The following is a 57671-nucleotide window of genomic DNA, read 5'->3' as shown; positions in this document are numbered from 1 at the left end:
GGGTGCCGCCCGCGGACACCCTGTTCCTGTCCGACCGGGCGAGCGAACTGGACGCGGCGCGGGACGCGGGGTGGCTGACCGGCGCCCTGGTCCGGCCGGAGGAGCCGCACCAGCCGGCGGGCCGTACGGAGCACCCCGCGGCCCGCTCGTTCACCGAGATCGACCTCGTCCTCGCGGAGGGAACGTCATGACGGGAGCCATGGTCACCGGTGCGCCGGAGACGACGGGTTACGGCGGCACGCTGGCCGCGGAGGCGGCGCGGTTCGCCGCCCTCGGGTGGATGCGGGGGACCTCGGGAAACCTGTCCGTGGTCACCGGCCGGGACCCGGTGCGCCTGCTGGTCACGGCGAGCGGCCTGGACAAGGGGGAGCTGCGTCCGGGGGACATGGTCCTGGTGGACGAGGAGGGCACGGCCGTGCCGGGCGCGACCGCCGCCGGGAAGCCGTCCGCGGAGGCCGCTCTGCACGCACGGGTGGTGAGGCTGACCGGTGCCGGCGCCGTCGTCCATGTGCACACCGTCGCCTCGGTGGCGATGGGCCGCCGGCGTCCCGGAGGCATCGCGTTCCGCGATCTGGAGATGCTCAAGGGCCTCGGGCGCTCCGCCCATGACGAAGAGGTCGTCCTGCCGGTGATCCGCAACTCCCAGGACATGAGCGTCCTCGGCGACCGCCTGGAGGCCGCCCTGGACCCCGGGGTGCCGGCGGTCGTGGTGGCGGGCCACGGCCTGTACGCCTGGGGCGCGGACCTCCGGGAGGCCCGCCGCCACACGGAGGTCGTGGAGTGGCTGCTCGAACTGCAACTCGCGGAGGAGCGGGGGCGGTAGGCGAGCGCTCCTGCGGAGGCCGGCGGGCTCTCCGTCCGGCTCTGCGTCCGGCTCTCCGGGGCGAGCCGGACGCAGAGCCCGGTGTCAGCTCCAGTGGTCCCCGGGCAGTTGACCCGACGAGACCTCGAGGACCCCTCGTTCCGACACCAGTGCGGTGATCAGGGTGCCGGGGGTGACGTCGAACGCCGGGTTGTGAGCGCGGGTCCGGGTGCCGTCCGGGGCCGTGATGCCGCCGCCTATGAGGTTCAGCACCTCCTCCTCCCCGCGTTGCTCGATGGGGATCGAGGCGCCCGTGGCGGTGGTGAGGTCCACCGTGCTGACGGGCGCGGCCACCATGAAGGGAACTCCCGCGTGGGCACAGGCGAGGGCTATGCCCAGGGTGCCCGTCTTGTTGGCGGTGTCGCCGTTGCGGGTGATCCGGTCGGCGCCGACGATCGCGGCGTCGACCAGCCCGCCGACCACGGTGGCCGCGGCCGCCGCGTCCGCCTGGACCTTGTGCGCGATGCCCTCCTGCGCCAGCTCCCACGCCGTGAGCCGCGCCCCCTGCAGCAGGGGGCGTGTCTCGTCGACGTACACGGTCTCGATCAGCCCCCGCCCGTGCAGCTCGCGGATGACGCCGAGCGCGGTGCCGATGCCCGCGGTGGCGAGCGCACCGGTGTTGCAGTGGGTGAGGACGCGCAGCGGCCGGTCGGCGGCCACCCGCTTGAGCAGCCAGTCGGCGCCGGCCTCGGCCATGGCCCGGTTGGCCGCCAGGTCCTGGCGCGTGATCGCGTCGGCCTCGGCGAGTACGGCGTCCAGCCCCTCCGGGATCCGCCCGGCGGCCCGGTCCACGCAGACGGCGAGGTTCACCGCGGTGGGGCGGGCGGCGCGCAGGCGGGCGACGGCGTCGGCCAGCCGGCCGTCGGTCCAGTTCTCCCGGCGGGCCTGCGCCACGGCCAGGGCGACACCGTAGGCACCGGCCGCCCCGATGGCGGGAGCCCCGCGCACGGCGAGCCGGACGATCGCGTCGATCAGTGCGTCGACGTCACGGATGTCCAGGCGCCGGAGGGTTTGCGGCAGGGCCGTCTGGTCGATGAGGGACAGGGCGGTACCGGTCCAGCTGACGGCGCGTGGTTCGTGGCTCACGGGGTTCTCTCCGGGGAGGGGTCGGGGTGGACGGGCTCCGCCGCGTCGCGGCGGTCGCCGGTACGGCCGTCCGCCGCGGTGGGGCGCCCGCGGCGGACCGCCGCGAGTCCGGCCGCGACGCTGACGGCCGACAGCGCGGTGAAGAAGACCCAGATGGCGCGGTCCCCGAGGGCCTCCTCCAGGCGCAGCCCGGTGAGCGGCGCGATCATCCAGGCCAGCAGCTGGCTGCTGGTGTAGCCGCCGAGGTAGGCCCCGTGCATGTGGGGCGGCGCCAGGCGGGCGACGGTGGCCTGCATGGTGGGCACCCAGAGCATCTCGCCGAAAGCGAAGACGAGTACCACCAGCACCACGGCCGCGATGTGATGGGAGATCAGGAAGAGCAGGAACGGCGGCCCCATCAGCAGCACGCCGACGCTCAGCGTGACCGAGGCCGGCCAGTTCCGGGTCCAGCGGGTCAGGCGCATCTGGAAGAGCAGCACCACCACGGGATTCATGGCGTACAGCAGGCCCCAGGTCTCGGGCGCGAACCCGAACGACGTGACGGCGATGACCGGCAGCACCGTCTCGAAGGACATGTAGACCATGAATCCGAGGAGTGTCGCCGACAGCAGCAGCAGGAGGGGCCCGTCCGTCAGCACCACGCGCACGGTCTGCGCGGCGGTGCCGCCGCGGTGGGCGCGGGCCCGGTCACGCGGCAGCAGCCGGACGGCGAGCCCGCAGGTGAGGCCGCCGAGCAGGGTGATACCGAGCAGGAACGCGGTCCAGTCACCCAGGAACAGCAACAGCGCGGCCAGCGGGGGGCCGACGACGACACCGAGGTTGTTGGCGGTGCGCAGGCCGGCGTACGCCTGGTCCCGGCGTTCCGGAGGGATCACGTCCGCGACGATGGCGTTGACGGCGGAGCGTCCTGGTGCCCACACCACCCCGGCCAGGACGACCAGGGCGATGCCCCAGGCCGCGCTGTGTCCGATGAAGCACAGGCAGAGGATCAGCAGGGACTGGACGCCGGTGCTCGCCACCAGCACACTGCGGCGGCCCACCGCGTCGGACACGAAGCCGCCCAGCCAGGCCGCGGGCGGGCTGAGGACGGCGCTGAGGAGAAACATGACGCCCACCTGGCCGGTGGTGGCACCCAATGCCTCGATGGCCCAGACACCGGCGTAACTCCAGAAAGTGGAGAAAGAGGCGCCGCTGATCAGGTGCACTACGGCCGCACGCCCCAGCACGGGGTCCCACTCCATGCCGAGGAGCAGTTTCCCGCAGCCTCGAAGGAGGGCGGCAGGCCTTTTCGTCATGTGTACGACTCCCATGGGTCGGGGTGATTCTCGCTCTCCTTGCCGGAATATCCTCCGGCCCCCCGACCCGAAAACTCGGTCCGAGCAGCGTAGCAATACCTTCTGAGGGCCCGTCAATCCGCCCTCAGCTCAGTTTCTTCCGCCCTTTCTCACAGGGTGAGAAATCCGCTCCGGCTTTCTCACCCGCCGAGAAATGCCGCGGTGACGGTCGCGGAATCGCGGCGACGGTGGTGGATTGCGCGGTGTCCAGGCCGACGAAGCGTTCCACCGACAGCGCCAGCGAGGCGCGCAGCCGGCGCAGCGCGGTGTCGGAGACCTGGAAGGCCGCGCCGCCGTCTCCGGCGCGTGTCCCGGGGCGCGGCTCACGGCGGACCTCGCCGCGGGGCTCGCGGTGCTGGACGGGCCGGGCTCCGGGCGCCCGGTCCGTCCAGGACCGCAGGATGGTCACCAGCCCTCCGCCGGGGCGTTCACAGAGGAGTTTCTCGGCACTCCCGCCGCGCACCGCGCGCACCAGCAGCCGCCGGCCCACGAGCGGGTGCGGCCGGTGGGTCACCGTGACGAGGTCACCCGGCCCGACCGCCCCGGGCACGGTCATTCCACCGGGGCGAGCAGGGTGCCGGAGCCGGCCTCCCGGACCGTGATGGCCTCCATGGGGCAGGTCTCGGCGGCGTCCAGCACCGCGTCGTCGGGTTCGGTGACGGGCCGGACCGCCCGCGACCGGCGGTCGCGCACCGCGAAGTGCTCGGCCGCCACGGCCACGCACACACCGGAGCCGACGCACCGTGCAGGATCGACGGTCACCTCCCATTGCCGCTCAGCCATGTCCGACCTCGCTCTCACCGGCGGTACCGGCGGCGGGCAGCGTGTCCAGCCGGATGTCCTGGAAGGTGATCCGCAGACGGTCGGGGCCCCGTACGGACACGTGCGGCCGGTAGTGCAGCGACGCCTCGTCCAGCCGCGGCTCGACGAACGCCTGGGCGAAGGCGTCGAGAGCGACGGCGCCCTCCATGCGGGCCAGCACCGAGCCGAGGCAGAAGTGCGGTCCGGCGGCGAAGCCCAGGTGTCCCGGATCGCCCCGGGTGATGTCGAAGCTGTCCGCCTCGTGGTGCTGCCGGGGGTCCCGGTTCGCGGCGGCCAGCAGCAACAGCAGCGGCTGTCCGGCGGCCACCTCGTGGTCGCCCAGGGTGAACGGCTCCCGTGCGATCCGGGTGACCATCTGGGTCGGGGCGTCGTAGCGCAGGACCTCCTCCACGGCGGCCTCGGCCAGTTCGGGCCGCTCGCGCAGCAGCCGCAGCTGGTCGGGCCGGCGCAGCAGCGCGAGGAGGCCGTTGAGGATCAGGTTGGCGGTGGTCTCGTGGCCGGCGACCAGCAGCAGGACGCAGGTGAGGATCAGGTCCCGTTCGCCGAGATGGTCGCCCTCCTCCTCGGCGGCGATCAGCTCGGACAGGATGTCGGCGCGGGGCTCCCGCTTGCGCTCCTCGATCAGCCGGGAGAAGTAGCCGACGAAGCCGGCACGGGCCTCGTCGACGTTCCGTTCGACCTCGGTGGTCAACTCGCCGGGGACCAGCTGCGGGTCGATCGTGAAGGCGATGGAGTGCGCCCACTTCTCGAACACCGGGTGGTCCTCCCGGGGCACGCCGAGCATCTCGCAGATCACCCGGACGGGCAGCGGGTAGGCGAAGTCGGAGACCATGTCCACGCTGTCGGCGCCGCTCGCGGCGATGTCCGCGAGCAGTTCGCGCACGATGGCCTGGACGCGGGGCCGCCAGCGTTCGATGACCCGCGGCTTGAACGCCTTTCCGGCGAGCCGGCGCAGCCGGGTGTGGTCCGGCGCGTCCAGGTTCATCAGGTTGGGCTGCTGGGGCACCTTGGTGATCCCGGCGCCCAGCCGGTTGCTGCTGACCCGGGGGCTGCGCAGCACGGTCTCGCAGTCCGCGCGCCGGCCCACGACGACGATGCCACTGGCGGGGTCGGTGAAGGGGGACGCCTCCCGCAACTCCTCCAGGAGGGGGTAGGGGTGGGCCCGGGATGCCTGGTCGGCGAGCCGGGCCAGCCCGGTGGTCAGGGTGGTGGTCATGTTCTGCGTGCTCCTTTGGGGGCGGGTACGCGGGGGCCGCCGGCGCGGGTGGCCGGGAGCGGCGTCACCGGCCGTAGAGGGTGCGCACCATGCGCACCAGGGCCGGCATCGTCCCCGGGCGTCGGCGGAAGGAGGTGGGTTGCATCAGCGGCCGGAACCGCTGGCTGGTGACGGCCTGGGTACGGGTGAACTCGCGCAGCCCGTCCGGGCCGTGGACCCGGCCGAAACCGGACTCGCCGACCCCGCCGAAGGGGACGGCGGGCATTCCGGCGAAGGCGATCACGGCGTTGACGGACACCATGCCGGCCCGCAGCCGGGCGGCGACGCTGCGGCCTCGGCTCCGGTCGCGGGTGAAGACGGAGGCGCCCAGTCCGTAGCCACTGGCGTTGGCGCGCTCCACGGCGTCCTCCACGGAGGCCACCCGGTTCACCACGAGCACCGGTCCGAAGGTCTCGTCGGTGACGGCCGCCGAGTCCTCCGGTACGTCGGCGAGGACGATCGGGGCGACGTACGGCGGGGTGATGGACTGGGGGCCGCCGAGAACCGCGCGGGCGCCGCGGGCCAGCGCGTCGCCGACATGGGCGGCGATGACGTCGAGTTGCCGGGGCAGCACGATCCGGCCGAGGTCGGCCTCGGGGCCGTCGCCGGTGCGCAGGGCCGCCGCACGCTCGGTGACCAGGCCCAGGAAGCGGTCGGCGACGGCATCGACGACGTAGACGCGTTCCAGGCCGACACAGGTCTGCCCGGCGTTGGTCATCGCCGCCCAGACCGCGGCGTCGGCGGCGGCGTCGAGGTCGGCGTCGGCGGCGACGACCATGGCGTCCTTGCCGCCGCCCTCGATCACCACCGGTGTCAGGTTGTCGGCGCAGGCCGCCATGACACGGCGTCCGGTGGCGCTGGAGCCGGTGAAGGAGATCTTGTCGACGGCGGCCCGGCACAGCGCCTCGCCGGTCGTCCCGTCGCCCGTGACGACGTGCAGCACCCGGGTCCCGCCGGTGACCTCGGCCAGGGTGGCCATGAGCCACTCGCCGGTCCTCGGGGTCAGCTCGCTGGGCTTCAGCACGACGGTGTTGCCGCCGGCGAGGGCGGCCGAGACGGGGCCGATGGGGATGAACGCCGGGTAGTTCCAGGGGCCGATGACGCCGACGACGCCGAGCGGCCGGTGGGTCACCTCGACCGCGTGGTTGAACATCAGCAGGCCGGGCGAGACCCCGCGGCGGCCGAGGACCCGGGCGGCGTGGGCGGCGGTCCAGCGCAGGTGGTGGGCGACGAGGACCACTTCGAGACGGGCGTCGTCCGCCGTCTTGCCGGTCTCGGCGCGGATGAGGTCGACGAGCTCGTCCGAGCGGCGCAGGATCAGCGCGCACCAGGCGTTGAGGGCCTTGCGCCGCCCGGCGAAGCCGAGCGCGTCCCAGCCGGGCTGGGCGCGGCGGGCGGCCTCCACCGCGGCGGTGACGTCGCCCGTCCGGGAGGTGGTCGCACGTGCGGCGGGCGGCGGGTCGGTGGCCGTGGTCATGCCCGGGCTCCCGCCTCGCGCGGTTCGGGAAGGGCGAGCACCTTGGTCATCGGGCGCAGGGAGATGGAGGTGTCGCCGTAGCGCAGGAAGTCGCCGGGCACCAGCTGCAGCCGGAACCGCTGGTGGATCATCGCAGTGATCATCCGCAGTTCCAGCAGGGCCATGAAGTTGCCGATGCACATGCGCGCGCCCGCGCCGAACGGGAAGTAGGTCATCCGGGGCCGCTCCTTGACCCGGTCCGGGTCGAAGCGGTGCGGGTCGAAGGCCTCGGGGTTGTCCCAGTAGCGGGGGTTGCGGTGGGAGACCAGGGGCGAGAGCAGCACGGAGGAGCCGCCGGGGATGTGGAAGCCGCCCAGCTCGTCGTCGGCCACGGCGTCCCGGGGGTAGATCCAGATCGGCGGGTACATCCGCAGGCTCTCGTCGACGACCTGGCCGGTGTACGGCAGCCGCTCCACGTCCTCGGGGGTGGGCTCGGCGCCGCCCAGCACGCGGCTGAGCTCGTCGTCGAGTTCCTCGGCGACGGACGGGTGGTTGGCGATGGAGACCAGCGTCCACAGCAGGGCGACGGCGGTGGTCTCGTGACCGGCGAGGTAGATGGTGAGCATCTCGTCGCGGATCTCGTCGTCGGTCCAGCGGGCGCCGGTGACCGGGTCGGTGGCGGCCTCGATGAGTTCCATCAGCGGCCCCTCCCCGGTGGCCGCGTGGTTGTCGCGGATCTCGGTGACGAGCCGGGTGAAGATCCGCCGGTCGCGGGCGATGAGCCGGTTGCGCTTGGTCGGCAGCCAGGAGGGCAGCATCTCGCCGGCCGAGCCGTGCTTGAACATCACCTCGATCACGTTGTCGACGATGTCCTTCAGGACCGGAGCGGCGGGCCGGATGTCGTAGCCGAACAGCGAGCGGCTGAGCGTGACGAGGGTCAGGCGCAGGGTCTCGGTGACCAGGTCGACGGGCTCGCCCCGACGGGCGCGCAGCTCCCAGTCGTCGAGCATCTCCTGGGTGGCGCGCACCACGTTGGGGCCGATGGCGGTGACCGCCTTGCGCAGGAACACCGGCTGGACCGCGCGCCGGTGCGCCTTCCAGTAGTCGCCGTCGGTGGTGAGCAGCCCGTCGCCCATGACGAGCCGGAACTGCTCGTAGAGGACGCCGCGCGTGTAGTTGCCGCTGTTCTCCTTCAGGACCCGTCCCACGGCGTCGGGATCCGTCACCAGGTGCACGGTGTACGGGCCGAGGCGCATGCGGGCGACCTCTCCGTGGTCGCGCTGGGTGCGCAGCAGGAACTGGGCGGTGTCCGACTTCCACTGGGGCAGGTTGCCCAGCAGGGGTACGCCCCGCGGACCGGGGGCGACCGTGCCGCGCGGGACGGTCGCAGGGGTCGGTGCCAGGGTGGTCATGTCTCTCGTCACCTCGTTGGTTCGCCGGGGAAGCTGTCGGGCCTGCCGCTCACGGGACCGGGAACTGGCGCCGTATGAACGCGTTGTCGAAGATCCGGTCCGGGGTCAGCCGGCGCAGCGCGATGGTGCTGGCGGCGAGGAAGCCGACCGGATAGCGCGAGCGCGGCGAGCGGGACCGGACGGCCCGGACGATGGTGTCGGCCACCTGCTCGGCCTCGATGGCGAACGTGCCGGCGAGCGTTCGGCGGGTGCCGTTGTAGATGGCGTCGTAGTAGGCCGCGGTCCGTTCGTGGAAGCGGCGGTAGGGGGAGTCGGCGCGGGCCCGTCCGTCCGGGATGTGGTCCATGAACCGCTGGCCCCAGGGGGTGCGCACGGGTCCGGGTTCGACGAGGACGACCCGGATGCCGAAGCCCGCCACCTCCAGCCGGAGTGCGTCGCTGAGGGCTTCGACGGCGTGCTTGCTCGCGTGGTAGTAGCCACCGCCCGGGGCCGCGTACCGCCCGAAGATGGAGGACACGTTGACGACGGTGCCGGTCCCGCGGGCGCGCATGCCGGGCAGCACCAGCTGGGTGAGCCGGACCAGGCCGAAGACGTTGGTCTCGAACTGGTCGCGCACCTGCTCCAGCGGGGTCTCCTCGAAGGTGCCGGACAGTCCGTATCCGGCGTTGTTGACGAGGACGTCCACCGCGCCGTGCTCGGCCTCGACGGTCTCGACCGCGGCCTTGGCGGACTCGGGGTCGGTGACGTCGAGGGCCAGGGTGTGCAGGCCGCGCGCGGCGAGGCCGTCGAGCGTCTCCGGCTTCCTGGCGGTGGCGTAGACGCGGTGGCCGGCGGCGTGCAGGCGCAGGGCGGTGGCCCGTCCGATCCCCGACGAGCACCCGGTGACGAGGGCGGTCGAGCGCTGTGCCATGGTGCCTTCCCCTTCCTGGGGGCTTGATGGGTACGGATGGGTGTGCTGGTGTGCCGGGTGTGCTGGTGTGCTGGATGTGCCGGTGCGCTGGATGTGCCGGTGTGCGCACGAGGTGGTACCGGACGGCCGGGGGCGGGCATCGACGGGAACGCCCCCGGCCGTCCGGGCCGGTGGGCGGAGCCGTGGGCCGGCTCCGCACGGGTCAGCCCAGCGCGCCGAGCTGCTGGGCGAGGTCCATGCCGTCCATCGAGAACCAGCTCTCGACGATCTTGCCGTCGACGAAGTGGTCGATGACGATCCCGGGGACCTCGAACTTCCGCCCGCTGGCCGGGATGCCGTAGTAGTCCTCGCCGGAGTGGGTGCCGCGGGCGGTGAACCGCTGCACGACCTTGTCGCCCTCCTCGATCCACTCGTCGACGACGACGTGCAGGTCGGGGAAGGAGGCGCGCTGGATGCGGACCCACTCCCTGAGGTGCTCCACGCCCTCGAAGCCGTCGGCGCGGGTGCCGTGGCTGATGTGGTCGGGGATGGCCTTGTCGTAGACGGCGTCGAGGTTGCCCTTGTTCAGGCACTCCTCGTAGTAGTGCTCAAGCAGCTTGCGGTTGGCGCTGACGGGCGCGGTGTCGCTCATGTCGTGAACTCCTCGGTGCGTTCGGTTCGGTCGGCCGCGTCGCAGTCGCGGTCGGCTGCGGCTGCGGCTGCGGCTGCGGCTGCGGTTGCGGTTGCGGTCAGATGCGGTTGGCCGCGAGCCCGCGGATGCGGACCACGGTCTGGCCGGTGTCCGCGTGCCGGGCACGCCAGACACCGAGTGCCGGGTCTCCTTCGAGCCGGACGCGTCCGCCGGCGGTCGCGTCGACCGCCGGAAAGGAGAGGTGACGGATCGTCAGTGGCTCGTGGGTGACGGACAGTCCGGGGGCGCGCTCGGTGACCGCGCGGACGATGTTCTCGAGCGCGGCGACCGGCACCAGGCACGCGGGCGGCTGCGGCACCACCCAGAGGTCGGGTGCCGTGCAGCGGCCCGCCTCGGCGACGATCCGGTGCGGTCCTTCCGGTCGCCAGCGCACCACCGGCACCACCACCCCGTGCCAGCGGAGCACGGGCGCGGCGGTGAGCAGGGTGGTGCCGACGGCGTCGGCGCCCCGCCCGGCCGGCGGGCGTCGCGGCGGGGTCGCGGTGTCCTGTGCGGCGGCTGCCGCGCCGGGTGCGCCGAAGACCAGCCGCAGGCGCGCGCCGGCCGCGTCGTCGGCGCCCGCCGCCGTCGTGCCGCCAGGCCCCGTGCCGTGGAAGGTGACATCCACCCGCCAGCGGCCGTCCGTGCTCTGCCGCGCCCGGATGTCCCGGCGCAACCGGAGCGGCCCGCCGTCCGCACAGCGCAGCAGGCTCCACGGGACGCGCAGGTCCTCCACGGCGTGCAGGGCGTGGTCGGGCAGTTCCGCGGGGGTCACCCACTCCGCACCGCGCACGGCGCTCTCCAGCAGCATGCCGAGCGGCACGGCGGGCGAGCCGTGCACGGTGAAGTCGCCGATCGCCGGGCTCGTCGCGGGATCGAACGTGACGACGCCGCAGAGGCGTTCGTGCGGCTGGAACACCTCCGGTTCGCCCAGGTGGAAGACCTTGGGGTAGGTCTCGGCGTAACCGGGCAGGGAGGGTGGCACCGGGTAGCCGACGGCCTGCACCGGGTCCAGCGCACGGCCCAGCGGACCGACGAAGGTGATCTCGCCGCGGCTGCCGGCGAGCAGCTCCGCCTGCCAGTGGTCCAGGCCCTCGGACAGGTCGAGGGCCGCCATGTAGCGCAGGCTCGCCTCGAAGTTGGAGATCAGCCCCACCCGGGCCCAGGTCGGCCAGGCCAGCGTCATCACCGGGTACGACAGCCGCCGTTGGGCCCACAGGCCCAGCCGGGCCAGGCACTCGTTGGCGGCCGCGTAGTCGAACTGGCCGACCATGCCGCCGAGCCGCCCGGTGAGCGAGCCCACCGTGCACAGCAGCTTCAGCGGCCGGTCGTCCAGGGCCCGCACCAGGTGGACGAAGGAGTCGACCTTGGTCGCGACCACGGCGGCCACGTCGTCGTCGGACTTGTTGGGCAGCCGGGTCGGCCGGTCCACGCCCGCGTTGTGCACCACGACGGTCAGGCCGGGCACCCCGGCGACGAGCGCCTGCACCTGGCCGGGATCGGTGAAGTCGCACTGCCGGTAGTCCAGGCGCAGGCCCTCGGCGCGGGCGGAGCGCAGATGACCGACGAGTTCCCAGGTGCTCTCGGCGTGCCCGATGTCGCGGCGGATGTCGGCCACGCCGCGCCCCTGCCGGTGCCCGTCCCACAGCTCGGCCCGGCGCTCGGTGAGCCGCTCAGGGGTGTGGTCGTCCCAGGTGTCCTCGTCGGGCAGCCGCCCGCGTCCGGTCACCACCACCCGCAGCCCGAACTCGGCGCACAGCCGCCGGGCCAGCGCCATGCCGATGCCGCGGCCTCCGCCACTGATCAGCACGGTGTCGTCCGGACCGAGGCGCAGGGCCGGCGGGCCGGCCCGTACGGCGTCCGGGGTCAGGGTCCAGCGCCGTCCGTCCCGGATCCCGATCTCGCTCAGGCCCGGGCGGCCCAGCTCGTCGCCCACCAGCCCGGGCAGACCCCCGCGTTCGTCGAGGGCGATGTCGAGGACCCGTACCCGGCAGTTGGGCAGCTCCCGGTGCAGCGTCTTGGCCAGGCCCGCCCACAGCCCGCCGAGCGGCTGGGCGAGGTCGTCGTCGGGGTGGTATCCCATGCCGCCGCCGTGATAGGTGACGGCGAGGTAGGTGAGCCGCTGCGCCGAGGTCTCCCGGCTCCACTGCGCGTAGCAGTGCCGCAACGCGTCGAAGGTGCGCAGCAGTGCCGTACGCCACCGGCCGGCTCCGGCGTCGGCCGAGAACCGCTCGGCGAGCGTCAGGTCGACCAGGGTGTCGGGCACCGGGCCGGCGTCGGCCGAGGGGCCGGGCAGCACGGTCGCGCCCCGGGCGCGCAGTTCGCCACGCACCCGCTCCGCGTCGTCCGGGGTGCCGCCCAGGACGAGCACCCGTCGGCCGGCGAGGCCACCGGGGCTGTCGGGGGCCGGGGCGGGCGTCAGCCGCCACAGCATGCGACGCACCGGACGCGTCGTGGTGTCGGCTCCGCCGGCGCCGTCGGCGGCGGCGGCGGACGCCGACGCCGACGCCGACCGGCCTCCGGCGTGGCCGTCGAGGAGCGGGAGGTCCGTGAGCGTGGTCATGCGGTACGCCCTCCCGCCCCGGCCGGGCCCTGCGCGGGCGGACGCACCTCGCCGGTCTCCGGGTCGAGGTACCCGATCACCGTGGCGTCCAGGTCCTTCATCTGGGCCACGACGTGACCGCCGGGGGCGACGGCGACGAACCGGTTGCCGGACCGCGGCGCGGCCGAGAACCCGGGCTGCGTGACGTAGAGGTCCAGCGCTCCGTGGGTCTGCGCCAGTTCCAGGTCGTTGGCGCTCTGGTAGAGGTCGATGCGCCGGACGGACAGCGGGGCGGCGACCGGGACGAGCCCGTCCACCGGGTCCAGCACCCCGGTCCGCGCCAGGGCGTCCAGCAGCACGGTCGGCATCAGGAACTGCCGCCAGGGGCCGGTGACGGGGTCCAGCTCCGGCCGGAACACGGAGCGGGCGCCCAGCCGGTGGCGCCGGGTGTCGGTGGTGGCCCGGAACGGTCCGCTCAGCAGGACGGGGGCCGACGGCACGTGGTACGGGTCCACGACGGGCTGCTCCCCCTCGCCGTCCCACCGCTGCCACTTGGGCGCCGTGGGGAAGGCGCCGGCGACCAGCACCCGCACGGTGAAGTGCGGTTTGCCGGACACCAGCAGCACTCCGGACGGGGCGATCACGTCGTGGGTGACGGAGACCTCCACGGTGGTCAGGTCGCCGACCCGCTCGGTGATCCGGGCCGTGATCCGCTTGGGCGCCTGGGAGACGCCCTCGCGGACCTGGAGGAAGTGCAGGAAGCGCAGGTCCTCGAAGGCGACCACGCAGCCGTCCGGTACGAGGGCCAGGGCTGCCTCGGCGGCGATCTCCGTGACGAAGGTGCCGGGCAGCGTCGGCACTCCGCGCACCAGGTGCCCGGTGAGATAGCCGTCGCTGTCCAGGTCGAAGGGGCACTCGAAGCGCACGGTGCCCGTGCCGTCGCCGGTGTCCGCCGGGACCGTACGGCGCAGATAGAACCGGCCACGGGCGGGGCCGCCCGGCTCCTTGGCCGAGGTCCGGGGGACGGTCGTCGAGTCCCCGCCGGCCGGGGCCTGCGGTGCGGCGGCGACTGCCGGCCGCCCGGCGAGGTAGCCGGGGTAGAACGACTCCACCGTGGCCCGTTCCGCCGCCCCCATGTGCACGAGCGAGGCGGTGCGGTCGGCGGTGCCGAGTTCGGCCAGGAAGTGCCGGATGCCTTCGGCGACCGGCATGTGGCTGTAGGAGCCCGCACGCTTGAAGTACTCGCGGGTCAGCTCGTTGGCGCCCATCCCGACCTCGTCCCAGAGGGTCCAGCCGATGACGAACTCCGCGACTCCGGTCGCCCTCGCGGCGTAGGCGGCGGCCGTGGCCAGGTAGTCGTTGCCGGACGCGTAGTCCGGCTCGCCGCGCTGCCCGAAGTGGCCGAGCAGCGACCCGAAGTCGCACCACAGGCGCGGCGGACGGCCGGCGAGCGCGCGGTGCAGGTTGCGGTGCGCGGCCAGCTTGAGGTCGCGGATGCGCCGGAACTCGCCGAAGTCCTTGTCCTGGATGAGCGCGGAGCGGTTCAGGCCGGGTGCGTTGACCAGCAGGTCGATCCGGCCGTGCGCGGCATGGACGGTGTCGAGGGCGCGGCGCACCGACTCCTCGTCCCGTGCGTCGCAGTGCAGGTAGGTCACCCGCCCCGCCCCGCTGTGCCGGGCCATCCGGTCCAGGTTCCGCCGGGCGGCACGCGCGTCGGCCATGCGGTCGAAGTTCCTGTTGATCTCGGCGACGGTGCGGCCGCCCGCGGTGAGCTGCTCGCGGATGTACCGGGCCCGGGTGGCCGCGAACTCCTCGTCCGTGCCCTCGAAGGTCGCGGCCGGATAGCTGTCGACCGGATTGCTGCCCAGCGCGTAGATGCGGCTGCCGTACCGCTCGGCGACCGCCGTGAGCAGCTCGGCGGTGATGCCGCGGGCCCCGCCCAGGGCGACCACCACGGAGTCCCCGTCCAGCGGGGCGGAGCCGTCCGTGGCGGCGGTGGCCGGCCGTGCGGTCAGGGTGGGCAGCCGGCGCCGGTCGCCGTCGCGGTGGACGACCGGGAACGGCCGCTCGCAGGCACGCTCGGCCGCGATCAGTTCCGCCGCGGCCCGCACGTCGCCGGTGGCGGTCAGCAGGGCGAAGCAGTCCGCGTCCGGGCGTTCCAGGCGCACGCACTTCAGCAGACCGGTGAAGAGCCCGGCCAGCGGGTGGGCGGTGCCCTGCGGCTCGGCGCCGAGCAGGGCGAACACCACGGAGGCGGGCGCCTCACCGAGGTCGGCGTAGCGCTGCTGTACGACGAGGAAGGCCAGGTCGTGCAGGGCGGTCAGGCCGGGGTGGTCCGCGGTGAGCGCGGTGCGCGGCGGCGCGGACTCGGTCAGGTCCGTGACCAGGACGACATGGCGCACCGGCCGGCCCAGCGCCTCCAGGGCCGAGCGCACGTCCTCGGGAGTGCTGGTCACCTGCCGGACCGCGGGTCGCTCGCCCGTGACGGGGGTGGTGCTGAACACGGTGCAGCCCGTGGCATGCCGGGCGAGGCGCTCGGCGAGACCGGGCCGGTCGGTGAGGATCAGTGCGCCGTCGGGCACCGCGGCGGGCACCGGGTGGCGGGGTGCGGCGGGTGCCGGGGTGAGCGTGACGGCGTACCGCTCGACCAGGTCGGCGACGGCCCCGGTCACGGCGGCCTCGGTCCGTCCGGGGCCGGAGCCCCGCGGGTCCTGTGCCGCGTCTCCGGCGGAGACGACGAGCTGGGTGGCCCGGTCGTGGCCGTTCTCCCGGCAGTGGATGCGGGTGGTGCCGGTCCGCTGCAGGGCGCGCAGGATCTGCGCTCCGCCGGCGGCGCCCAGGTAGTGGCCGTAGCCGCCGCGCGAGCCGCAGTCGAGGATGTCCGGTGCCGCCTCGCCGGTGCCCGCGTCGCGGACCTCGGCCTCGTCGACGATGCCGAGGACGCGCAGGCCGGCCTCCCGGGCGGCGCGCTCGGTGGTCAGCCCGAACAGGAAGGCTCCCTCGGCCGGTCGCACCGGCTCCTCGAAGACATCGCTGAGCAGGCCCCCGAGTTCGGGCAGGCTGTTGCCGTTGATGCCGCCCGCGAGCACGAAGTCCAGCTCGCCGCTGCGCAGATAGCGGACGGCCGTCGCGAACGCCGCCACGGTCGAGGCGAGTCCCGCGTCCACCGTGATGTTCGGGCCCTTGAGGTCGAAGTAGTTCGCCACGCGGGCCGAGATGATGTTGGGCATCATCCCCGGGAAGCTGTCCTCGTTCGACGGCGGAACCAGTGAGCGGACGCGTTCGCGCATCCGCTCCAGCAGCGGTGAGAGCTGCGCGGTGCCGGCGAGTTCGGGGTCCTGGCGCAGGGCGTGCTCGATGTCGTCGAGGTAGCAGCGGTTGGCGTAGAGCATCGCGGCCCGGGTGGGTCCCATGTGGCCGACCACGACGCCGGTGCGCTCGGTGTGCCGCTGCCAGAAGTCGCCCAGCTGGTCACGTAGGTCGTGGGCGCAGGCCAGGATCATCAACTGGCAGCGGTCGATGGTCCGTACCGTGGCCGGAGGCATCCGTACCTGCTGGAACGGCGGCGCCGGGTACTGCTCCCCGAAGCTCCGCTCGATGTCCCGGGCACCGGAGAGCCACTGCAGGACCTGGTCACGGTCCTCGACTCCCGGCAGCTTGACCGACCATCCCACCACCGCGATGCGGTCGGAGTCGGGCCGGGCCACGGCCGCCGTACGGTGCTCCGCCCTCCCGGCGGCACGGCCGTCGGTCTGCTCGGCCGCCGTCTGCTCGGCCGCCGTCTCCTCGGTGACGATCAGGTGCGCGTTGGTGCCGCCGAACCCGAAGCCGGAGATCGCCGCCGTGCGCGCCCGGCCGGGGACGGCCGGCCACGGCCGCGGGCTGGAGGAGATCTCCAGCCGCGTGCGGTCCAGTTCGAAGACCCCTGGGGCGGTGGAGAAGCGGTACTGGCCGGGAATCGTCTCCCCTTCCAGCGCGAGCACCGACTCGATGAGCGAGACCACGCCCGCGGCCCAACCGGTGTGTCCGATCAGCGACTTGTTGGAGGTCACAGCGGTGGACCGGGTGTTGCCGTAGTGCTCCCGGAGCGTGGTGAACTCCGCGAGGTCGCCGGCCGGGGTACCGGTGGCGTGGGCGTTGATCCAGTCCACCTCGGCCCCGTCGATGCCGCCGGCCTCCAGGGCCCGTTCCACCGCCAGGTTCTGCCCGGTGGAGCTGGGCGCGTAGATCGCCTTGCCCTTGCCGTCCGAGGAGGACCCGAACGCCTTGAGCACGCCCAGGACGCGGTCCCCGTCGGCCCTGGCCCGGCCGAGCCGCTTCAGTACGACGACTCCGGCGCCGTCGGCGAAGATCACGCCGTCCGCCTCGGCGTCCAGCGCGTGCACCGCACCGCGCTGGGACAGGCCCTTGAGCTTGGAGAACAGCACGGTCCCGCGCGGGGCCAGCGCGAAGGCGCCGCCGCACACCGCGATGTCCTGCTTGCCCATCAGCAGGCCCTTGATGCCGATGTCGATGGCGTACAGCGAGGAGGAGCAGGCCGTGTCGACCATCTGGAGCTGGGTGCCGTCCGGCAGGATGCCCGCCATCGCGGTGTGGCCCACCTGGTGCGGCAGGAACCGCGGTGCGTCGGTGGCGCCCCGGTGGTAGCGGCCGGACAGGACCTTGTCGACGCGGCCCACGAGGCGGGTGCGTGCCTCCTCCGTGAGGTCCAGGTCGGCGGCGATGTCCGCGGTGAGGTGCCGGGCGGCGTGCAGGACGCCCGCCTCCTCCAGGTGCTGGCTGCCGTCGGCGGTGTAACCCACGTGGAAGGAGAAGCGGTCGTCGTCGCCGACGTGTACCCCGTCCAGGGCCTGGACCAGCGAGTGGCGCAGCCACAGCGTGGTCAGCTCGGTCTCGTCCGGGGACTGCGACAGGCCGTCGAGGACGGCGTGGCCCGGCTCGAAGTCCGTGATGAACACGCAGGTGTCCTGGTAGGACTTGTCCTCGGCCGACCGGTCGGGCGAGGAGAACCGGCTCCGGTCCCAGCGGTCCTCGGGCACCTCGATGAACAGCTCACGGCCGGTGGTGCGCAGCTGCCAGAACGCCTCGGGGCTGTCGGCACCGCTGACCACGAGCCCCATGCCGACGACGGCTATCTCGTCGTCCTCGGCGATGTCCGCGTCCGCCTCCGGCGGGGCGAGGGCGGCGGACAGGGGCGCGACGGGTGCCGGCCCGGCAGGCACGGTCGGGGCGGGTGCCGTCGGGACGGGCACGGTCGGGGCGGGTGCCGTCGGGGCAGGCACGGTCGGGGCGGGTGCCGTCGGGGCAGGCACGGTCGGGGCGGGTGCGGTCACGGACGGCACGCCCTCCGCGACCGCCTCCGCCTCCGCCTCGGCCTGCACGGCCGAGGCTGCCGCCGCCTCCGCGGTCGACGCCACCGCGGCCGTGACCGCCGTCCCCGTGCCGGTGGTGCCGGCGGTGCCGGCGGTGCCGGCGGTGGCTGCCCCGGGTGCCGCGAGTGCGGCCGGCGTGGTCGCGAGCGGCGAGAGCAGCGGTGCGCCCAGGGACAGTCCCCCGTCGGCCAGCACGACCTGGCCGGTGATCCAGCCGGCCCGGTCGGAGGCGAGGAAGGCGACGATCTCGGCGAACTCCTCGGGCGTGCCCAGGCGTCCGAGCGGCGTGCTCGCCGCGATGGCGGCCTGCATCGCCCCGGCGTCGGGGAAGGCGTCGGCGACCTCGCTGACGAGCATCGCCGCCGAGGCGGTGTTCACCCGGATGTTGAAGGGCGCGAACTCCACCGCCAGGTAGCGTGCGGCGGCCTCGACCGCAGCCTTCGCGGGTGCGCAGGCCAGGTAGTTCGCCATGACGAGCTGGGAGCCGCCCAGGGCGGAGATGTTCACGATGGAACCGCCGCCGGCCCGCCGCATCAGCGGGACGGCCGCCCGGGCGCAGCGCAGACCGCCCTTGAGATTGGTGTCGAGGGCCTTGTCGAGATGGGCGTCGGTGACCTCGGAGCCGGGGACGAGCGCCCCGTCGGCCGCGTTGTTGACAAGGATGTCGAGCCGGCCGAACCGCTCCTCGATCTCGGCGAACATCCGGTCGACCTGCTCGGGGCGGGCCACGGAGGCGCGGAGCAGGTCCACCCGGGCGCCCCGCGCCCGCAGTTCGCGCTGCGTCTGCTTGGCCTGCTCGTGCGAGTGGAAGTAGTTGACGAGGACGTGGGCGCCGTGGTCGGCGAGGGTGGCCGCGATGGCCCTGCCCACGTTGCGCGCGCCGCCCGTGACGAGTGCGATCTTGCCGGTCAGGTCCTGCATGGACGTGGTCCCCCCGGTCCGCCCGCTCACGCCGCAGCGCCCTGGAGCCGGTGACCGCTCAGTTCGCGGTGGATGAGGTCGGCGATCTTGTCGAGCGTCTCGTAGTCCGCCAGCCGGAAGTCCGCGCCCCGCGGCGGGAGCCCGAAGTGCTCCGACGCCCGCGACAGCAGCTCCACCTGCTTCACCGAGTCCACTCCCAGCTCCGCCTCCAGCAGCACACCCGGCGTGAACACCTCCTCGGGGTACTCCAGGGCCTGCGCGTACAGCCCCCGCACCGTCGCGAACACCTCGTCCCGACCCGGCAGACCGGCCGCACCGGCCACACCGGCGGCAGGCTGGGCGCCCGCCTCCGCCGTACCGGCCCGCACGGCACCGCTCACGGTGCCGAGTTCGCCGTGGACGAGATCGGCGATCTTGTCGAGCGTCTCGTAGTCCGCCAGCCGGAAGTCCGCGCCCCGCGGCGGGAGCCCGAAGTGCTCCGACGCCCGCGACAGCAGCTCCACCTGCTTCACCGAGTCCACTCCCAGCTCCGCCTCCAGCAGCACACCCGGCGTGAACACCTCCTCGGGGTACTCCAGGGCCTGCGCGTACAGCCCCCGCACCGTCGCGAACACCTCGTCCCGGCCCGGCAGACCGGCCGCACCGGCCGCACCGGCCACGGCGGCCACACCGGCGGCCGGCTGGGCGCCGGTCTCCGCCGTGCCGGCCGCGTCCTCGCGCGAGGCGGTACGGAAGTCCGACAGCCGCTGGTTCACCAGCGCGGTGATCTCGTGGCCGGTCGTGGTCCAGAAGGTGGAGAACTCGGCGGCGGTCAGCTCGGGGGCCAGGTACTGGCGCAGGGACTCCAGTTCCTCACCGGCCGCCAGACCCGCCCGCCGGAGCTCGGCCAGGGTGTCGGGCAGCCGCAGAGTGTTGGCGCGGCCCACGGACAGCGTGGACAGTGCGGTGAGGTCGTCAAGGCTGCCCAGGACCTTGGGCACCAGCGACGTGAGGGTGGCACGTCCGCCGGCCTCCACGAAGGTGCTCGCACCGCGCTCGTGGAGGAGGGCGATGGCCGAGGAGAACCGCACCGGCAGCGTGAAGTGGTCGGCGAGCCGGTCGGCGAGGCTCTCGTCCTGGTCGTAGAAGCGCTGCAGGATCGGCGAGTACACGGGCACGCTCAGCGGGCCGCGCGGCAGGTCCCGTACGGCGGCCGCGAAGTCGGGGGCCGCCGAGGCGAGCATGGGGTTGTGGAACGCGAACGCGGCGTCCAGTTCGGCGCAGCCGATCCTGAGCTGCTCGGCGATGGCCTTGACCTGGTCGATGGCCTCGCGGGGACCGCTCAGCACGGTCTGGGCGGCGTGGTTCTCGGTGGCGACGGCGAGACGGTCGTCCTCGACGAGTGCGATGAGGTGCCGGGCGCGGGCGGGCGAGGCGGTGAGCGCGACCATCACTCCGGTGCCCGCGTCCCCTCCGGCGATGGCGGCGGTGCGGCGCAGTACGATCCGGGCGCCGTCCTCGACGGAGTAGCCGCCCGCGGCCACCAGTGCCGTGATCTCGCCGAGGCTGTGGCCGACCAGGGCGGACGGCTGTACGCCGTGCTCGGTCAGTACGCGGTGGGCCGCCAGGCCCGCCCCGTAGATGGCGAGCTGGGACAGCCAGGGCTCGTCCTTGAGCAATTCGGTCAGTTCCACCGGTGTGTCGCGGAACAGGGCCGTGGACAGGTCCCGTCCGTGGATCTGACGGGTGACGGAGTCTATTTGTGCGAAGACGGCCCGCACCTGCGGGTAGCCGTGGGCCGCGCGGCTGAGCGCGACGCCGTCGAAGCCGCCTTGGCCGGGGAAGAGAAGAACAGGGCCGGCATACTGCTGCGTACCGGTCATGGTGGGATTCCTCCAGAACGAGGTGTCGCGGGGCTGCGCCCCGAGCGCCGCACTACGGCATGGACGCGCGTGCGTGTCGTCGGGGGCGGGAAGGGCCGGGTCGTACCGGGGTGCGGCTCAGGCGGCCGTGCTGCGCAGGAGCAGCTCGCCCATCAGGCCGAGCCGGGCCGCAAGCAGTCGGTCGGCGAGCCGGGCCGTGGCCTCCGGCCGGCCGGGAACGGCGTGGAGCAGCCAGCGCAACATGCGGATGTTCCGCGGCAGTCCGCCCTCTTCGTCGAGGAAGTCGAACAGCTCGCGGAAGGTACGACGGGAGTAGAACTCGGTCGGTGGGACGACCGTGGCGAACAGGCCGATCATGCCGCGCGCGTGCCAGGGGCTGCGGCTCATCGCCTCGATGAGCGCCCGCTCCTCCAGCGAGTGGTCGAGTATGCGCGCGTAGTCCCGGGTGTAGTCGTAGTGGTCCCGGACGAGCGCGTCCCGGGCGCGGGCGTACGCCGCCAGCTCCAGGTGCATGGCACGGCCGCCGGACAGACTCCGGTGCACGGCCTCGGCGAGGAGTTCGGCACCGAGTACGGCGTGGGTGATACCGGACGCGGTGATGGGGTCCCGGGTGGCGGAGGCGTCGCCGACGAGGGCCCAGCCCGGACCGTGCGGCCTGCGCAGGAAGTTGGGGACGGAACCGGTGAGCCAGCGACCGGCCCGCCGGCCCGCCCGGACCTCTTCGGCGAACTCCGGGTCGACGTCGGCCAGGGCGGCGATGACCGACCGGTCGGTCGCCTCGTCGCTGCCCGGCGAGGGGAAGTCGGCCGTGGGCCAGGCCACTCCGACGATGGACAGCCCGTCGTGGGTGGGCCAGGTGAAGGGATGGCGGCGGTTCTTGCGGTAGGTGCGGACGAGCGGGGGCTGGGGCAGCCCCTCCCAGTACGTCCACAGACTCTTGCTCAGCACCGGTTCGGACCGGTACTGCTCGGCGCCGGCCAGCCGGGCCACCTTGGAGTTCTTGCCGTCGGCGCCGATGACGACGGTTGCCTTCTCCTGGAAGCGGCCCGAGCCCTTGACCGTGCCCGCGACACCGACGACGGTGCCGTCGGCGTCGCGCAGCAGTTCCTGGACGGAGGTCTCCTCGCGCACTTCGGCACCGGCGTCAGCCGCGCAGCGCACCAGGGCCTCGTCCAGCTTCACGCGTGGCGGCGACAGCGCGTAGTCCACGCCCTCGACGGCGGGCAGCCCGGCCTCGAGCCGGACGGGGCCGCTTTCCAGGCGGTAGCGGCCGATCCGCGGGATCGTGGGGTCGCCCAGCCGGTCCAGAACCCCCCACTGCGTGAGCCGCTGGACGCCCGGGGGGTGGATGAGGTTCGTGGACGACGACGTCGGGCTGGGAAAACGCGCCCGGTCGACCAGCAGCACCCGGTGGCCGAGCCGCGCGAGCAGCAGAGCCGTGGATGCGCCGGATATTCGCGCGCCTACAACAATGGCGTCGTACACGAAAAGCCCCCCGTCAACCAACAACGATCCGGATGAAAATCCGGCTCGAGTAGCGTAACAAGACGCCCCGACCTTCCGTCAATCATTTATTTCCACGACCGCCACCTGCGCATTCTCGGTCGGTGAGAAATCCGGTCCGCTTTCTCGGCGGCCGAGAAATAACGACGATCACCGGCAAGCCCCTGGTTTCTCATGTGCCGAGAAAGGAGCGACTTCCGCAGAAAATCGGCTCGCATTCCGCTACACTGCCCCGGGCACTATTGATTACGGGCACATCTGATTTCCGGTACTACCGGTACGGGCCGACCCAGCGGAGTGAGCAGAGTTGGACAGCGCGCAGACCCCTTTCCCGGACAGCCAGGTCGCGGGCGTGGGCCCGGAACCGCATCCGTGGATCACGCCCGCCCTCGCCCTGCTCGGCAGTTGGCGCGGGTCCGGCAGCGGTGGATACGGCACCCTGGCCGACGGTTTCTCCTATGCGCAGGAGATCAACTTCAGCCATGACGGCCGGCCCTTCCTGCGGTACGAGGCGCGCGCCTGGCTCACCGACGCCGGGGGCCGGCCGGTGCGGCCGTCGGGGCGCGAGTCGGGCTGGTGGCGGGTCGGTGCCGACGGTTACCTCGAGGCGGTGGTCGCCCACCCCCTCGGGATCGTGACCACGTACGTCGGCCGGATCTCGGGGAACGAGATCGAGATGGCGTCGCGGGACATGGCCGTCACCCCGCGCGCGAAGGAGGTCACCGCCTCCCGGCGCCGCCTCACGCTCCACGAGGACGAACTGACCGTCGTCCAGGAGGTGGAGGCGGTCGGGCAGCCGCTCCAGCAGCACCTGTCGGCCCGACTGCGGCGCCTGCCCGTCTGACCGGGGCCGGGCAGGTGGAACTGTGGTGGTGGCAGCACGGCACGCCGGTGCCCGAGGGCTTCGCCGAGTTGCTGGACGCGTCGGAGCACGCGCGGGCCGCGGCCTTCCGCTTCCCGGCACACAGCACCCGGTTCGTCTGGGCGCGGGCCCTGGCCAAGCGGATCGTGGGCGCTGCCGCCGGGGTGCCCGCCCGGGCCGTACGGCTGACCCGGGAACCCTGCCCCGGCTGCGGTGACACCGGTCACGGCCCGCCGGTGGCAGAGCTCCCGTGCGGCACGGTGCACCTCAGCCTCTCGCACAGCGAGGGCTACTCGGCCCTGCTGCTGTCCCCGCGGCATCCGGTGGGCCTCGACATCGAGCGAGTGCGGCCGATGCCCGTGGACGTCCTCGCACCGGCGACCCTGGGCGGGGACGAACGCGCCTATGTGTTCGGCGAGCCCCCGGGCCCCCGCCGCTCGCTCGCCTACCTGCGCTGCTGGACGCGGAAGGAAGCCGTTCTGAAGGCGGTGGGCACCGGGGTCGTGGGCGACCTGGCCGCACTGGGCGTCCGGCCGTGGGAACCGGCGGCGCGCGTAGCGCACGGCACGGGCCGGCGTGCGGGCGACTGGCGGGTGAGCGACCTCAGGCCGGCCCCGGATCTGCTGGCAGCGGTGGCACGGCCGGCCACCGGCGCGGACGAGCCCCTCATGCCGCACCGGGCCGACGCGGACGAGCCCTTCGCACCGCACCGGGCCGACCCGGAGTCGGCCGATCCGCCCTGCTCAGTGGCCTGATCTCGCCCCCTCTTCGCACCGGTCGGAGCCTTTCGTTCCGCCCCCCGCTTCCCACGACCGGTCAACCCCCACACGGGTGGAGTACCGGCACGGCAAATTCCAGCCGAATCCGTTAGGGAGTGATACGAGTCACACCCACCCCCGTCGGACCTCTGTATCGTCCAACGAAACGGACCTGACTCACCCGTGGCAGGGCGGGGGACCACCACCCGTCGGCGCGGCAAGCAGGTACATGAAGAACAAAACGGGGGCTGTGACATGCATTTCGCGCCATTGGCAATTCACCTGACGGCACTACGACCAGGCACATGTCGCACATTCGGCGTCTAACGCCAAGACACACGCGCATCCGTCACTGACATCACTCAGTGACCCTGACGCCCGCCGGCTGCATGCCGCCATTTTCTGTGTCGAGAGGTCATATCGTGCGCCCTGGTGCCGTCCATCAGTCCGGAGTCACCCGGAGTCATTTCGCCGCGTCGCGGCAGAACAAGCACAACAACCCACCCGCCAACACATCGCACACCGCCGGGACGAGTCACGCCGAGCGCGTGTTCCGCGTGCAGCACGCCTTCACCCAGCTGGGCGGCGAGGTGCACGGGCTCGCGGAACTGGCCCGAGCCTCCTCGCTGGACGACTCCACCGTGTACCGGATCCTTCGTTCCGGTATCCAGCAGGGCGCGTTCGTCCAGGTCTCCCGGGGCCGCTACCGGCTCGGCCCCGCCGCCGCGCGGCTGGGCACCCAGGCACTGACGCCCCGGCTGGACCATGACGCGCTGAGCGACTGCCTGGAACAACTGCGCCTGACCGCCGAGGGCGGGATGGTGTTCCTGTACGGCCTGACCAACCTGGGCCACCCGCAGCGGCACTGCATCGACATGGCGGTGGGCCCACACGACCTGACCGAACTGGGCATGTCGCCCCGGGAGATCATGCGGGTCAACCGCTCGCTGCGGATCGGCGCCTCGGGCCGGTCGATCCTCGCCCACCTCTCCGACACCCTGCAGCACCGGGTGCTCGCCGAGCCGTTGCCCCCGGCCGTCGGTCCGGGGGTGTACCGGGACCGGAACCAACTGCTCGCCTCCCTGGCGGAGATCCGGGTCAAGGGGTACGCGATCGGCTTGCAGGAGTGCGCACGCGGCTGGGACTCCTTCGCCGCGCCCGTACTGTGGGACGGCACCGTGCTGGGCTCGCTCGTCCTGCTGAAGCCGGTCCACCTTCCGGCGGCCTCCCGTGACCGCTGCGTACTGGCCGTCAAGTCCGCCACGGCCGAGGTGAGCCGGCTGATGGGAGTGCTGGAACCGCAGCCGCGCGGCCGGATCGCCTGACCTTCCGCCCTCCGGCTCCCCGCAGGGGCCTCGCACGGTACCGCTGTCCGGTGCCTGCGAAGCCCCTGCGCGTTCACGCGGTCAGCGTGCCGTGACGGGCCGGCCCTCGGCCGGGGCGTCACCGCTGTCCGCCTGCGCCTGTCGCAGCCCCCGCCTGATCAGCAGGTAACCCGTCTCACCGATCAGCAGGCCCGCGACGACGATCGCGGCGGACGGCATGCCCAGGTACCGCATGTCCACGTCGTGGGCTAGGAAGAAGCGGCCGATCACCGGGGCGAGGGAGACACCGATGTAGTTCGCCGAGGAGCTCAGGGAGATGGACATCTGCGCGACCGCGGGGTTCACCCCGGCGAGCCGGTGCTGGATCGGGACGAGCATCGCCCACCCGCAGGCGCCCCACAGCATCACGGCGACGAAGGCGGTCACCAGGTGCCGGCTGGTCCACGGGGTGGTGGCGAACACGACGACCGCGATGACGCCGGCCGTGTTGATCACGACGCGGTTGCCCAGCTTGTCGGTCAGGCGCCCCGAGGTCATGTTGCCCACGACGGCCGCGATGCCCCAGGCGAACAGCAGCCAGGCCAGGGTCCGGCCGCTGCCGTCCGTGGCCGGGGCGAAGATCTGGCTGACGTACGTGTACAGGATGAACAGGCCGCTGTAGCCGACCAGGACCAGCAGCAGCGTCAGGGCGATCCGCGGATCGGTGACGGGCGACAGACGCTGCTTCAGCGTCACCGCCGGCGGGCTGGGCACGGAGGGCAGGGCCACGGAGATGGCGATCGCGGCCAGGAGACCGACCGCGGCGACGAACATCATGGTGCCGCGCCAGTCGGTGAATCCGCTGATCGCGGTGCCGATGGGGGAACCGAGTGCGGTGGCCGCGCTCAGTCCGCCGAACAGGATGGACAGGGCGGTACCCCGCCGCTCCGGCCCGGCGAGCGCGACGACGACCCCGGCGGCGGTCGGCGTGAACATGGCGCCGCCGAGCGCGGCCATCACCCGGAAGCCCATCGCCGCCTCGAACCCGGGGGCGAGCCCGGTGCCGATGTTGCCCGCGATGAACACCAGCAGGCCGCTGATCAGCAGCGCCCTGCGGGGCACGCGGGCGGCCACCGCCGCCACGACGGGCGAGAGGATGGCGTAGGACAGGGCATAGGCCGTGATGAGTTCCGCGCTGGTGGGCACGGTGACGTCGAGGTCCTTCGCCACGCTCGGCAGGATGCCGGCGACCACGAAGCTGTCCGTGCCGATGGCGAACATGCCGATGGCCAGCGTGACGAACCGCAAAGTGAGGCCTTTGTCTGTCTTTTCCATAGAGATCCCCATCGTTGACACCGGAAGCCGGGGGCGGCCGTCCTAACGGAAAATCTTCGCAACTACCGTTAGTTATCGCTGACCTTATCTCAGCCTCACGGAAACTCTCAAGTGCTAGCGTTAGGACATGGACACTGCCGAATCCTCCACCGCGACGCCCCTGCTGCAGGCTCCCGGCGAGGACCGCCACGGCGCCCTGGCACTGGTCAACACCGAGTTCCGCCGACCCAGCGGCCCGTACGACGGACTGGGCGACGCCGAGAGTGCGACCGCCTGGCTGAACGACCGGGGGCTGGTCCCGCCCGGGGTCCCTCTCGACGCCCGGCAGCTGGACCGGCTGCTCGCACTGCGGCGTTCCCTCAGGGAGTTGCTCGACGCACATCTCGACGGGGCCTCCCCCGTCCCGGCTGCTCTGTCCACGCTCAACGGCGCGCTCGCGGCGGCCCCCGCCGTCCATGAGATCCGCTGGGAGGACTCCGGCCCGGTGGCGGCGGTGTGCCGCCCGGCCGGAGATCCCGTCGGCGCGGCCCTCACCGCGCTGGCCGAGGACGGCGTGGAGCTGCTGACCGGCGCGCCGAGCGGGCGTCTGTCCACGTGCGGAGCGCCCGGCTGCACCCGTCTCTTCATCCGCAACCACGGTGCCCGCCGCTGGTGCTCGGACCGCTGCGGCAACCGCGTCCGCGCCGCGCGCCACTACGGCGACCACCGTTCAGCACGGGACCGATCGGCGTGAGGAGGGCTTCCGCGCCCGTTACCGCGCCGATTTCCGCGCTGTTCCGGTCACCCCGGTGACGGGCCCCAGCCCCGCCGGTACGGACCGGCCGCCTCCCGCCCGGCAGGCAGGGCCGGCGCTCGGCGGTTCGTCACGCGCGCACAGCCCAGTGGGCGCGGTCCGGCCTGAGGGGTGACGGACGCGCCCCGCACCCCCGCGAGGCGGAGCGACGCGGCACAGCGCGCCCGGCGCACGGCCGTCACCCGGCCGGGTCCGGGCCCGGGCCCGGACCCCGGTCGATGCCGAGGGCGGGTCAGGAGCCGGTGGCCGGGCGCGCCAGCGGGTTCGGCAGGGGCAGGTAGCGGGCGTCGGCGCCGTCCGCCCCCGTCCAGCGCAGCAGCAGGTTGGTCTTGCCGGGCAGGGTCGGCGCGGTGAGCAGGGCGGGGATCTCGGGCAGGCGGTGCCGGGCGAGTTCGAGGCGGACGGCGGGCCACGGGTCGAATCCGGGCCGGTGCTCGGCGAGGGCGCCGGCGATCTCGCTCAGGTGGTTGACGACCAGGCAGTACACCAGCCGCTCCCACCCGGCGGCCCGCGTGACGTCCGGCAGCAGTTTGGCGCCCTCGGCGTCCCGGAACAGGGCCTGCACGGGTGTGCCGGCCGCGTCCACCGCGACGAGGGTGTTCTGCAGATGGGCCTCCAGGACCACCCCGTGGTCGTGGAACGCGGTCAGCGCGGGCGGTACGACCTGCCGCAGATAGGCCTCCCACCAGCCGGCCGGGTCGACGGCGGCGGCCAGCGGGCTGTCCTCGAAGCCCTCCGCGAGACCCGCCGCGAGCAGCGGGGTGGCGCCCGGCAGCAGATGGCCGCGCAGCCCGTCCCTGACCAGGACGGCCAGCTCCTCGAAGGCGAAGGCGGCGGTGCGGTAGCCGCGGTCGCTCAGCCAGGCCGCGGGCGGCCCCAGCGCCGCGAACGCGCGCCCGGCGGCGTCGTCGGTACGGCGCAGTCTTTGCAGGTCGTGCCGCCACAGCCGGCGCACGTCGTTGGTGATGCGGACGTCCAGGCTGAACTTCAGGAACAGATCGCGGCGGGGCTCGTACACGGTGCGGACGGCGGCCGTGGGCCAGGTGTCGAAGGCCGTGGTGCCGAGCCGCAGCAGCCGGCCGTCGGCGAACGCGGGGGCGAGGTCGCGGGCGATCAGGTCGAGCTGCCAGGGGTGGGCGGGCAGCAGCCGGTAGCCGGGCGGGGCCGCGCCGAGGGCGTCCAGGGCGCCGGTGTCCCCCTCCTCGGCCACCTGGTCCTCGCGGACGCCGAGCAAGGTCAGCGGGAAGCGGGCGTGGGCCTCGGGCGCGTACGGCAGCCAGGACGCGACCGGTCCGCCGCCGCGCGCCTTGGGGGCCGGGTGGTACGGATGGCCGATGAGCAGGGACTGCTCGGAGCGCAGGTAGAGGTCCTCGGGAGGGGTGGCCCGTGTCCGGGCGGTGAGCAGGGCGGCGACCGCGTCGCGGCTGTCGATCATCTCCGCGGGCAGGTCGCCGCCGGGCAGCCCGGTGTGCCGGCGCAGTTCCTCGGCGACCAGCTTGACCAGCTCCGGATGGCCGATCCGGCGCCAGGCCCCGGCCGTGTACAGCTCGGGGTCCGCGGGGCGCCGCCCGGCGCGCACCCGCAGCAGCCGTCCGTCCGGCAGCCGGTGGACGCGGCGGTCCGCGCAGGCGTCCGGGAGCGGCTCGGCCACCTCCCGGAGCAGGCAGTTGAGCAGGGGCGCTGCCGCGTACGCGTCGGCGCGGCGGCCGGCCTCGCCGGTGGGGGGTGTGAGGTCCACGCGTTCCATTCGTCCCTCGTCCAGGGCCCGCGGTCATCCCCGCGCACAATGGGTGCGCCTCCGGGGCCGGTGATGATCAGTATGGCTGTCGTCCCCGGCAGTCCCCGACCATGGTGCCGTGCCCGCGTACCCGAGGAGCCCTGCCGTGTACCGTCCCCCCACCGCCGAGGCCGAGATCGCCGAGGAGCTGGCCGCCGTCCGGCCCGGCCTGCTGCCCCGGTACGCGGCAGAGCTGCCGGGCGCCCGCGCCGCCGTGCTGACCCGGCTGTGGCGGGCACTGGCCCATGAGCCGCTGCCGTGGCTGACCGGCCGGGTGCCGGGGCCGGACGGGCTCTCCCTGCGCCTGGCCGACGGCCGGACCCTGCACGGCCCGCACGCGGACCCGTACGCCACGAGCGCGTACGTCACCGCCGTGCGGCTGGACCGGGAGCGGTACGACGATCCGGCACGCCTGATGACCGCGCTCGGGGTGCCGCACGCGTCCGGCTTCGCGGCGGAACTGGCCGGCAGCGCGGCCTCGCTGGCGCTGTCCCGGGCGGGCGCGGACCACCCGAAGGAGTGGCCGGCCGAAGGCCGGGGGGAGGACTGGGAGTGGGAGCAGCGGGTGGTCGACGGGCACCCGTACCACCCGAACTGCCGCTTCCGGCCCGGTTTCTCGGCGGCGGACCAGCTGGCCTACGGCCCGGAGCACGGGCCCGTGGTCGGCCTGGGCACGGTGGCGGTACCGGCGGCCGACTGCCTGCTGTCCGGCGACTGGCCGGCCGAGCTGCGCTCGGGCGAGCGGCTGCTGGTCCCGGTGCACCCCTGGCAGGCCGGTCATGTGCTGGGGCGGCCGTACGACGCCTGGCGCCCGGCCCGGCCGCTGATGTCCCTGCGCACCCTGGCACTGCCCGGCGGCCCGCATGTGAAGACCGCGCTCAGCGCCCGGCTGACCTCGTCGGTGCGGGACATCTCCGTCTCCTCGGTGCAGGCCGCGGCGCCGCTGTCCGCCTTCGCCGAGGAGCTGGCGGCGCGGACCGACGGACTGCTGCACGTCACCCGCACGCTGGGGGCGGTCACGGCCCACTCCCCCGACCTCGCCGCGGTGCTGCGGGAGTCGCCGCAGGTGTACGCCGCTCCGGGGGAACGCGTTCTCCCGGTGGCCGCCCTCGCCACCACGCCCCTGCCCGACTCCCCGTCCTGGCTGGCCGCGTTGGCCCGGCTGACGCTCACCGTGGGCCTGCGCCTGCTGGAGCTGGGGGTGGCCCTGGAGGCACACGGCCAGAACCTCCTGGTGATCCTGTCGGCCGACGGCACCCCGGTGCGCCTGGTCTACCGCGATCTCGCCGACATCCGGGTCAGCCCCGCCCGCCTGGCCCGCCACGGTCTCACCCCGCCCGCCCTCGCGGACCGCCTGGTCACGGACGATCCGACCGCCCTGCGCCGCAAGCTGTTCGGCTCCCTGGTGGCGGGCGCGCTGGCCGGTACGGCGGGCTCCGGCCCGGCGCTGGCCGCCGCCCTGGAGGCCGTCCTGCCCGGCCTGCCGCCCACCCCCGATCTGGCGGCCCTGTGCGAAGGCCCGCTGCCGGCGAAGGCGTTGACCCTGATGCGGCTCTCGCCCGGCCGCGGCGGGGACGTCTGGACGACGCTGCCCCGTCCCTGTGCGGCGCGGTTCCCGGTGACCGGCTGAATCCGGGTCAGGTCCCGGGCCGGGCGGGGCCGGTGCCGCGCCGGAGGACCGGACGTCGGTGTGGCCGGGCCGGGGGCTGGATGGTCACCCTGCGTTTTGGAGTCCGACGTATCTGATCAATAGGATCCGGCGATGATCAGAAGACAACGGCTGGCGGCGGGCGTCTGCGCTCTGCTCGCCGCCCTGACGGCCGGGATCGCCTTCCCCGCCGGAGCGGTCGCCGACGAGACGGAACAGGCCGCTCCGAAGGTCGAACTGGTGCTGGACGTCAGCGGTTCCATGCGCACCCGTGACATCGACGGCGGCACCCGGATGGCCGCGGCGAAGCAGGCGTTCAACGAGGTGCTGGACGCGACCCCGGAGGAGGTCCGGCTCGGCATCCGCACGCTCGGCGCCAACTACCACGGCAACGACCGCAAGGAGGGCTGCAAGGACACCGCGCAGCTCTACCCGGTCGGCCCGCTGGACCGGACCGACGCGAAGACGGCCGTGGCCACCCTGGCGCCGACCGGCTGGACGCCGATCGGCCCCGCCCTGCTGAAGGCGGCGGACGACCTGAACGGCGGCTCCGGCACCCGTCGCATCGTCCTGATCAGTGACGGTGAGGACACCTGCCAGCCGCTCGACCCGTGCGAGGTGGCCCGGGAGATAGCGGCCAAGGGCATCGGGCTGACCATCGACACCCTCGGCCTGGTGCCGGACGCCAAGACCCGCGCTCAGCTCAGCTGCATCGCGGACGCGACCGGCGGCACCTACACCGACGTCCGGCACAAGGAGGAACTGTCGGACCGGGTGGGCCAGTTGGTCGACCGGGCGGCCGATCCGGTGGTGACACCGGTGGCCACCGAGGGCGCGGACCGGTGCGAGAGCGCGCCGACGCTCAAGTCCGGGCTCTACACCGACCGCGAGGAGTTCGGCCGGCAGCGCTGGTACAAGGTGGACGTCGAGCCCGGCCGGGAGCTGCGCGCCTCGGTGAGTGTCGCCGACGACCGGGCCGTCGACCCGGACTACGGGGTGCTGCTGCGGGCGGTGACCCTGCACGGACGGGAGATCGTGCGCGGTGAGGCCGCGGGCACCGGCCGCACCGACGTCATCTCCACCGGTCTGCGCTATCCGAAGGCCGCGAGCGACGACGACACCGCGACCGCGGAGACCGTGTGTCTCCAGGTCACCCAGTCGTTCTCGGCGGCCTCGGGGGTCAAGACCACCCCGGGTCTGCCGCTGGAGCTGACCGTCGACGTGGTCGACGGGCCGTCGGGGCACCACGACGTGGCCTCCTTCGGTCTCGGCCGTGGCTGGTGGCTGCTCGGCGCACTGGTGCTGATCGGCTTCCTGGCGGGTCTGCTGTGGGGCTGGCTGTCGCGCTGGCGGGTCGCGGTCTGGAGGACCAACTGATGCGGATCACACGAGTACTGGGCACCGCACTGCTGGCGCTGGGGCTGGCCGCCGGGCCGGCCGCCGCCGGCTCCTCGCCCTCCCCGAGCGCCTCCTCGGACGACGCGGCGTCCACCCGGGCGGGCACCTCGTTCCGTACGGCGACGGAGATCGAGCAGGGACAGCGGGCCACCGCCTCCGGTTCCACCGGCGACTACCTGTACTGGTCCTTCCCCGCGGACACCGGTCAGCGCCCCACCGTCGAGGCGACGGTGAAGCTTCCGGTGACGCACGGCTCGCAGACCTGGCAGCTCGACGTGTACGACGGGCTGCGGCGCCGCCAGTCCTGCCAGTACGGCGCCGCGACCCGGACCGCCGCGCAGGGCGCCGCCTCGGTGCAGCTGGCCTGCGTGCTGCGCACGGTGCGCGGCTGGTCGGAGCCGTGGGCCGACGACCCGCTGCCGGGCACGTACTACGTCCGGCTCACGGTGGTGGACCTCGGCGCCTCCGACCTCGGCCAGCCGGTCGGCGCGGAGGTGCGCGTCAGCTCCAAGGACATCGGCGGCGCGGCGGCGGTGGACGGCTCGCTGGGCAAGCCGCTGGTGCCCGGGATCGCCGTCAAGTCCGGACAGGACAAGGACGGTTCGAAGGCGGCGGTACTGTCCAGCTTCGGGTCGGACGGCGGCTGGTCCTCCGGCTGGTGGTCCGACCGCTGGGTGTGGACCGCGATCGGCGGTGTGCTGGCCGCACTCGCCGGCATCGGCGGCTATGTGCTGACCCGAGGGTCGGGACGGCCGTCCCGGGTGCCGCCGGGCACGTGAGCCGTACCGCACGCGTCCTCGGGTGATCCCCGCGTGAAGGCCCGCCGCCCCGGCGGGCCTTCACCTTTCTCACTCCTCGCGCAGGGCCTTGGCGAGCGCGCCGTCCCCGGTCACCGTCACCCGCCCGGCCCGTACCGCGTCCGGCAGGCCCAGCTCGCCCCGGGCGAGGGCCTCGCAGGTCTGCGCGTCCATCACCAGCCGCGCGTCCGGCACGCCGGGCGCGGGCCCGTCGCCGTACACCGGCCCGTCCTCCGCGCCGACGTGCAGGTGGAAGTCGCCTTCCCGCAGCGCTACTTCGACGACGCCCACGCCGTCCAGGGCGCGCAGCAGCGGCAGGGCGAACCAGTGTGCGCGCACGGCGTCGGTGGGTCCGCGCTCGCCCAGCTCCTCCTCACCCCAGCGGCCCAACGCCTGGAGGACGGGCAGCAACCGCCGCCCCCGCGCGGTGAGTTCGTACACGTACGCGGCGCCCGGCGGGGGCAGCCGCCGCCTGGCCGTGAGGCCGTCCCGTTCCATGTCCTTCAGCCGTGAGGCGAGTACGTCCGTGCTCACCCCGGGCAGGTCCGCGTGCAGGTCCGTGTAGCGGCGGGGGCCGGCGAGCAGCTCCCGGACGATCAGCAGGGTCCAGCGGTCGCCGACGAGGTCGAGCGCGCGGGCCGCGGAGCAGTACTGGTCGTAGCTTCGGCGAGGTGACATGCGACGCAGTCTAGACACGTTGTTGGACTTTCCAAGCTCTCACTTGGTAAAACCAAGTAACACGAGTTCCCGGAGGGGCGCATGGAGTTCCGGCAGTCCAACAAGCTCAGCGCGGTGTGCTACGAGATCCGCGGCCCGGTGATCGAACACGCCAACGCGCTGGAGGAGGCGGGGCACAGCGTGCTGCGCCTGAACACCGGCAATCCCGCGGCCTTCGGCTTCGAGGCGCCGGAGGAGATCCTCCAGGACATGATCCGGATGCTGCCGCAGGCGCACGGCTACACGGACTCCCGTGGCGTCCTCTCCGCCCGCCGCGCGGTCGCCCAGCGGTACCAGAACCTGGGCCTCGAAGTCGACGTGAACGACGTCTACCTGGGCAACGGCGTCTCGGAGCTGGTCTCCATGGCCGTCCAGGCCCTGATCGAGGACGGCGACGAGATCCTCATCCCCGCCCCCGACTTCCCGCTCTGGACGGCCGTGACGACCCTGGCCGGCGGCAAGGCCGTCCACTATCTGTGCGACGAACAGGCCGACTGGAACCCGGACCTGGCCGACATGGCGTCGAAGATCACGGACCGCACCAAGGCCCTGGTCATCATCAACCCCAACAACCCGACGGGCGCGGTCTACCCGAAGGAGGTCGTCGAGGGCATCCTCGACCTGGCCCGCCGGCACGGTCTGATGGTGCTCGCCGACGAGATCTACGACCAGATCCTGTACGACGACGCGGTCCACCACTCGGCCGCCGCCCTCGCCCCCGACCTGGTCGTCCTCACCTTCTGCGGTCTGTCCAAGACCTACCGGGTGGCGGGCTTCCGCTCGGGCTGGCTGGTGGTCACCGGCCCGAAGCAGCACGCCAGGGACTACCTGGAGGGCCTGACCATGCTGGCCTCCATGCGGCTGTGCGCCAACGCGCCCGCCCAGTACGCCATCCAGGCCGCGCTCGGCGGACGCCAGTCCATCAGCGACCTCACCCGGCCGGGCGGCCGGCTGCACGAACAGCGGACCGTGGCCTGGGAGAAGCTCAACGAGATCCCCGGTGTGTCCTGCGTCAAGCCCAAGGGCGCGCTGTACGCGTTCCCGCGCATCGACCCCAAGGTGCACAGGATCCACGACGACGAGAGGTTCGTCCTGGACCTCCTGCTGCGCGAGAAGATCCAGGTGGTCCAGGGCACCGGCTTCAACTGGCCCTCCCCCGACCACTTCCGCATCCTCACCCTGCCGCACGCGGACGACCTGGAGGCGGCGATCGGCCGGATCGGCAGGTTCCTCGGCGGGTACCGGCAGTAACGCCATTCGGCCAAGTGGCCCCGCTTCGCTCATCCGTGCGAAGATCACCCGGCAACGACCGGGGCTCCGCACGAGGCGGGGCGGGCGCACCAGCCGTCGGTGCGCCTCCGACCAGCGCCGCAGCACCGCCCCGGTCCGGTTCCAGCCGATGACCAGGGGGAGCATCAGTGTTCTCGTACGGACGACTGTTCTCGTACGGACGACAGCGTGTCGCGCACGGAAGCGGGTGGCGCCGGACGGGCGTCGCCGTGCTGTGCGCAGCGCTGACCGCACTCGCGGTGCCGGCAGCGCAGGCCGATCCCGCGCCGCCCGCGCCCACCGCCGGTCAGGAGGCCCGGCAGGCCGCCCGGTTCTGGACGGCGCAGCGCATGGCCGGGGCCCGCCCGCTGGACGAGGTCCGGCACACACCCTCGCCGCCGGGGGCGTCGGCCGCGGCGGCGGCCCGGCCGAAGGGCACCCTGTTCAAGGGGACCCGGCTGGTCGGGACGTTCTTCGGCTCCGACGGGCCGAGCGGCACCACCTGGCACTGCACGGGCAGCGTGATCGACACCCCGGCCCGGAACATCGTGCTCACCGCCGCCCACTGCGCGCTGAACATGAAGGGCGACTACATCTTCGTCCCGAAGTTCGTCAAGGGCGCCGGCCCCGACCAGCAGCCGTACGGCATCTTCCCGATCCAGCGCGTCTTCATCGACCCCCGGTACGTGCCCGACCAGGGCTCGACGACCACCAAGAAGGCGGCCTCCGACCTGGACACCGCGTTCACCCGGGTCTCGGCCAACCAGCAGGGCAAGTCCCTCCAGGACGCGGTGGGCGGCGGCCTGACCTTCACCCGGCCCTCCGGCTACAGCCACCGCGTCACCGTCGTCGGCTACCCCTCCTACCGGAACAACAGCGCGGGGCGCGCGGTCAAGTGCACGGTCCCGACGAAACAGCTGCCCGGCTACCGGCAGTTGTCGATGACCTGCGGCGGCTACTACGGCGGGGTCTCCGGCAGCCCGTGGATCACCGACTACCAGGACGACGCCGGCACCGGGCACGTCATCGGCAACCTCGGCGGCTACAACGGCGGCGGCAACGACGCGAACGTCGACTACATCAGCTACGCCACCGCGTTCGGCGCGGACGCCGCGAACCTCCTCGCCGACGCCGTCGCCGACCAGGCCCCGCCCGCCGACCTGCCCTCGTACCGGGGTGTGCAGGGCGCGCTCGCGGGCGGCGCGGGACGCTGGCGCAACGCGGCGCTCATGGCCTCCGGCGACTACACCGGCGACCGGCACGGCGATCTGCTCGTGGTCTGGTCCGACGGCGCGGTCACCCTGCACCCCGGCGACGGCAGGGGCGGGTTCGGTGCCGAGAAGCGGCTGATGAAGGCCAACTCCACCTGGACGCACGCGCGGACCCTCACCGGCGGCGCCTTCGCCGGCGGCGACCGGTCGAGCCTGCTGGTGCGCTGGTCCGACGGCGAGGCCACCCTCTACCCGCAGCCCGGCACCTCCGGCCTCGGCCGGGAGATCCGGATGGCGGCACCCGGCTCCCTGTGGAAGAACGCCGCCCAGTTCGCCTCCGGACCGTTCGGCGCCGACCAGGGCCCCGGCCTGCTGGTCCGCTGGGCCGACGGCGCGCTCACCCTCTACACCGGGGTCACGACCGGCGGCTTCGGCACCGGCACCCGGCTCGTCGAGGCCAACGGCACCTGGACCAGGGCCGGCCTGCTCACCGGCGGCGACTTCGGCGGCACGGCCGGCGGGGACCTGCTGGTGCGCTGGACCGACGGCGCGCTCGACACGTACACCGACACCTCCACCGCGGGCCCCGGCACCAAGTCCCGGGTACTCGGCCCGAACAGCCTCTGGAAGCACGCCCAGGTCCTGACGGCCGGCGACTTCCGCCACGGCCGCTCCGGCGACGACCTGATCGTGCGCTGGTCCGACGGGGAGACCACGCTGTACGCCGACACCGGCACCAAGACCCTCGGCACCGAGCACACACTGGTCCACCCCGGCACCTGAGCGCACCGTACGCGGCACGAAGGGCGCGGACACCCGGTGCGTACGGCGGAGCGAGGCCGTCTTCCGGGCACCGCACGACAGCCGCCCCGCGGTCCTGTCCGTCACGGACGCGCACGGGAAGGCCGCCACGCCGGACGCCTGCGGGACACCCTCGCCATGACGTCCCCCGGCCGTCTGGCGCAGTCCGCCCTGCGGACGGAGGCGACCCTGTGACACCGTGCCGTCATGGGTGACCTCTTTCTGGTCCGGCACGGGGAGACCGAGTGGTCGCGGTCCGGGCGGCACACCGGCTGGACCGACGTACCTCTCACCGAGCACGGGCGGGCGGAGGCGCGGCGGCTGGTACCGCTGATCCGCTCGAAGCGGATCGGGGCCGCCTTCGTCAGCCCCCTGCGGCGGGCCCGCGAGACCGCCCGGCTCATCGGCCTCCCGGACGCCCGCGTCGACGCCGACCTGCGGGAGTGGGACTACGGCGGGTACGAGGGCGTGACCACACCGGAGATCCAGCGGACCCGGCCCGGCTGGTTCCTCTTCACGGACGGCGTCGCGCCGGGCCCGCCGGACCACCCGGGCGAGACCCCGGAGCAGGTCGGGGAACGCGCCGACCGGATGCTGGCCAAGGCCGACGCCGCCCTCGCCGACACCGACGGGGCGGTCGTGCTGATCGCCCACGGTCACTTCCTGCGGGTCCTCACCGCCCGACGGCTGGGCCTCGGACCCCGGCACGGCGCCCTCTTCCAGTTGTCGACGGGGACGCTGTGCCGCCTCGGCACCGAGCACGGGCGACCGGTGATCGCGGGGTGGAACATCCGGCCCGGGGAGTAGGAACGCGTTGTCGGACCCGGGCCGTACGCTGCGAACGGACCGCCCGCCCGGTGGTCCGGCACAGCGACGGCGCGGAGAGGAGCATCCCGTGACGCGACCGCCGACCGCCGCGCAGCGGCGGGTGATCGAGGCCGCCGATCCGGTCACCGGCCGGATGCGCGGGACGGCGAACCAGCTCGCGGCGCTGGTGTCGCGGGGGCTCGCCTTCCGCCATCCCCGGCCGCCGCACGACCACTTCCTCACCCCCGCGGGCCACCGGATGCGGGAGGCGGTACCCGAGGCACCGGCACCGGCCGGGCCCGCGCCGGACACCGGGGTGTTCGCGGCCCGCGTCGGCGGCGAGGAGGAGCCGCCACCCGGCCCGGCCCGGCGGCGCGAGGTGCACAGTGCCTGGCAGGGGCTGCTGGAGCTGCGCCGGATGACGAATCCCGACGGCGCCGTGGACCGGCCGTGCGGATGGGAACGGACCAACCTGGTCCGGGCCGCGGCGCTCGCGCTGGAGGCGGCCGGGCGGCGTCCGGCGAGCGGGGACGCGGACGGCTACCGGGTCCGGGCGACCCCGCAGCCGGAGGCGGTCGCGGTGCACGCAGCGGACCCGCGGACGCTGGCCGCCTGCGCGGACACGCTGGAGCGGGCCGGCTGGCAGACCGGCGAGTACACCGAGCCACGGACGAGAGCGCGCTACCTGCTGGCCTCGCCGCGCCGGGTGTGACAAGCATGCCAGGATCGGTCGAACGCCAGAATCGAACGCGAGAAGGGCGAGCAGTGACCGAACCGTTTTCCGTCCGTATGACCGTCCGCGGGTACGAGACCGACACCCAGGGACACCTCAACCAGTCGGTGTACCTCAACTAGGTGGGTTGTGCACTTGCATAGGCTGCGTCTGACCTGCGAATACGAAAAAGCCCCGCTCACTGGCGACGGGGGCGTCTGTGAGCGGGGCTCTGCCGTCCCTACCCGCGAGGAAGCGGATAGGGATGGATCCTCATCCCGGACCAAGGGGGTTGGAGACAGGACGAGGGGCTTTCAGGGCCCCCGCCTCCCGGGCTTGTGATGAGCAGCAGGAGACGGGGGCTTCGGACGCTGGCGGGGGTCAGGCTCGGCAGGACCTCACCCTCTGACCTAACCCCCGCCGCGCCCTCCGCGGGCCAGACGCACGGGCGTCCAGCACGCGCGTCTAGGGGGTGTGTGCCGGCGCGCTGCGCCAGTAGTGGGGCACTGCCGTACCGTCCCGCAGGATCCTGCCGGCGTGGTCAACGCCGTCGCTGTGGCCTTCCAGGACGCACGTAACGACTTCGCCCTCCGCTACGTCCTTTGCGCCGCATTTGGGGCCGAGGAACGGCTCCGGGAGAGGCCGCGCAAGGTCGCGCGGCAGACTGAATCGCTGCGACGTGACGATCCGGAACCGGTTAGTTCCCGCCCGCTCCGTCAGCGCCCGCGCCACCTCGACGGGGTCGTCATCGTCCTCTAGCGGCACCTGCAAGCCTCGTCCCGCGATTTCGAGGTACCGCAGCTTGGGAAGGTCGAACAACTCGTCCGCGGATGCAATCTCCGGATACGGTCGGCGCTCCATCACTCCCCCGCCCCCTGCCCGTCGTGGTGCCGGCGCATTCGCACCCGGAGGTCCGACGCCTTCGACGGGTCGTAGTCGGGGCTGTTCGGACGCTCGACGCGGTTGATCTGCCGGGTGATGGCGACACACTCGGCACATCCTTGCTTCGGTTCCGCAGCCGGGTAGTCCCACGGATACGGCAGCGTGATCGGAACATCACTCAGAACCGTTTCTAATGCCATCCCTCGTCACCTCCGTGCGTCGTCTCACGGACGACACCAGGTCGGTATGAGAGGGGAATTCCACGAAGTTCTATGAGGTTCTATGACCGTTCAGTCGAGCGAGTCAATCGCCGTCGAGATGAGGCTCCGGGCGTCGGCACCGAAGACTGCCAGCGCCGACATTTCCTCGAAGGCGCGGGCGTACATACTGATCTCACCGGGCGCCGTAACCGTCACGGCTGCCGTCAGTAGCTCGACTGATACTCGACTCTCGTCGAACATCGTGAACGCCTCCAGCGTCCACATGGACCGCTCGCGCCCTGCGGGGATGATGCCGACGGAGACAGCCGGCAGCGCCATCACAGACAGCAGGTGACCGAGTTGCCCGGCCATCACGGCAGCGTCACCAACGACGTGACGAAGGACAGACTCCTCCAGCAGGAATGCGAACCGGTGTCCGCCTCCCCGGATGATGTGTGACCGCTCCACTCGTGCTGTTGCTGCGTCCTCGACGTCGTCCGGTGTGCCGTGAACGCGAGCGATGTCGGTCAGCAGCGCTGCGGCGTACTCGTAGGTCTGAGCGAATCCTGGGATCACAGTGGAGCTGTAGACGCGGAACGTCCGCGTGCGTTCGTAGAGCGGGACGCGCGACTCTTGCAACCTCCGGAGTCCGGAACGTTGCACGCGGCGCCATTCCAAGTACATAGAATCCGCGGTGCGGTTTGCCGCCAACAGGTCCGGGATCTGGTCCTCTGCTTCGCAGGCACGGCACCACATGCGGATGTCGTCGTCTGACGGAGGCGTTGTCGCGCTCTGAAGTCGGGATACCTTCGACGGCTGCCACCCTGCGCGTGCCGCCACCTCCCTACCCGACAGTCCCGCGTCACGGCGGATCTCGCGAAGCTTCTCCGCGATAGCGCGGCGAGCCTCGTCAAGGGCGGCTGAGGGGTAGGGAGACTGCATCGGCGGGCGGCGCTCAGATCCTGTAGTCCGCGTGCCGAATCGCGCGCTGCCAAACCGCCTCGAAGGCTTCGGCGTGGCGCTTCACGACGTCGGGCGCGTCCTCCATGACGTCCTGGACGAACCGTCCGTCGCCGTCGAACAGGCTGAAGCGAATAAAGCGGTCATCGAAGATCCACAGATCGTTGCCCGGAAGCAACAGGTCCGACGCCAGTCGACGCGGGAGCCACCGAACGTCTTCGCCGGCTGCAAGGTTCTGCGGCGTGCACGAGTACTCATAGCGGATGTACTCGCTTGCCGGCTCCGAGACGACCCGGGCACGGCGCATGACGACCCCGCGGCCCACGGCGTCCGCCACGGCATCGTGGAAGCCGTTCCACCACGACGATCGGTGGTCGAGGTTGTACGTCCGTCCATCACGCCAGGCGGCGAAGTCCTCGTCTTCCTCGACAACCCCGTAGACGTCGCGCGTCTCCAGGTGGACAGCGGAGCGACGGCAGGCGGCGAGTAGCTCAGCGAACGGTGGAACCGTCTGCGGCATCGCACGCCTCCCTGATCTGCTGCACCATGCGGGCGGGCAGCCGGACGACCGCCTCCGTGTCGGGGATCGGCCCCGTCTGAAGGCATTCTGCCTGGAGAGACTCATCCGCCTTCCACCCTTGGAACACGAACTCTTGCCGCTCCTCGTCGAGCCACACCGTCGGGCAGTGGTCCCCGTTGGTCTCCGGGTCTTTCCCAAATGATCGTAGAGCCATGGTCATCCCCTCCGTCACGTGGATTGCGCAATGTTCTACGCACCATCACGCCGACGGGCGCGGGCGTCAAGGGTGCCTAGAGCCAACCGGCAACACGCATCCGCTGTCGCCAGGCGCGTCCGTGCGCGGGCGTGCAGTACCTCCGCAGGCGGCCGGCTCCCGGCACCTGCGCGATGTCGGCCCCGCAGTGAAGGCAAGCCGTCAGCTGCTGCTTCGCGGTCCTCGTGGCGTCCATAGTTGCTCCTCCTGAAAGTCATAGGGGCGCCCCATCAGCCATGTCGGCCGACGGGGCGCAGGGTAGGAGTGTGCGTGCCGCCTCATCCCTGGCGGAGAGGCGGCGGGGTGTGCGTCAGACCCAACGGCCGACGTCGAGCGCGCGGCCCGTGTCGGCGTCGTAAGCCTCGATGCGCTTGTCGACGACGCCGCGGAGTTCCTGGCCGTCGAGAGTCGTTGTGCTGGTGACGTGTACGTTGATGTTGGGAGAGCCGCTCTTCGCGGCGCGGATGTCGGCCCACTGGGATCCGGTGAAGACCGGCTCCGGGGAACCAGTCCCGTTGGCGACGAGGGAGAGACCCGTCGGGAGGTAGCCGCCTTGGTCGTACCAGTGCGGGAATCGGCTGAGCCACTTCCCGTAGGCCGCGGAAGGAGATCCGTAGTCGGGGCGGCTCTTGATGTAGTCCATGCCCCACCGGATCTGGGTGGCGGGATTCGTCCTCCAGTCGGGGCCGGCGGACTGCATCTTTGACCCGGGCAGGGCCTGCGGGATGCCGTAGGCACCGGAACTGGGGTTCTCCGCGTTCCAGCGCCATCCGGACTCGCCCGTCCAGAGCCGATCCAGGGACGGCCACTCGCCCGTGTCCCATCCGAAGTACTTCAGTTGGGACTTGGCGAAGTTCTTAGCCGCCGCGATGCTCTGGCTTACCTTGCCGCCCGTGCGGATGCTCTCCAGGTACGGCATGGGGTCGACGGCACGCCCGTTGACCCTCGCCTCCAGATGGAGGTGGGGGCCGGTGACGTTACCCGTCGCGCCCACCTGGCCGATGACGTCGCCCTGGCCGACCACCTGCCCCAGACCCGCGAGGATCTTGGACATGTGGGCGTAGAGGTAGTGGAGCTTTCCGCCGTGGTCAATCTCCAGATGGTAGCCATACGGCCCGTCGGTTCCGACGCCGATGACCGTTCCGCCGTCGACCGCGTGGACTGGCGTTCCGACGGCTGCCGGGAAGTCCAGGCCCGTGTGATGGCCGGAGGACCACATGGGGCCGGCCACACCGAAGCGCGTGCCGTAGGGCACGTTGACGGGCTTGATCCACTGTCCGACTCCGCCTCCGCCGAAGATCATGCTCTGCACGGCGTTGGTGAGCATGTCCTTCAGGCCAGCGGACATCTTCTCCGGGATCCCGGTGAGCACACGGCCCATACGGTGCGCGCCGACGCCATCCACGACGTGGGACAGAGTCGGCTTGATCAGTCCTGCCCAGACCTTGCCCGGGTGGATCATCAGGTCGCTCAGCCTGCGCGGCGCAGAGGCTACCTCGCGGAGCGCAAGCTGGTCGCCGGTCCACGGGGGGTGCTCGAGGAACTGGCGACGGACGCCGCGCTGCTCGGCCCGTAGACCGTGGGAAGACGCCGGACACCCCGGGCGGCCGTCGAGGTGCTGTCCGTCCCCAGGGACCGGGCACCGGCGCAGCCGCGCGACGTCGCCCCGTGGCCCGTGCCGCGAGCGGCGGTCGCGCGGTCCGGCCGGACGCGGGTGAGTTCGCTCGCGCGCAACGGCGGCTCGCCGCGCGGCTTCGGGCGAAGTCGTGCGGCCACCGCACACGACGGCCGGGGGTCACGGGGCCGTGCCCGCCTCCCCCGGCCTGTCGGCCGGCCCCGGTGGGCGGGCTCAGCGGACGGCGGCGATCTCCTGGCCCGCCTCCATGGGATGGGTGACGTCCTGGGCCTCGCCGCCCTTGCCGAGGTGGTTGAAGAGGAGGTTGAGCACCACGGCCGTGACGCAGCCCGTGGAGATGCCCGAGTCCAGGACGATCTTCGCCGTCTCGGGGAAGGCGTGGTAGAACCCCGGCGCGGTGATCGGGATGATGCCGACCGCGAGGGAGACGGCCACGATCAGGACGTTGTTGTCCTTGTCCAGGCCCGCCCGGACGAGGGTCTGGATACCGCTCGCGGCGACCGAGCCGAACAGGACGACACCGGCGCCGCCGAGCACCGGGCGGGGCACGACCGCGATGAGCGAGGCGGCCATCGGGCACAGGCCCATCAGCACCAGGAAGCCGCCGCCGGCGGCGACCACGAACCGGCTGCGGATCCGCGTCATCGCGACCAGGCCGATGTTCTGGGCGAAGGCGCTGCACATGAAGCCGTTGAAGAGCGGGCTCAGCGCGGAGCCGAGGGTGTCGGCGCGCAGGCCGGCCGCGATGGTCTTCTCGTCGGCGGGGCGTTCGACGATCTCGCCCAGCGCCAGCATGTCGGCGGTCGACTCGGTCATCGAGACCACCATCACCACGCACAGCGAGAGGATCGCGGCGAGCTGGAACTGCGGGGCGCCGAAGTGGAACGGCGTGGGGAAGCCGACCACGTCGGCCTGGGCGACGGGGCTGAAGTCCGTGACGCCGAACGGTATCGCGACGAGCGTGCCGGCGATCAGGCCGATCAGGACGGCGATCTGCTTGACGAAGCCGCGGGTGAAGCGGCGCAGCAGCAGGACGATCAGCAGGGTGACGCCGGCGAGGGTGAGATAGGTCGTCGAACCGTAGTCGTCGGCCCTGGGATCGGGGCCCTGGGCCCAGCCGAAGGCGACCGGGAGGAGGGAGACGCCGATCAGGGTGATGACGGAGCCGGTGACCACCGGCGGGAAGAAGCGGACCGCCTTGCAGAACACCGGGGCGGCGAGGAAGCCGAGCAGGCCGGCGACGATGACCGCGCCGAAGATGATCGGCAGCGCGTCGGACTTGTCGTCGGTCGAGGCGACGATCGCGGTCATGGGGGCGACCCCGGCGAAGGTGACGCCGTTGACGAACGGCAGCCGGGCGCCGATCTTCCAGAAGCCGAGGGTCTGGAGGAAGGTGGCGAGACCGGCGGTGAACAGGCAGGCGCCGGTGAGGAAGGTCAGCTCGGTGGCGGACAGGCCGATGGCCGCGCCGACGATGAGCGGTGGGGCGACGACTCCGGCGTACATGGCGGCCACGTGCTGCAGGCCGCTGGTCGCCATCTTGAGGGCGGGGAGTTTCTCGTCAACTGGGTGGACGGTCACGGCGGTTCCTCCGGGCGGTTAACACGTCGTCGTCGACGCGGGTTTCTAGGAGGTGGTGCGTGTGGTCGTGCGGGACCGTGACGGGGGGAGAGATGAGCGGTGGACGAGCCGTGTGGGGGTGACCGTCTCCGGGGCGCGCGTTCGCGCGCTCGCCCCGGAGACGGCTGCCGTGGATCCCGCTCGGATCCACGGCTCCGGCCGAGAGCCGTCCCTCCCGGCCGGAGTCTTCAGGACCCACCCTGCGATGGGTCGGCCCGGTGTGACCGGGCGGCGGGTCAGGCCTGCGCGGCGATGCGGGCCAGGCGCTGGGCCTCCTCGCGGGTGCTTGCGGCGACGGCGTCCTCGTCGACGGTGAGCAGGCGGCCGTTGTCGACGATCTGCCGGCCGTTGACGAAGGAGGCGGTCACCGGGGCCGCGGCGCCGAACACGAGCGCGGTCACCGGGTCGGCGATGGAGGCGTGGGCGAGCGTGTCCATCTTCCACAGCACCACGTCGGCCAGCTTGCCGGGCTCGAGCGAACCGACCTGCCCGGCCCGGCCGAGCACCTGGGCGCCGCCGAAGGTGCCGAGCCGCAGCGCCTGGCGGGCGTTGAGCGCGGCCTCACGGTGGGCGCCGAGGCGGTTGATCAGCAGGGCGTTGCGCAGTTCGGTGTGGAGTTCGCCGGACTCGTTGGAGGCGGTGCCGTCGACGCCGAGGCCGACCGGGACGCCCGCCCTCAGCATGTCGGGGACGCGGGCGATACCGGCGGCGAGGCGGGCGTTGGACGACGGGCAGTGGGCGACACCGGTCTTCGTGCGGGCGAAGGCCGCGATGTCGGAGTCGTTCATGTGGACGCAGTGCGCCATCCACACGTCCTCACCGAGCCAGCCCGTGGACTCGAAGTAGTCGGTGGGGCCCATGCCGAACAACTCGTGGCAGAACTTCTCCTCCTCCACGGTCTCCGAGCCGTGGGTGTGCAGCCGCACGCCGAGCCGGCGCGCCAGCTCAGCACCCTGGCGCATGAGTTCGGTGGAGACGGAGAACGGCGAGCAGGGCGCGACGGCCACCTGTGTCATGGCGTCGAAGGAGGCGTCGTGGTGCTTCTTGACGGTCTCCTCCGTGCCGGCGAGCGCGCCCTCCAGCGTCTCGACGGCGAAGTCCGGCGGCAGGCCGCCGTCCTTCTCGCTGCGGTCCATCGATCCGCGGGCCAGCGTGAAGCGGACGCCCATCTCGGCGGCGGCCCGGATGATCGAGCCGGACAGGTCACCGGAGCCCTGCGGGTAGACGTAGTGGTGGTCCATGGCGGTGGTGACACCGCCCCGGGCCATCATGGCGAGCGAGCCCTGCGCGGCCGTGTACGTCATCTGCTCGTCGATGCGCGCCCAGGTGGGGTAGAGCGCGACCAGCCAGTTGAACAGGTTGTGGTCGGTGGCCAGGCCCCGGGTGATCCACTGGTAGAAGTGGTGATGGGTGTTGACCAGACCCGGCGTGGCCAGATGGCCGCTCGCGTCGATCCGGCGTACCACGTTCTCCAGGCTCTCGGGGGCCTTGCCCGCGCCCAGCGACTCGATCCGGTTGCCGGCGAGGACGAGGTACCCGGAGGCGTACTCAGTGTCGCCGGCGTCGACGGTCGCGATCGCGCAGTTCTCGATGACGATGCGCTGGTCTGCCGATGCTGCCATGGTGCTTCCTTGTCTTTCAGTGGCGGCCCGTGAGCCGAAGGGGTACGCACGGGGAGGGCACGGCAGGACCCTAGGAGGATTTGAGTGCCGGAGCGGGCCGAGCGGGGCCGCTCCGGGTGCCGAGATGGTGGAAGAACAGGTTGAGCAGGACCGCGACGAGTGCGCCCGCGCTGATGCCGGAGCCGAGCACGGTCTGCGCCCACGCCGGGAAGCCGGCGTAGAAGGTCGGGGCGGCCAGCGGGATGATGCCGGCGCCGAGCGCCACGGCCACCAGGACGATGTTGGAGCTGTCGTCCAGGCCCGCCTCCGACAGCGTACGGATGCCGCTGACGGCGATCGAGCCGAAGAGCACGATGCCCGCCCCGCCGAGGACCGGCAGGGGGACCAGGGAGACGACCGCGCCGAGGACCGGGAAGGCGCCGAGGACCAGCAGGGTGCCGCCGGCGACGGCGACGACGTAGCGGCTGCGCACCCGGGTGAGGGAGACGACGCCGACGTTCTGGGCGAAGGCGGAGGTGGGGAAGCCGCCGAAGACGGGGCCGAGCAGGGTGGCGATACCGTCGGTGCGCAGGCCGCGGGTGATGGTCCCGGAGTCGGCGCGGCGGTCGCAGATCTCGCCGAGGGCGAGCATGCCGGCGCTCGACTCGGTCATCAGCACCAGCATCACGATGCACAGCGAGAGGACGGCCGCGGGCTGGAACTCGGGGGCGCCGAAGGCGAACGGGGTGGGCAGCGCGGCGACGGGCGCCGACGTCAGGCCGCTGAAGTCGGCCATGCCGAAGGGCAGCGCGGCCAGGGTGCCGACGAGCAGCCCGAGCAGCAGGGCGACCTGCTTGACGAAGCCCCTGCCGAAGCGCTGGATCAGCAGGATGACGGCGAGGGTGAACCCGGCGAGCGCGAGGTGCCGCATGGCGCCGAAGTCGGCGGCGGTCCTGTCGCCGCCCTGCGCCCAGCTCACCGGGACGGGCATCAGCGTGACGCCGATCAGGGTGATGACGACACCGGTGACCAGGGGCGGGAAGAAGCGGAGCAGCCGGCCGAAGAACGGGCCGAGGGCCAGGCAGAAGGCACCGGCGACCATCACCGCGCCGTAGATCGCGGGGAGTTGGTGTCCTTTGCCGTTGGTCTCGGCGATCGCGAGGATCGGGGCGATTCCGGCGGAGGAGGCGGCGTTGACGAAGGGCAGCCGGTTGCCGACGACTCCCTTGACGCCGATGGTCTGGAGGATGGTCGCGACGCCGGCGATGAGCAGGCTCGCGGCGATCAGCCGGGTGCGGGCCGCGATGTCGAGTCCGCAGGCCTGGCCGATGATGAGCGGAGGAGTGACAACGCCCGCGTACATCGCGGCGATGTGCTGGAGCGCGGCCGGGACGAGCCGCGAGAAGCGGAGCTTCTCGTCCACCGGGTGCACGGACGTGACGGCGTCCTCGGTGTGCACCGGCGGGGTGGAACACGGGGCTGTGGCGGGCCCCTTCGCAGGCTGTGCCATTTTGTTCCCTCCGGTGTCGCGGGCCCCCGGCCCGGGTGGCGGGGCCGGGGGCGCGCGTCCCGCGTCAGAGGTTGGTCATGTCGACCGGGATGAGGGCCTCACAACCGTCCCGCAGGATGGTGGCCTCGATGAGGCCGTAGGGGCGGTCGGCGGCGTAGTAGACCTCGTTGTCGTTCTTCAGTCCGAACGGCTCCAGGTCGACCAGGAAGTGGTGCTTGTTCGGCAGCGAGAAGCGGACCTCGTCGATCTCGCTGCGGTTGTTGATGATGCGCGCGCCCATCTGGTACAGCGTCTGCTGCAGGGAGAGGGAGTAGGTCTCGGCGAAGGCCTGGAGCATGTGCTTCTTGACCTGCTCGTAGGACTTCTCCCAGTTGGGCGCCTTCTGCTCGTCGTCGGTCCAGTTGAACCGCCAGCGGCCGGAGACCTGGGTCGCCAGGATGCGGTCGTACGCCTCCTGCAGGGTGGTGTACTTGTCCTTGACGTAGCCCCAGAACTCGGAGTTGGTCGAGTTCATCACGACCAGGTCCTTCAGACCGGAGACGACCTCCCACTTCTCACCGTCGTAGGTGATCTGGGTGACGCGGGTCTCCTGGCCCTTGCGGACGAAGGAGTGCTTGACCTCGTCGGCGCCGATGAACTTGGAGTTGGCGTCGGAGGTCTCGATCCGCTCCCAGGCGTACTCCTCGATCCGGATCCGGGCCTGGTGGATCGGCTCCTGCGAGGTGACGAAGTGCCGGGCGAGGTGGATGCCGAACTGCTCGGCGGACTCGATGCCGTACTCCTTGGCGAACGCGTACACCGTGTTCTTGGTGGTGTCGGTCGGCAGGACGTTGGCGTTCGAGCCGGAGTAGTGGACCTCTTCCATGTCGCCGCTCAGCGCCACGGACACGTTGAGGTCCTTGATGTGATGGGTGGCGCCGTCCCGCGTGATCTTGACGACTCGGTTCTCGGCCTTGCCGTACTGGTTCTGTCCCAGGATGGTCGGCATTAGCTAGCTCCCTCGGTAAACGGAGTAGCCGAACGGGTTGAGCAGCAGCGGTACGTGGTAGTGCTCGCCCGGTACGACGGCGAACGTGATCGCCACCTCCGGGAAGAACACCGCCGGTCCGCTGTCCCGGTTCGCGGGGGCGTCCTGCTGCGCATCGGCTTGCTTTTTCTCGAAGTACGGCTCCACCGCGAAATCGAGCCGTACGTGGGTCGTCCCTTCCGGCAGCGCCGGCAGGTCCTTGCACCGGCCGTCGGCGTCGGTCGCGGAGTCGCCGAGTGGCTGCCAGTTCGCGTCGCGCCCGGCGCGGGCGGAGAGGTGGACGGCGACGCCCTCGGCGGGGCGGCCGGCCGAGGTGTCCAGGATGTGCGTGGACACGGAGGCGGTGGTGCTGGTGCTCATGGTGTCAGGCGTCCTCTTCGACGAGTCGGGCCAGTCGGATGCGGTTGATCTTGCCCAGCTCGGTGCGGACGATCTCCCGCTCCTGCTCCGGCGCGTTGCCGATCCGCTCCTTGACCGCGTCGCGCATCTGCTCGCCGGTCCGGCCGGTGGCGCAGATCAGGAAGACATGGCCGAACTTCTCCTGGTAGGCGAGGTTGAGTTCGAGCATCTCCGCCTTGAGGTCCTCGGCGGCGCCGGCCATGCCGGCCTGCTCCCTCGCCGAGGTCGGGTCGCCGGGCTCGGGTCGCCCGATCGGCGGGTGCCCGGCCATCGCCTCCTCCAGGTCCGCGGAGGTCAGCGCGGCCATGGCCGCGTCACTCGCGGTGTAGAGGTCCTCCGCGGTGGCGTAGGGACGGGCGGCGAGCAGCCGCCGTCCCCACTCGGTGGAGGCGCACGCCTCGTGGAGGGCGGCGCGGGCCGCGCGCTCCTCCAGATCGTTGAACCGGGCCAGGCCCGGGGGCGTGGAAGTCGAAGTCACGGGAGCCTCCGTGGCCGCGATGGGCCTTCGTGCTGAACGGGCTGCCGATAGCTAACGCCCTCGGAAACATCCCGTCAACACTTTGTTGAAAATTCCGCGTAACAAGCCGTGTCGGGCTCGCCGGCGCCCCGAAGGGGCGCGGGGAGCCGCGCGACCAGCCACGACGACGCCGCGGACGCACCACCACGGCAGCCGGCACGCTCCCCCGGCGGCGCCCACCCCCGGGGGGCGCTACGCGCCCTTCTCCCGGTTGAGGTAGTTGTAGACCGTGAAGCGGCTGACGCCGAGCGCGCTCGCCACCGTCTCCACACCGTGCCGCACGGCGAACGCGCCGCGCGCCTCCAGTATGCGCACGACCTCCTGCTTGGACCTGCGCTCCAGGTCGGCCAGCGGCCGGCCCTCTTTGCGCTCCATGGCGGCCAGGATGTGGTCGAGGGAGTCGGCGAGCTGGGGGAGGCGTACGGCGACGACGTCGACGCCCTCCCAGGCGAGGACGACGTCCTCGGGGCCGGCCTCGTCGGGCGGCAGCATCGCCCCGCCCATGGCGTCGACCAGCGGCTTCACCGCCGTGATGAAGGGCTCGTCCCCGCTCACCTACCGCCCTCCCCGATCCCGTCGTCGACCACGTTGACCTGGAGCGAGACCCGGGTGGCACCGGCCTCCAGGGTCTTGCGCAGCAGCGCGTCCACCGCGGTGAGCACACGGTCGGCACCGCCCTCGGCCGTGTTGCCGAAGGGACCGACGTCGACGGCGTCCAGCCCGGCCGTCTCGATGACCTCCCGCGCCACCAGGGCGTGCGCGGGCGCCTCGTCCAGGTCGAAGGGTTCGGTCGTGAACTCCACTCTCAATCGCACGCGCTCAACCTAACGCCCGGCACGGGTTTTCGGGCGGCCGGTGACGGACCCCCCTTGACAAGCAGCGACAGCCGACGGCAATCTTCCATTAAGCAGAAACGAACTTCCGTAATACGGAAACTCAACCACGGAAGGGAGCGCGGCCCGAATGGGATTCGCAGACCAGCGCTTCAACGTCAACCTGTCGATCCTCTTCACGGAACTCCCGCTCCTGGAGCGTCCCGCGGCCGCCGCCGCGGCGGGCTTCTCCGCGGTCGAGCTGTGGTGGCCCTGGGTCGACTCCCCCACCCCCGAGCAGTCCGGGCTCGACGCCCTGAAGAAGGCGATCGAGGACGCGGGCGTCCGGCTCACGGGTCTGAACTTCTACGCCGGACAGCTGCCGGGCCCGGATCGCGGTGCCCTGTCGGTCCCGGGTGAGGAGTCGGAGAGGTTCCGCGCCAACATCGATGTGGCCATCGCCTTCGGCCAGTCCCTCGGCTGCACGACGTTCAACGCCCTGTACGGCAACCGCGTCGAGGGCGTGGACCCGGCCGAGCAGGACGCGCTCGCCCTGGAGAACCTGGTCCTCGCGGCCCGGGCCGTCGGCCGGGTCGGCGGCACCATCCTGATCGAGGCCCTCAACCAGCCCGAGTCGCCGAAGTGCCCGATCGTGAGCGCACCCAAGGCGATCGAGATCGTGGACAAGGTCAACGCGGCGACGGGCCTCGGGAACGCCAAGTTCCTGATGGACCTGTACCACCTGTCCATGAACGGCGAGGACCTGCCGGCGGTCATCGAGAGCTACGCGGCGAAGACCGGACACGTGCAGATCGCCGACAACCCCGGCCGCGGCGCCCCCGGAACGGGTTCGCTCCCGCTGGAGGAGCTGCTCGACCAGCTGAGGAAGGCCGGCTACGACGGCTGGATCGGCCTGGAGTACAAGGCCGGCGACCGCCCGAGCGCCGAGTCCTTCGAGTGGCTCCCGCGCGAAGCGCGCTGAACCCCCCGACGTTGCAGAGCAGTTAGAGAGGCACCCCCGAACATGAGCACTCTTCCCAAGATCGCGTGGATCGGCCTCGGCATCATGGGCTCCCCCATGTCCGAGAACCTGATCAAGGCGGGTTACCAGGTCACCGGCTTCACCCTGGAGCAGGACAAGCTGGACCGCCTCGCCGCCGCCGGCGGCACCGCGGCCGGCTCGATCGCCGAGGCCGTGCGCGACGCCGACGTCGTGATCACCATGGTGCCCGCCTCCCCGCAGGTCGAGGCCATCGCCTACGGCGCGGACGGCATCCTGGAGAACGCGAAGCAGGGCGCCCTGCTGATCGACATGTCCTCGATCACCCCGCAGACCTCCGTGGACCTGGCCGCCGCCGCCAGGGACAAGGGCGTGCGGGTGCTGGACGCCCCGGTGTCCGGCGGTGAGGCCGGCGCCGTCGAGGCCGTGCTGTCGATCATGGTCGGCGGCGAGCAGGCCGACTTCGACCAGGCCAAGCCGATCTTCGACGCGCTCGGCAAGACCATCGTGCTGTGCGGCCCGCACGGCTCCGGCCAGACCGTGAAGGCCGCCAACCAGCTGATCGTCGCCGTGAACATCCAGGCGTGTGCCGAGGCCGTGGTCTTCCTGGAGAAGTCGGGCGTGAACCTCCAGGCCGCGCTGGACGTCCTCAACGGCGGTCTCGCCGGCTCCACCGTGCTGACGCGCAAGAAGGACAACTTCCTGAACCGCGACTTCAAGCCGGGCTTCCGCATCGACCTGCACCACAAGGACATGGGCATCGTCACCGACGCCGCCCGCAACGTCGGCGCGGCCCTGCCGGTCGGTGCCGTGGTCGCCCAGCTGGTCGCCTCCCTGCGCGCCCAGGGCGACGGCGGCCTGGACCACTCGGCCCTGCTGCGGGCCGTGGAGCGCCTGTCCGGCGCCCAGGTCTGACAGCCCCCAGAAGCTTCCGGGCCGCGGCGCCGCTGACACCTGTCCTGTCGCGCCCAGGCGTCGCCGCGGCCCGGAATCGCCTTCAACAAACTGTTGACGCTCAGATCCCTCACTTCTAGGCTCCACAAAGCGGAAACAGGTTTCCGCTGACACCCGCACGGAAGGTCCACGATGTCGAAGCGCGTGCTCACGACAGAGTCCGGCGCACCGGTCGCCGACAACCAGAACTCCGCCTCCGCCGGCGTCGGCGGCCCGCTCCTTCTCCAGGACCAGCACCTCCTGGAGAAGCTCGCGCGCTTCAACCGCGAGCGGATCCCGGAGCGTGTCGTGCATGCCCGCGGCTCCGGCGCGTACGGCCACTTCGAGGTGACGGACGACGTCACCGGTTTCACCCACGCCGACTTCCTCAGCGAGATCGGCAAGCGCACCGAGGTGTTCCTGCGCTTCTCGACGGTCGCCGACTCCCTCGGCGGCGCCGACGCGGTCCGTGACCCGCGCGGTTTCGCGGTGAAGTTCTACACCGAGGAGGGCAACTACGACCTCGTCGGCAACAACACCCCGGTGTTCTTCATCAAGGACCCGATCAAGTTCCCCGACTTCATCCACTCGCAGAAGCGGGACCCGTTCACCGGCAAGCAGGAGCCGGACAACGTCTGGGACTTCTGGGCGCACGCCCCCGAGGCCACGCACCAGGTGACCTGGCTGATGGGCGACCGCGGCATCCCGGCGTCGTACCGCCACATGAACGGCTACGGCTCGCACACCTACCAGTGGACGAACGCCCAGGGCGAGGCCTTCTTCGTCAAGTACCACTTCAAGACGAACCAGGGCATCCGCTGCCTGTCCGCCGAGCAGGGCGCCGAGCTGGCGGGCAAGGACCCCAACTCGCACCAGACGGACCTGCTCCAGGCCATCGAGCGGGGCGTGCACCCGTCCTGGACCCTGTACGTCCAGCTCATGCCGGCGGCCGAGGCGGCGGACTACCGCTTCAACCCGTTCGACCTGACCAAGGTGTGGCCGCACAGGGACTACCCGCTCCAGCGGGTCGGCCGTCTGGTGCTGGACCGCAACCCGGACAACGTCTTCGCCGAGGTCGAGCAGGCCGCGTTCTCCCCGAACAACTTCGTGCCCGGCATCGGTCCGTCCCCGGACAAGATGCTCCAGGGCCGCCTGTTCGCCTACGCGGACGCCCACCGCTACCGCCTGGGCGTCAACCACACCCAGCTCGCCGTGAACGCCCCCAAGGCGGTTCCGGGCGGCGCCCAGAACTACGGCCGCGACGGCCTCATGGCGTCCAACGCCCAGGGCCGCCACGCCAAGAACTACGAGCCGAACTCCTACGACGGCCCGGCCGAGACCGGCCGTCCGCTGGCGGCCCCGCTGGCGGTGGCCGGCTACACGGGCAGCCACGAGGCCCCGCTCCACACCAAGGACGACCACTTCTTCCAGGCGGGCGAGCTGTACCGCCTGATGTCGGAGGAGGAGAAGTCCCGCCTGATCGCCAACATCGCCGGCGGCCTCTCGCAGGTCTCCCGCGACGACGTGATCGAGAAGAACCTGGCCCACTTCCACGCCGCCGACCCCGAGTACGGCAAGCGCGTGGAGGAGGCGGTCCGCGCCCTGCGCGAGGACTGAGAGCCGGGAACGCACAAGCAGCGTACGGGATCTGACGGGAGGTCATGATCTCCGCACGCGGCCCGCGCAAACCGCCGTACGGCCCGGATGAGGGGTGGCCGTCGGGCGGTGGGCGCGGGCAGGGCGAGGACCGTGGCGGCGTGCGAGCCAGTGCGGTGGTGAAGGACCGAGTCCCCTTCTCGACCAGAGGGAAGGGCACCCGGTTCCGTCGCACCCGCCGCGGTCCCACCCAGCCCCCTTTTTCGGGGGCCACCCGCCCCGTCCGGCGGCGCGAACGACCTGTCGCGCCCAGCCTCGCGCCGTCGGACGGCTACCACGTGACAGCGAAGCGCCCCCCTGATCCGGGGGGCGCTTCGTGCTGTTCCGGCTCCGGCGTGCGCGGCGGCCGTATCCGCAGGACGCTGATCCCATGGCCAATCCGACCCACCACCCGCACATCGTGGTCCACGCCCCGGCCCTGGACGGCTCCCGGCGGGTCACCGAGGGAGACGTGACGCTGGGTCTCGCCTCGCACCTGGACGACGTCGTGGAGATCCTGCGGCTCGCCGATCTCGACCGGATCGAGGTGGAGGAGGACGACCTGATCGAATGGCAGGGCGGCGGCCCGGACGAGTGGCCCGGGCTGTCGGAGCACGAGCTGTGACGACGGCGGGTACGGCAGCGGTCGTAGCCCGGCCGCGCAACCCTCAAATCGACCTCTGAAGACGCCCGCGGGGGCTTCGGCCACCGTCGGCGGCGGGCATAGTGACGACACACGGGGACCCGCCGACACGGGGGTGGCGGGCCCCGTGCCGGGAGTACGGCGGTCCGTGTGCCGTGCCGCGCGGGATCCGTACCGAACCGCGCCGCTACGGGGGGGCAGGCCGCCGTCACCGACGCGTACCCGGCCTGCGTCCGCGGGGCCTGCCGGACGCGGTCGGGGACGGCCCCGGGAACCGGCCGCCGGCCCGGTGCTGCGACGAGACCGGGCCCGGCTGCCCACCGCCCGGCAAGGTCGGCCGAGGCCGCGGGGGCGGGTGTTTCGTGGGCATGACGAAGGGGCGGCCCGTCCCCCCGGGCGGGCCGCCCCTCGTGCGTCAGGTGTCTCAGACCTTCAGCGGCTTGATCGACGTCGGCGCGTGGCCGGGCTCCGTGGCCAGGTCCTCGAACTCGGAGATGTCGCTGATGTCCATGGTGCGGCTCATCGAGATGTTGGTGATCCGCTCCAGGATCGCCTCGACGACGACCGGCACCTGGTACTCGGCGGCCAGCTTCTTGGCCTGCTCGAAGGCGGCGCCCAGCTGGTCCGGCTCGGTGACCCGGATGGCCTTGCAGCCCAGACCCTCGGCGACCTTGACGTGATCGACGCCGTAGACACCCAGCTCCGGGGAGTTGATGTTCTCGAACTCCAGGTTCACCTGGAAGTTGATGTCCAGACCGATCTGCGCCTGGCGGATCAGCCCCAGGTAGGCGTTGTTCACCAGCACGTGGACGTAAGGGATCTTGTGCTGGGCGGCGACCGCCAGCTCCTCGATCAGGAACTGGAAGTCGTAGTCGCCGGAGAGCGCGACGACCGGCGAGTCCGGGTCGGCCTTGGCGACGCCGATCGCGGCCGGGATGGTCCAGCCCAGCGGGCCGGCCTGGCCGCAGTTGATCCAGTGGCGCGGCTTGTAGACGTGCAGCATCTGCGCGCCGGCGATCTGGGAGAGGCCGATGGTGGTGACGTACCGGGTGTCCGGGCCGAAGGCCTTGTTCATCTCCTCGTACACGCGCTGCGGCTTCATCGGCACGTTGTCGAAGTGCGTACGGCGCAGCAGCGTGGCCTTTCGCTCCTGGGTGGAGGCGACCCAGTCGGCGCGGTCGGGCAGCCTGCCGGCGGCCTTCAGCTCCTTGGCGACCTCGACGAACAGCTCCAGGGCGGCCTTGGCGTCGGAGACGACACCGTAGTCCGGCGGGAAGATCTTGCCGATCTGGGTGGGCTCGATGTCGACGTGGACGAACTTGCGCTCGCCGCGGTAGACGTCGAGCTTGTAGCCGGTGTGGCGGTTGGCCCAGCGGTTGCCGATGCCGAGGACGAAGTCCGACTCCAGGAAGTTGGCGTTGCCGTACCGGTGCGAGGTCTGCACGCCGACCATGCCGGCGTTCAGCTCGTGGTCGTCGGCCAGCACGCCCCAGCCCATCAGGGTGGGGACGACCGGGGTCTGGGTCAGCTCGGCGAACTCCACCAGCAGGTCGGCGGCGTCGGCGCCGAGGACGCCGCCGCCCGCGACGATGACGGGGCGCTCCGAGGCGAGCAGGAAGGAGACCGCCTTCTCGATCTGGGCGCGGGTCGCGGTCGGCTTGTAGACCGGGAGGGGCTCGTACGTCTCCGGGTCGAACTCGATCTCGGTGAGCTGGACGTCGATCGGCAGGTCGATCAGGACCGGGCCGGGACGGCCGGAGCGCATCAGGTGGAAGGCCTGCTGGAAGACGCCGGGGACCTGCGCGGCCTCCAGGACGGTGACCGCCATCTTGGTGACCGGCTTGGCGATCGAGGCGATGTCGACGGCCTGGAAGTCCTCCTTGTGGATCACGTGGGTGGGCGCCTGGCCCGTGATGCACAGGATCGGGACGGAGTCGCCGATGGCCGAGTACAGACCGGTGATCATGTCGGTGCCGGCCGGGCCGGAGGTGCCGATGCAGACGCCGATGTTGCCCGGCTTGGTGCGGGTGTACCCCTCGGCCATGTGCGAGGCACCCTCGACATGGCGGGCGAGGGTGTGGTTGACGCCGCCGCCTTCCTTGAGGGCCTTGTAGAACGGGTTGATCGCCGCGCCCGGCACACCGAAGGCGTCGGTGACGCCCTCGCGCTTGAGGATCTCAACTGCCGCGCGGGCAGCGGTCATACGAGCCATCGAGTACTCCTGCTTCGGCTGTCGGATGCGTACTCCCGTCGCGCCCCGCGGCGAGCACGGTCTCCAGATTCCCAGACTTCCGCATAGCGGAAATTAACTTCTACTATCTGGAAGCAATGTAGAAGGGTGGGCGAAGGCCGTCAAGAGCGGTCCGGAGAGCGGAAAGCGCCGGACAGGAATGACCGGAGGGGAGCACCATGGGGAGCGCCGTCCCGACGCGACGCCTTGGAGTGGGCCCATGCCCGAGTGCGTGCCGATGCGCTGTCCGGTCTGCCGGCGCGTACACGTCTACACCGCGCCGGCGTATCCGTGCGTGTGCGGGGCGCCGGTCGCCCCGCGACTGGATCCGGCGACCGAGCCGGCCGTGGCGGAGCACCGCGCCTGGGACGACGAGTGGCTCACCGTGGCGTGCGCCGCCTGCGGGCGGCCTGGCCACTGGCCCCACCCGGAACTCGGCTGCCCGTGCGGCACGGTGCTGCGCGTCCCCGTCGCGGGGCAGCGGCCCGAGGACACGGCGGCGGGGCCGGGGCCGGTCATGGCCGCCCCGGCGGATCCCCTCACCGGCCCGGCCGGCGGCACACCGGAACCCGGCGACGCGCCCGGCCCGGCCGGGCGCCGTGCCCCGTTCCGGCCGCACGCCGTCCGCACCGCCCGGGACGCCGTCACCACCGCGGCGCTCTATCTGCGCTGGCTCGGCTATGCGGACATCCGCCGCGCCGATCAGCGGCCCCCCAGCGGCATCGGGCTCGCCGCCCGGGGGCTCCTCGCGCAGGTGGACCCGAGCGTGCGGCCGGCCGCGCCGCGGGACGTGGAGTGCCTGTGGCTGACGGCGATGACCGAGTCGGCGCAGTGCGTGTACTTCTCCCTCGCCGGGTACACCGACGCCGCCCGGAGCGGAGCGGGCGCGCTGGGGATCGCGTTGTTCACGCTCGATCCGGCGGGCGCCCCGCAGCCGGTGAACGACGCCGCCGGCACCCTGCACGCCACGGGCGCGCCCAGGCCGGGCAGCAGGGCCCGCGACAGGCGGGGCTGAGGACCGCCGGGCCCGCGACGGGCGGGGCTGCCCGCCTCCACCGTGCACCGCATCCTGGTCCGGCACCGCCTGAACCGGCTGG

General features: G+C 72.3%; 49 protein-coding genes (1 of these 49 running past the window's edge). 18 read left to right on the top strand and 31 right to left on the bottom strand.

Going from position 1 to position 57671, the window contains the following annotated elements:
* Window positions 1-191 carry the 3' portion of an acireductone synthase gene (gene mtnC / locus AB0B40_RS29560; RefSeq protein WP_345052657.1) on the top strand. The gene continues 535 nt to the left of window position 1, outside the view, so the window shows 191 of its 726 coding nt (coding positions 536-726); the start codon falls outside the window, past its left edge; the stop codon is at window positions 189-191.
* Window positions 188-823 (top strand): methylthioribulose 1-phosphate dehydratase, encoded by a 636-nt coding sequence (gene mtnB, locus AB0B40_RS29555; protein ID WP_345052655.1) that lies wholly within the window; start codon window positions 188-190, stop codon window positions 821-823. Before mtnC ends, mtnB begins: the two co-directional genes overlap by 4 nt.
* Before the next feature lie 84 nt (window positions 824-907).
* Here mtnB and mtnA read toward each other — a convergent pair whose 3' ends face one another.
* The 13 genes from mtnA to AB0B40_RS29490 all read right to left on the bottom strand — a co-directional run bounded on the left by mtnA (window position 908) and on the right by AB0B40_RS29490 (window position 21989).
* Window positions 908-1948 carry an S-methyl-5-thioribose-1-phosphate isomerase gene (gene mtnA / locus AB0B40_RS29550; protein ID WP_345052652.1) on the bottom strand — a complete coding sequence of 347 codons (1041 nt, stop codon included), beginning with the start codon at window positions 1946-1948 and terminating at the stop codon, window positions 908-910.
* Window positions 1945-3243: an MFS transporter gene (locus AB0B40_RS29545; protein ID WP_345052650.1), complete on the bottom strand. Its 1299-nt coding sequence runs from the start codon at window positions 3241-3243 to the stop codon at window positions 1945-1947. The genes mtnA and AB0B40_RS29545 overlap by 4 nt, the downstream gene beginning before the upstream one ends.
* A gap of 124 nt (window positions 3244-3367) precedes the next feature.
* On the bottom strand, window positions 3368-3832 hold the full coding sequence (locus AB0B40_RS29540) for a hypothetical protein (protein ID WP_345052648.1): 465 nt from the start codon (window positions 3830-3832) through the stop codon (window positions 3368-3370).
* Between the two features lie 2 nt (window positions 3833-3834).
* Window positions 3835-4065, bottom strand: a complete 231-nt coding sequence (locus AB0B40_RS29535) for a ferredoxin (RefSeq protein ID WP_345052645.1) — start codon at window positions 4063-4065, stop codon at window positions 3835-3837.
* Entirely contained in the window at window positions 4058-5320 is a 1263-nt protein-coding gene (locus tag AB0B40_RS29530; protein ID WP_345052642.1) for a cytochrome P450, read from the bottom strand. Before AB0B40_RS29530 ends, AB0B40_RS29535 begins: the two co-directional genes overlap by 8 nt.
* Before the next feature lie 64 nt (window positions 5321-5384).
* Window positions 5385-6836 carry an aldehyde dehydrogenase family protein gene (locus AB0B40_RS29525; RefSeq protein ID WP_362266486.1) on the bottom strand — a complete coding sequence of 484 codons (1452 nt, stop codon included), beginning with the start codon at window positions 6834-6836 and terminating at the stop codon, window positions 5385-5387.
* Window positions 6833-8227 carry a cytochrome P450 gene (locus tag AB0B40_RS29520; protein ID WP_345052637.1) on the bottom strand — a complete coding sequence of 465 codons (1395 nt, stop codon included), beginning with the start codon at window positions 8225-8227 and terminating at the stop codon, window positions 6833-6835. The genes AB0B40_RS29525 and AB0B40_RS29520 overlap by 4 nt, the downstream gene beginning before the upstream one ends.
* Window positions 8228-8276: 49 nt before the next feature.
* Complete coding sequence (locus tag AB0B40_RS29515; protein WP_362266483.1) at window positions 8277-9137, bottom strand: oxidoreductase; 861 nt, start codon at window positions 9135-9137, stop codon at window positions 8277-8279.
* Window positions 9138-9339: 202 nt separating this feature from the next.
* The gene (locus tag AB0B40_RS29510) at window positions 9340-9768 is read right to left on the bottom strand and encodes an ester cyclase (protein ID WP_345052633.1); all 429 of its coding nucleotides are present in this window, start codon (window positions 9766-9768) and stop codon (window positions 9340-9342) included.
* Window positions 9769-9865: 97 nt separating this feature from the next.
* A complete protein-coding gene (locus tag AB0B40_RS29505; protein ID WP_362266479.1) occupies window positions 9866-12370 on the bottom strand; it encodes a KR domain-containing protein in 2505 nt (834 codons plus the stop codon).
* Entirely contained in the window at window positions 12367-18642 is a 6276-nt protein-coding gene (locus tag AB0B40_RS29500) for an SDR family oxidoreductase (RefSeq protein WP_362266477.1), read from the bottom strand. The genes AB0B40_RS29505 and AB0B40_RS29500 overlap by 4 nt, the downstream gene beginning before the upstream one ends.
* Window positions 18643-18668: 26 nt before the next feature.
* Window positions 18669-20504: an acyltransferase domain-containing protein gene (locus tag AB0B40_RS29495; RefSeq protein ID WP_362266475.1), complete on the bottom strand. Its 1836-nt coding sequence runs from the start codon at window positions 20502-20504 to the stop codon at window positions 18669-18671.
* Window positions 20505-20621: 117 nt separating this feature from the next.
* On the bottom strand, window positions 20622-21989 hold the full coding sequence (locus AB0B40_RS29490; RefSeq protein WP_362266473.1) for an NAD(P)/FAD-dependent oxidoreductase: 1368 nt from the start codon (window positions 21987-21989) through the stop codon (window positions 20622-20624).
* 325 nt (window positions 21990-22314) lie between these two features.
* On the opposite strand from AB0B40_RS29490, the gene AB0B40_RS29485 reads away from it, so the two are divergent.
* From AB0B40_RS29485 to AB0B40_RS29475, 3 genes are all read left to right on the top strand, one after another.
* Window positions 22315-22851 (top strand): FABP family protein, encoded by a 537-nt coding sequence (locus tag AB0B40_RS29485; protein ID WP_345052624.1) that lies wholly within the window; start codon window positions 22315-22317, stop codon window positions 22849-22851.
* A 14-nt stretch (window positions 22852-22865) separates the two neighbouring features.
* Window positions 22866-23624, top strand: a complete 759-nt coding sequence (locus tag AB0B40_RS29480; RefSeq protein ID WP_345052622.1) for a 4'-phosphopantetheinyl transferase superfamily protein — start codon at window positions 22866-22868, stop codon at window positions 23622-23624.
* 551 nt (window positions 23625-24175) lie between these two features.
* Window positions 24176-24952, top strand: coding sequence for an IclR family transcriptional regulator C-terminal domain-containing protein (locus AB0B40_RS29475; RefSeq protein ID WP_345052620.1), 777 nt, complete (start codon window positions 24176-24178; stop codon window positions 24950-24952).
* An 81-nt stretch (window positions 24953-25033) separates the two neighbouring features.
* Here AB0B40_RS29475 and AB0B40_RS29470 read toward each other — a convergent pair whose 3' ends face one another.
* Entirely contained in the window at window positions 25034-26266 is a 1233-nt protein-coding gene (locus tag AB0B40_RS29470; protein WP_345052618.1) for an MFS transporter, read from the bottom strand.
* A 127-nt stretch (window positions 26267-26393) separates the two neighbouring features.
* Here AB0B40_RS29470 and AB0B40_RS29465 point away from each other — a divergent pair, with 127 nt between their 5' ends.
* Window positions 26394-26999 carry an ABATE domain-containing protein gene (locus AB0B40_RS29465; RefSeq protein WP_362266469.1) on the top strand — a complete coding sequence of 202 codons (606 nt, stop codon included), beginning with the start codon at window positions 26394-26396 and terminating at the stop codon, window positions 26997-26999.
* Window positions 27000-27291: 292 nt separating this feature from the next.
* On the opposite strand, the gene AB0B40_RS29460 is transcribed toward AB0B40_RS29465, so the two are convergent.
* Window positions 27292-28806 (bottom strand): IucA/IucC family protein, encoded by a 1515-nt coding sequence (locus AB0B40_RS29460; RefSeq protein ID WP_345052614.1) that lies wholly within the window; start codon window positions 28804-28806, stop codon window positions 27292-27294.
* A gap of 136 nt (window positions 28807-28942) precedes the next feature.
* On the opposite strand from AB0B40_RS29460, the gene AB0B40_RS29455 reads away from it, so the two are divergent.
* The 3 genes from AB0B40_RS29455 (at window position 28943) to AB0B40_RS29445 (ending at window position 32661) form a co-directional block, all read left to right on the top strand.
* Window positions 28943-30466 carry an IucA/IucC family protein gene (locus tag AB0B40_RS29455; protein WP_362266467.1) on the top strand — a complete coding sequence of 508 codons (1524 nt, stop codon included), beginning with the start codon at window positions 28943-28945 and terminating at the stop codon, window positions 30464-30466.
* A 132-nt stretch (window positions 30467-30598) separates the two neighbouring features.
* Window positions 30599-31861 carry a VWA domain-containing protein gene (locus AB0B40_RS29450; protein ID WP_345052609.1) on the top strand — a complete coding sequence of 421 codons (1263 nt, stop codon included), beginning with the start codon at window positions 30599-30601 and terminating at the stop codon, window positions 31859-31861.
* Entirely contained in the window at window positions 31861-32661 is an 801-nt protein-coding gene (locus tag AB0B40_RS29445; protein ID WP_362266465.1) for a hypothetical protein, read from the top strand. The genes AB0B40_RS29450 and AB0B40_RS29445 overlap by 1 nt, the downstream gene beginning before the upstream one ends.
* A gap of 69 nt (window positions 32662-32730) precedes the next feature.
* Here AB0B40_RS29445 and AB0B40_RS29440 read toward each other — a convergent pair whose 3' ends face one another.
* Window positions 32731-33357 (bottom strand): winged helix-turn-helix transcriptional regulator, encoded by a 627-nt coding sequence (locus AB0B40_RS29440; RefSeq protein WP_345052604.1) that lies wholly within the window; start codon window positions 33355-33357, stop codon window positions 32731-32733.
* Between the two features lie 81 nt (window positions 33358-33438).
* On the opposite strand from AB0B40_RS29440, the gene AB0B40_RS29435 reads away from it, so the two are divergent.
* From AB0B40_RS29435 to AB0B40_RS29420, 4 genes are all read left to right on the top strand, one after another.
* A complete protein-coding gene (locus tag AB0B40_RS29435; protein WP_345052601.1) occupies window positions 33439-34647 on the top strand; it encodes a pyridoxal phosphate-dependent aminotransferase in 1209 nt (402 codons plus the stop codon).
* Window positions 34648-34814: 167 nt separating this feature from the next.
* Window positions 34815-36659, top strand: coding sequence for a trypsin-like serine protease (locus tag AB0B40_RS29430; RefSeq protein ID WP_362266463.1), 1845 nt, complete (start codon window positions 34815-34817; stop codon window positions 36657-36659).
* A gap of 225 nt (window positions 36660-36884) precedes the next feature.
* The gene (locus tag AB0B40_RS29425) at window positions 36885-37484 is read left to right on the top strand and encodes a histidine phosphatase family protein (protein ID WP_345052596.1); all 600 of its coding nucleotides are present in this window, start codon (window positions 36885-36887) and stop codon (window positions 37482-37484) included.
* An 88-nt stretch (window positions 37485-37572) separates the two neighbouring features.
* On the top strand, window positions 37573-38196 hold the full coding sequence (locus AB0B40_RS29420) for a hypothetical protein (RefSeq protein ID WP_362266460.1): 624 nt from the start codon (window positions 37573-37575) through the stop codon (window positions 38194-38196).
* Between the two features lie 465 nt (window positions 38197-38661).
* Here the strand turns inward: AB0B40_RS29420 and AB0B40_RS29415 are convergent, their stop codons facing one another.
* From AB0B40_RS29415 to AB0B40_RS29350, 14 genes are all read right to left on the bottom strand, one after another.
* Entirely contained in the window at window positions 38662-39057 is a 396-nt protein-coding gene (locus tag AB0B40_RS29415) for a hypothetical protein (protein ID WP_345052592.1), read from the bottom strand.
* Window positions 39057-39278, bottom strand: a complete 222-nt coding sequence (locus AB0B40_RS29410; protein ID WP_362266458.1) for a hypothetical protein — start codon at window positions 39276-39278, stop codon at window positions 39057-39059. The genes AB0B40_RS29415 and AB0B40_RS29410 overlap by 1 nt, the downstream gene beginning before the upstream one ends.
* 90 nt (window positions 39279-39368) lie before the next feature.
* Window positions 39369-40220, bottom strand: a complete 852-nt coding sequence (locus AB0B40_RS29405) for a helix-turn-helix transcriptional regulator (protein WP_362266455.1) — start codon at window positions 40218-40220, stop codon at window positions 39369-39371.
* Between the two features lie 13 nt (window positions 40221-40233).
* A complete protein-coding gene (locus tag AB0B40_RS29400; protein ID WP_345052588.1) occupies window positions 40234-40758 on the bottom strand; it encodes a DUF6879 family protein in 525 nt (174 codons plus the stop codon).
* Entirely contained in the window at window positions 40730-40972 is a 243-nt protein-coding gene (locus tag AB0B40_RS29395) for a hypothetical protein (protein WP_345052585.1), read from the bottom strand. The genes AB0B40_RS29400 and AB0B40_RS29395 overlap by 29 nt, the downstream gene beginning before the upstream one ends.
* A gap of 349 nt (window positions 40973-41321) precedes the next feature.
* Window positions 41322-42473, bottom strand: coding sequence for a M23 family metallopeptidase (locus tag AB0B40_RS29390; protein WP_345052583.1), 1152 nt, complete (start codon window positions 42471-42473; stop codon window positions 41322-41324).
* Between the two features lie 387 nt (window positions 42474-42860).
* Complete coding sequence (locus AB0B40_RS29385; protein WP_345052578.1) at window positions 42861-44228, bottom strand: nucleobase:cation symporter-2 family protein; 1368 nt, start codon at window positions 44226-44228, stop codon at window positions 42861-42863.
* A 275-nt stretch (window positions 44229-44503) separates the two neighbouring features.
* Window positions 44504-45889 carry an 8-oxoguanine deaminase gene (locus tag AB0B40_RS29380; protein ID WP_362266452.1) on the bottom strand — a complete coding sequence of 462 codons (1386 nt, stop codon included), beginning with the start codon at window positions 45887-45889 and terminating at the stop codon, window positions 44504-44506.
* Between the two features lie 70 nt (window positions 45890-45959).
* Window positions 45960-47378, bottom strand: a complete 1419-nt coding sequence (locus AB0B40_RS29375) for a nucleobase:cation symporter-2 family protein (protein ID WP_362266450.1) — start codon at window positions 47376-47378, stop codon at window positions 45960-45962.
* Window positions 47379-47442: 64 nt separating this feature from the next.
* On the bottom strand, window positions 47443-48366 hold the full coding sequence (pucL, locus tag AB0B40_RS29370; protein ID WP_345052569.1) for a factor-independent urate hydroxylase: 924 nt from the start codon (window positions 48364-48366) through the stop codon (window positions 47443-47445).
* Window positions 48367-48369: 3 nt separating this feature from the next.
* Window positions 48370-48765 carry a hydroxyisourate hydrolase gene (gene uraH, locus AB0B40_RS29365; protein WP_345052567.1) on the bottom strand — a complete coding sequence of 132 codons (396 nt, stop codon included), beginning with the start codon at window positions 48763-48765 and terminating at the stop codon, window positions 48370-48372.
* Window positions 48766-48769: 4 nt separating this feature from the next.
* Window positions 48770-49282 carry a 2-oxo-4-hydroxy-4-carboxy-5-ureidoimidazoline decarboxylase gene (gene uraD, locus AB0B40_RS29360; RefSeq protein WP_345052564.1) on the bottom strand — a complete coding sequence of 171 codons (513 nt, stop codon included), beginning with the start codon at window positions 49280-49282 and terminating at the stop codon, window positions 48770-48772.
* Between the two features lie 231 nt (window positions 49283-49513).
* Window positions 49514-49825 carry a helix-turn-helix domain-containing protein gene (locus AB0B40_RS29355; RefSeq protein ID WP_362266500.1) on the bottom strand — a complete coding sequence of 104 codons (312 nt, stop codon included), beginning with the start codon at window positions 49823-49825 and terminating at the stop codon, window positions 49514-49516.
* A gap of 47 nt (window positions 49826-49872) precedes the next feature.
* Window positions 49873-50136: a thiamine-binding protein gene (locus AB0B40_RS29350; protein ID WP_345052561.1), complete on the bottom strand. Its 264-nt coding sequence runs from the start codon at window positions 50134-50136 to the stop codon at window positions 49873-49875.
* Between the two features lie 148 nt (window positions 50137-50284).
* Here AB0B40_RS29350 and AB0B40_RS29345 point away from each other — a divergent pair, with 148 nt between their 5' ends.
* The 4 genes from AB0B40_RS29345 (at window position 50285) to AB0B40_RS29330 (ending at window position 54326) form a co-directional block, all read left to right on the top strand.
* A complete protein-coding gene (locus AB0B40_RS29345) occupies window positions 50285-51115 on the top strand; it encodes a TIM barrel protein (protein WP_345052558.1) in 831 nt (276 codons plus the stop codon).
* Window positions 51116-51157: 42 nt separating this feature from the next.
* Window positions 51158-52048 (top strand): 2-hydroxy-3-oxopropionate reductase, encoded by an 891-nt coding sequence (locus AB0B40_RS29340; protein ID WP_345052555.1) that lies wholly within the window; start codon window positions 51158-51160, stop codon window positions 52046-52048.
* Between the two features lie 171 nt (window positions 52049-52219).
* Entirely contained in the window at window positions 52220-53683 is a 1464-nt protein-coding gene (locus AB0B40_RS29335; protein ID WP_345052552.1) for a catalase, read from the top strand.
* A 409-nt stretch (window positions 53684-54092) separates the two neighbouring features.
* Complete coding sequence (locus AB0B40_RS29330) at window positions 54093-54326, top strand: hypothetical protein (RefSeq protein WP_345052550.1); 234 nt, start codon at window positions 54093-54095, stop codon at window positions 54324-54326.
* A gap of 442 nt (window positions 54327-54768) precedes the next feature.
* On the opposite strand, the gene gcl is transcribed toward AB0B40_RS29330, so the two are convergent.
* Entirely contained in the window at window positions 54769-56556 is a 1788-nt protein-coding gene (gcl, locus tag AB0B40_RS29325; protein WP_362266446.1) for a glyoxylate carboligase, read from the bottom strand.
* A 238-nt stretch (window positions 56557-56794) separates the two neighbouring features.
* On the opposite strand from gcl, the gene AB0B40_RS29320 reads away from it, so the two are divergent.
* Window positions 56795-57589, top strand: coding sequence for a hypothetical protein (locus AB0B40_RS29320; RefSeq protein ID WP_362266444.1), 795 nt, complete (start codon window positions 56795-56797; stop codon window positions 57587-57589).
* The last annotated feature ends 82 nt before the right edge of the window (window positions 57590-57671 follow it).

The sequence above is a fragment of the Streptomyces sp. NPDC042638 genome, from assembly GCF_040647235.1.
GTDB classification, from domain to species: Bacteria; Actinomycetota; Actinomycetes; order Streptomycetales; family Streptomycetaceae; genus Streptomyces; species Streptomyces rameus.
The sequence above is the reverse complement of the archived record's forward strand: the minus strand, read 5'-3'. Positions and strand labels throughout refer to the sequence as shown.

Bases quoted from the DNA above. Each gene is read 5' to 3' on its own strand.
- mtnB (WP_345052655.1), top strand. From the start codon at position 188: ATGACGGGAGCCATGGTCACCGGTGCGCCGGAGACGACGGGTTACGGC.
- AB0B40_RS29545 (WP_345052650.1), bottom strand. From the start codon at position 3,243: ATGACGAAAAGGCCTGCCGCCCTCCTTCGAGGCTGCGGGAAACTGCTC.
- AB0B40_RS29535 (WP_345052645.1), bottom strand. From the start codon at position 4,065: ATGGCTGAGCGGCAATGGGAGGTGACCGTCGATCCTGCACGGTGCGTC.
- AB0B40_RS29530 (WP_345052642.1), bottom strand. From the start codon at position 5,320: ATGACCACCACCCTGACCACCGGGCTGGCCCGGCTCGCCGACCAGGCA.
- AB0B40_RS29525 (WP_362266486.1), bottom strand. From the start codon at position 6,836: ATGACCACGGCCACCGACCCGCCGCCCGCCGCACGTGCGACCACCTCC.
- AB0B40_RS29520 (WP_345052637.1), bottom strand. From the start codon at position 8,227: ATGACCACCCTGGCACCGACCCCTGCGACCGTCCCGCGCGGCACGGTC.
- AB0B40_RS29515 (WP_362266483.1), bottom strand. From the start codon at position 9,137: ATGGCACAGCGCTCGACCGCCCTCGTCACCGGGTGCTCGTCGGGGATC.
- AB0B40_RS29510 (WP_345052633.1), bottom strand. From the start codon at position 9,768: ATGAGCGACACCGCGCCCGTCAGCGCCAACCGCAAGCTGCTTGAGCAC.
- AB0B40_RS29505 (WP_362266479.1), bottom strand. From the start codon at position 12,370: ATGACCACGCTCACGGACCTCCCGCTCCTCGACGGCCACGCCGGAGGC.
- AB0B40_RS29500 (WP_362266477.1), bottom strand. From the start codon at position 18,642: ATGCAGGACCTGACCGGCAAGATCGCACTCGTCACGGGCGGCGCGCGC.
- AB0B40_RS29495 (WP_362266475.1), bottom strand. From the start codon at position 20,504: ATGACCGGTACGCAGCAGTATGCCGGCCCTGTTCTTCTCTTCCCCGGC.
- AB0B40_RS29470 (WP_345052618.1), bottom strand. From the start codon at position 26,266: ATGGAAAAGACAGACAAAGGCCTCACTTTGCGGTTCGTCACGCTGGCC.
- AB0B40_RS29465 (WP_362266469.1), top strand. From the start codon at position 26,394: ATGGACACTGCCGAATCCTCCACCGCGACGCCCCTGCTGCAGGCTCCC.
- AB0B40_RS29460 (WP_345052614.1), bottom strand. From the start codon at position 28,806: ATGGAACGCGTGGACCTCACACCCCCCACCGGCGAGGCCGGCCGCCGC.
- AB0B40_RS29450 (WP_345052609.1), top strand. From the start codon at position 30,599: ATGATCAGAAGACAACGGCTGGCGGCGGGCGTCTGCGCTCTGCTCGCC.
- AB0B40_RS29445 (WP_362266465.1), top strand. From the start codon at position 31,861: ATGCGGATCACACGAGTACTGGGCACCGCACTGCTGGCGCTGGGGCTG.
- AB0B40_RS29440 (WP_345052604.1), bottom strand. From the start codon at position 33,357: ATGTCACCTCGCCGAAGCTACGACCAGTACTGCTCCGCGGCCCGCGCG.
- AB0B40_RS29435 (WP_345052601.1), top strand. From the start codon at position 33,439: ATGGAGTTCCGGCAGTCCAACAAGCTCAGCGCGGTGTGCTACGAGATC.
- AB0B40_RS29425 (WP_345052596.1), top strand. From the start codon at position 36,885: ATGGGTGACCTCTTTCTGGTCCGGCACGGGGAGACCGAGTGGTCGCGG.
- AB0B40_RS29415 (WP_345052592.1), bottom strand. From the start codon at position 39,057: ATGGAGCGCCGACCGTATCCGGAGATTGCATCCGCGGACGAGTTGTTC.
- AB0B40_RS29410 (WP_362266458.1), bottom strand. From the start codon at position 39,278: ATGGCATTAGAAACGGTTCTGAGTGATGTTCCGATCACGCTGCCGTAT.
- AB0B40_RS29405 (WP_362266455.1), bottom strand. From the start codon at position 40,220: ATGCAGTCTCCCTACCCCTCAGCCGCCCTTGACGAGGCTCGCCGCGCT.
- AB0B40_RS29400 (WP_345052588.1), bottom strand. From the start codon at position 40,758: ATGCCGCAGACGGTTCCACCGTTCGCTGAGCTACTCGCCGCCTGCCGT.
- AB0B40_RS29395 (WP_345052585.1), bottom strand. From the start codon at position 40,972: ATGGCTCTACGATCATTTGGGAAAGACCCGGAGACCAACGGGGACCAC.
- AB0B40_RS29390 (WP_345052583.1), bottom strand. From the start codon at position 42,473: ATGATCCACCCGGGCAAGGTCTGGGCAGGACTGATCAAGCCGACTCTG.
- AB0B40_RS29380 (WP_362266452.1), bottom strand. From the start codon at position 45,889: ATGGCAGCATCGGCAGACCAGCGCATCGTCATCGAGAACTGCGCGATC.
- AB0B40_RS29375 (WP_362266450.1), bottom strand. From the start codon at position 47,378: ATGGCACAGCCTGCGAAGGGGCCCGCCACAGCCCCGTGTTCCACCCCG.
- pucL (WP_345052569.1), bottom strand. From the start codon at position 48,366: ATGCCGACCATCCTGGGACAGAACCAGTACGGCAAGGCCGAGAACCGA.
- uraH (WP_345052567.1), bottom strand. From the start codon at position 48,765: ATGAGCACCAGCACCACCGCCTCCGTGTCCACGCACATCCTGGACACC.
- AB0B40_RS29355 (WP_362266500.1), bottom strand. From the start codon at position 49,825: ATGGGCGGGGCGATGCTGCCGCCCGACGAGGCCGGCCCCGAGGACGTC.
- AB0B40_RS29345 (WP_345052558.1), top strand. From the start codon at position 50,285: ATGGGATTCGCAGACCAGCGCTTCAACGTCAACCTGTCGATCCTCTTC.
- AB0B40_RS29340 (WP_345052555.1), top strand. From the start codon at position 51,158: ATGAGCACTCTTCCCAAGATCGCGTGGATCGGCCTCGGCATCATGGGC.
- AB0B40_RS29335 (WP_345052552.1), top strand. From the start codon at position 52,220: ATGTCGAAGCGCGTGCTCACGACAGAGTCCGGCGCACCGGTCGCCGAC.
- AB0B40_RS29330 (WP_345052550.1), top strand. From the start codon at position 54,093: ATGGCCAATCCGACCCACCACCCGCACATCGTGGTCCACGCCCCGGCC.
- gcl (WP_362266446.1), bottom strand. From the start codon at position 56,556: ATGGCTCGTATGACCGCTGCCCGCGCGGCAGTTGAGATCCTCAAGCGC.
- AB0B40_RS29320 (WP_362266444.1), top strand. From the start codon at position 56,795: ATGCCCGAGTGCGTGCCGATGCGCTGTCCGGTCTGCCGGCGCGTACAC.